We start from the raw sequence: 56,914 nt of genomic DNA on the forward strand, positions 1-56,914 counted from the left end.
AACTTGGAAAATACCATCGGAGAAGTTATCTCAGCTAACGGATTGACACAGCTGCGGATTGCAGAAACCGAAAAATATCCGCACGTAACTTTCTTTATGAGCGGAGGGCGTGAAAACGTCTTTCCTGGTGAAGACCGCATCCTTGTGGCGTCTCCAAAGGTTGCAACATATGATCTGCAGCCTGAAATGAGTGCTTACGAAGTGACCGACCGTCTGGTAGAGCAAATTGAAGCGGGGGCACACGATGCCATCATCTTGAATTTTGCCAATCCAGATATGGTCGGGCACAGCGGTTTGTTGGAACCGACGATCCGTGCTATTGAAGTGGTGGATGAATGTCTGGGACGCATTGTTGATGCACTGCATGCCCAGGGAGGGTCTGCAGTGATCACAGCTGACCATGGCAACGCCGATGAAGTTCGCACGGTAGAAGGATTGCCAATGACGGCACATACGACCAATCAAGTACCGGTGATTTTGACAAAGTCAGATTACGTACTGCGCCCAGGCGGCATTCTTGCTGACCTGGCACCAACAATCTTAAAAATGCTGAACGTCGAACAACCGATCGAAATGACTGGAAAACCATTATATTAAAAGGGAGCTGTTTTAATTGCCAATTATTACACAAATTCAAGCACGCGAAATTTTAGATTCACGAGGAAACCCAACAATCGAAGTTGAGGTATTCACAGAAAGCGGCGCATTTGGCCGTGCAATCGTCCCTTCAGGCGCTTCTACAGGCGAACACGAAGCAGTTGAGCTTCGCGATGGCGACAAGAGCCGTTACCTTGGAAAAGGCGTATTAAAAGCTGTCGAATTTGTTGATACTGAAATTGCAGAAGCAATCGAAGAAAAATACTCAGTGCTTGACCAAGTCTCAATCGATAACGCAATGATCGAGCTGGACGGAACAGAAAACAAAGGCCGTTTAGGCGCTAACGCAATCCTAGGCGTTTCGTTGGCTGTTGCACACGCAGCTGCCGACTACTTGGACGTTCCACTTTACCAATACTTAGGTGGATTTAACGCAAAACAATTGCCGGTTCCAATGATGAACATCTTAAACGGCGGCGAACATGCTGACAACAACGTAGATATCCAGGAATTCATGGTAATGCCGGTTGGAGCAAAATCATTCCGTGAAGCGGTTCAAATGGGCGCAGAAATTTTCCATAACTTGAAAGCCGTATTGAAAGAAAAAGGCTATAATACTTCAGTTGGAGACGAAGGCGGATTTGCTCCGAACCTGGGATCTAACGAAGAAGCGTTGACTACTATTCTGGAAGCTATTGAAAAAGCTGGCTACAAAGCTGGAACTGACGTATTATTGGCGATGGACGTTGCTTCTTCTGAAATCTATGACAAAGAAAAAGGCGTTTACAACTTGCCAGGCGATAACACGGTGAAAACTTCTGCCGAAATGGTTGACTGGTACGAAGAGCTTTGCAACAAATACCCAATCATTTCAATCGAAGATGGATTGGATGAAAACGACTGGGCTGGACATAAATTATTGACAGAACGAATCGGTGACCGCGTTCAATTAGTTGGAGACGATCTTTTCGTTACCAACACGAAGAAATTGGCGCAAGGAATCGAAGAAGGCATCGGTAACTCGATCCTGATCAAAGTAAACCAAATCGGTACATTGACAGAAACTTTCGATGCAATTGAAATGGCGAAACGTGCCGGCTATACAGCAGTCATCAGCCACCGTTCAGGCGAGTCAGAAGATGTAACCATTGCAGACATCGCTGTTGCAACAAATGCTGGACAAATCAAAACAGGTGCTCCATCACGTACTGACCGCGTTGCGAAATACAACCAGTTGTTGCGCATCGAAGATCAGCTATTTGAAACAGGCCAATACTTAGGTCTAAAAACTTTCTACAATTTGAAAAAATAATATCTGAGTTAAGTTAGACGATATTTAAAAGAATGAGCGTAAGGTGGCGACTCCTTTGGGAAAGCGTCCACCTGGAGCGATTTCTTCAGACCAACTTCTTTTAAATTAGGAAAGTTAATACTTCAACTAAAAATAGAGGCAAATGCCTCTATTTTCTATTGCTATTGTCACCGGTCACAATTTTTGGTAAACTTAGATTTGTTGTGAACGTTCTTTTCAGGAGGTGGAATTTATGCATACGTTGTTAATGACATTACTCGTCATCGTATCGCTCGCATTAATCGTAGTCGTTTTATTGCAATCTGGAAAAAGTGCAGGTCTTTCAGGAGCCATCTCCGGTGGAGCAGAGCAACTTTTCGGCAAGCAAAAAGCTCGTGGTTTGGACTTGGTCCTTCACCGTGTAACGATCGTACTTGCTGCCTTATTCTTTATTCTGGCTGTTGCCGTAACGAAAGTTTAATGTAGATGATTAAATCGCCTGACCATACATGGTTGGGCGTTTTCTTTTAGTATTGGAATGGAGGGATTTCATGCGGGTTTCGCAACCAAAACCATTTTTCTTCAAAGCAGGCAAGCGGGCAGTTCTCTTGCTGCATGGATTTACAGGAAACTCGGCGGATGTCCGGATGCTGGGCCGCTTTTTGGAAACCAAAGGATATACCAGCATTGCACCGCATTACGCGGGGCATGGCGTGGCACCTGAAGAACTGGTTGGCACTGGTCCTGTGGACTGGTGGAAAGACGTAGAACAGGCATATGAGACATTGCTTGAAGAGGGCTATACTGAGATTGCAGTAGCGGGTCTGTCGCTTGGCGGCGTATTCAGCCTGAAATTAGGGTATACAAAACCTATCAAGGGGATTGTCACCATGTGTGCGCCGATGTATATGAAAACCACCGACCTTATGTATGAAGGTGTGTTGAAATATGCACGGGAATATAAGAATTATGAAGGAAAAAACGATGAGCTTATCGAAAAAGAAATGAAGGCTTTCCAGGAACGGCCAATGGAATCGCTGGCCGATCTGCGGGCCTTGATTGCAGATGTCAAAAAGCACGTAGACCATGTCTATGCGCCTTTGTTTGTTGTTCAAGGCAGACTGGATAATGTCATCAATACGGATTCGGCCAATGTTATTTACGAAAATGCCGAGTCAACCGATAAACACATTAAATGGTATGAAAACTCTGGTCATGTCATTACGCTTGATAAAGAGAAAAAGCAATTGCACGAAGACATTTTCGCATTTCTTGAATCGCTTGATTGGAGTGTGTGAACGGTCATAAAGGAGGAGTTTGATTTGGGAAATAACGAAGGTTCATTAGAACAGCGCTTACTGGTCTTCATGCGTGAAGAAGCATACAAGCCGCTGACTGTACAGGAAATAGAAGAGCAATTCGGTTTTGAAGATGCCGATGAGTTTAAAGAATTGGTAAAAACATTAGTGCGTCTGGAAGAATCAGGAACGCTTGTCCGCTCAAGATCGAATCGCTACGGCGTACCGGAGCGGATGAATTTAATGCGCGGAAAATTCATTGGGCATCCAAAAGGATTCGGCTTTGTTGCACCTGAAGAAGCCGGTTTGGATGATGTGTTTATTCCGCCGACTGAAACGAATGGTGCAGTAAACGGCGATAAAGTAATGATCCGCGTTTCTGAAGGATCCTCAGGAGACCGTCGCGAAGGCGCGATCATCCGAATTATCGAACGCGGTACGACTAAAGCTGTCGGAACGTTCCAGGAAAACAAAGGGTTCGGTTTTGTCGTGACAGACGATAAAAAAATGAACATGGATATTTTTATTGCCAAGGATGACACGTTAGGCGCAGTAGATGGCCATAAAGTGGTTGTAGAGATTACAGGATGGCCGGAAGGCAGAAAATCTGCAACGGGTATGGTGACACAAATCCTTGGCCATAAAAACGATCCGGGCGTCGATATTCTTTCGATTATCCACAAATACGGAATTGAAACCGAATTTCCGCCGGATGTGTTGGAACAGGCAAACAATGTGCCGGATGAAATTGATCCGGCAGATCTTACGGATCGCCGTGACTTGCGCAATGAACAGATTGTCACCATCGATGGCGCCGATGCAAAAGATTTGGATGATGCTGTCCAAGTTGTAAAATACGAAGATGGTACGTATAAATTAGGGGTGCATATCGCTGATGTCAGCCATTATGTGACAGAAGGGTCTGCAATTGACCGGGAAGCCTATGACCGCGCTACGAGCATCTATTTAACTGACCGCGTCATTCCGATGATTCCGCATCGCCTGTCAAACGGAATTTGTTCATTAAACCCACAGGTCGACCGTCTGACTTTGTCTTGTGAGATGATTTTCAACGACCAGGGTGAAGTGGTTTCTCACGACATTTTCCAAAGCGTGATCAACACGTCAGCACGTATGACATATACGGATGTTTATGAAATTTTGGAGCAGGACAACCAGGAGCTGAAAGAGAAATACAGCGAATTGGTGCCAATGTTCGAATTGATGAAAGAGCTGGCTGAAGTTCTTCGTACGAAGCGGATGCGCCGCGGAGCCATCGATTTTGATTTTAAAGAATCCAAAGTGCTTGTCGATGAAAATGGCTACCCGACAGACGTAGTTGTCCGTGAACGCACTGTTTCTGAGCGCCTGATCGAAGAGTTTATGCTTGCTGCCAATGAAACGGTAGCTGAACATTTCCACCGCATGGAAGTGCCCGCGATTTACCGGATTCACGAAGATCCGAAGCCGGAAAAACTGCAGCGTTTTTTCGAGTTCGTGACGAATTTTGGGATTGTCGTAAAAGGTTCTGGCACACAGGTTCATCCAAAAGCTTTGCAGGAAATTGTTGAATCTATTGCAGGAACTCCGGAAGAGCCGGTAATTTCCACAATGATGCTTCGTTCCATGCAGCAGGCGAAATACTCGTCTGACAGCTTAGGGCATTTTGGCTTATCAACCGAGTTTTATACGCACTTCACTTCGCCGATTCGCCGTTACCCGGATTTGATTGTGCATCGTTTGATTCGCACGTATTTAATCGAAAAGGATTTGTCGCAAAAAACAATCGCGTATTGGGATGCCAATATGGATGATATTGCTACACATACGTCAGAACGCGAACGCCGTGCAGTTGAAGCCGAACGTGATACAGATGCTTTGAAGAAATCACAGTTCATGGCTGATAAAATCGGAGAGCAGTTTACCGGTATCATTTCTTCTGTAACGAATTTTGGTTTGTTTATTGAACTGGCAAACACGATTGAAGGTTTGGTTCACGTTTCCAATATGACGGATGATTACTACCGTTTTGACGATCGCAGCATGATGATGATCGGCGAGCGCAGCAAACGCCAGTTCCGTATTGGTGACGAAATTGAAATCAAAGTCATTGGCGTAAAGCCTGAAGAATCATCGATTGATTTTGAAATTGTCGGCATGGTGCAAAACACGCGCCAGTCAAGAAGAGAGCAGCCGAAAGTGATCCGTGCTGGGAAAAAAGATGGCGGCGGAAAACCGGGACGTGATGGCAGAAAGCCAGATGGCGGCGGACCAACACGCAAGGCGAAAAACCAGAAGAAAAAGTTTTATGAAGGCGCAGCAAAACAAGGGCGCAACAAGAAAAAATAAAATTGCGGCTCACGGGCCGCTTTTTTGAATCTAGCTGAGGTGAAACCACATGGCCAAAGGAGAAGGCAAAGTAATTGCCCAAAACAAGAAAGCCGGTTTCGATTTTTTCATTGAAGAAACGATCGAAGCAGGAATTGTCTTGCAGGGTACAGAAATCAAATCGGCACGAAACGGCAAGGTCCAGTTGAAGGAATCGTTTGTACGGATCCGCAACGGCGAAGCCTGGATTTCAAATATGCACATCAGCCCTTATGACCAGGGCAATCAGTTTAACCATGACCCAACCCGGTCGCGGAAATTGCTGCTGCACAAAAAGCAGATTACGGACTTGCAGGAGCATTCAAAAGTGCAGGGTTCTGCGATCATACCGCTGAAAATGTATTTGAAAGACGGCTTTGCCAAAATTCTGCTCGGTGTCGGTAAAGGGAAGAAAAACTACGACAAGCGGGAAGACTTGAAGAAAAAAGACGCGAAACGGCAAATTGACCGTGCCATAAAAGAATACAACCGCTAGAGCTTGAAGTCTGACCAATGTTGTCTTATAATAGGGATATAGCACATGAAGCTGTTTATTCATCTTCCGTGTCTCTTTTTAATAAGGGGACGTTACGGATTCGACAGGGATGATCTGGGCTTGGGTCGCGCGTCGGAGGATCGGCTCCGTCATCAACGTATTTATAACAACTGGCAAAACAAACCAAAACCTAGCATTCGCAGCGTAAGCTCGGATCTGCTTTATCTATCCATCGCCCATGTGGCTGGGTAAAGCTCAACTTTAGTGGGATACAACGTTTGCTGCCATCTGAGGCAAACGGGAGAGATTCACAGATTAGTGCCCAGGACGCCTGCTTATTGGCAGAATGGTGCATGAACCCCAATGAATAAGCTACACGCGTAGACGCTCAAGTAGCGGAGTTTCTGGACGCGGGTTCGACTCCCGCCGTCTCCATAGTGAGATTGCTGCTAAATGCAGTGGTATTAAGTTTTAAGAAGTTAGGGATATTAATAGGGAGTTAAACTAAGGTGAAAACTCCCTAATAAATGCCCTTACGAATTTGCTTCAAATGACCTTCTAATTTATTTGAATTAGGAGGTTTTTGTATGGGTAGAAAACACGGTATTTTTTCCATTCCGTCAGAAGAAATTGATTTTTTTACAAAGTAGAATAAAAATGAAAGAACCGGCATTACTATTTCCTCTTTTAGTTGTTTATGACTAGTGACTATAAGGGGGGGCTTTTTGTTTTGGTTAAAAGTAACGAGTTAGTTGATAATTTAAAAATTTATTAGCAAATCCAAGAATTTATAGATAAGCATAAGGAATACCAATTGACGATGAATTATTTTACTATATAAGTTGAACTAATGATCTTCGCCTGTTGATATGCCACAAATCAGCTCCGCTTTTGGGCCCGCAGGATGCGGGTCATGCAGCTGACACAACAGGACGTCGCGGTGCCAGCTGCCAAGGGCTTGCGCCGGACTAACTCGGGCTTTTGGCCCGAGTGGATTTCTTGTATGTCGTTGCATCGCTGCGCTTTTCCTTTGGGAGTCTCCGCTGATTTGCTCCATATCCTTTATGATTACAGTGAGAAAACAGAGGCTCACTTCGAATTCACCACATCTCTTAAACGCCGGCGCGCCCAGGGGCTAGGCGAAGCAAGAAGACTGGCGCTCTTTGCCTGGCTTCTTGCGGGAGCTATGCCCAAAGCGTCCGAAGCGTTTTGTAAACGCCAGATTCTTTAGTTCAGCATATATAAGTTTTTAACGATATATGTAAGGTTAGCAAGAATCTAATAAGGTTTACTTCAGTAAAATAAGGTATATTATATTTGGTGAATAGATTCTCTTTAGTGACAAAAAAAGTAGGTGAAAAAAGTGGGGAAATTTGGATTGGATAGCAAAGGTCAGGTAGCTGTGACAAAGTATCATGAAAAACACAAGCCTGCCAAATTTGATAAAAAGCAACAACTTGAAAAAATACGTGCTGAGTATTTGAAAAAGAAGCAAAAACAAACAGATAAATAATATGAACGAAAACATAGGAAGACTAAAATCTCCCTATGTTTTTCTTATTCGAAACACTTTTTTTCAATCGAGGACAAAGGGTTATTGACGCTTAATTTTGTCTAGAAACTGACGGTTCTTTTTTTATTTTGAAATCAGTTGATATATACAAAAAATTAAAAGAGCTTTGGACTAAGACCGTTAATAGGCTATGCTACATGGTAAGTAAAACAGTCAAATAAATAAGTATGGAAATGCCTAAAACCTTTGCGGCTGTAAGTCTCAGTGATTGAGGCATGTAACTTTCCTAAGTAAGCTACATGCGTAGACGCTCAAGTAGCGGATTTTCTGGACGCGGGTTCGACTCTATAGTGAGATAAAAAACGTCAAAACCTTTACTGGTTTTGGCGTTTTTTGGTTGTTATGAAACTACATACAATATCAAATAACTTTAATCCATAGTATATGATAGATACGTATGACATCTAGTTTTGCACATGTCAGCTAATACTTCTTCATCGATTAGTTTCTAACTACTCGAACAAAAATGGAATCAGCGTATAATAATCAATCTTTGATTTGGAATAGACGCCACTTCCGTAATTAAGAGGTTCATTCCAGGACTGTCAGGGTAATCAACCTATACAACCGTATTGTTTTGCTGAATTTGAAAGCCAAAGTAAGGTTGATTTTAGTTAGGAGGGCAGCTGCTTATGGGTCGGCAGCCGTGACCACACCATTAAAAAAACGCCTAAAGGGAGCTTGAACTATGACCAACGATAAAACAGTCCAAATGGAAATTGAAGATTTTATCTCTTCTTTTTTACAGCGCCAGTTTGGCGAAACCCCTCTTTCCGTGGATGCAGCCATCCGAAATCCTTTTATTGCGATACATCTTATGGGTTTTTTACTTCCGGGTGAAAAGAATCTCATAAAAAGAAAGGAACTCAAGCGGGTTGGCCAGACAAGAGATCTTTTGCTTAACGGAGTCAAACCAGAAATGTTTCAGGAGTTGGCTGCGATCACAGGATGTGGCGTGAAGGAAATCTACGCAGACTGGAACTTTGAAAAGGAGAGCGGCCTGCTGATAGTGGTGTTGGATACAGAAGTAGATCCAGCATCTTTGATTTATCCCAATGACGTAAGCAAAGAAGCTATACATGAGATAGTCATCAGGATCAGTAAAATAGCACAAAAAGCACCTGAAACCATCGAAAGTTATTGGTTGGATGACACCGTGCTATTGATTGAGCGGAGGGGGCTCATGGTTGAAATTGAAAAAGAACTGATTAAAAATGGGGTAGTTGAAGAATTGAGGTTGGCTAAACGGCCACTCGAACATCGCGTGTTGGACTTCTTAAAGCTGGAGCCTGTAGTAAAACATGAAATAAGCGACATATTTGTCGATTGGAATTTTGAAGAGGACAAAGCTTATATGGTCTTGATTATGGAAGCAAAACTAAATTAGGCGATGCAGGATACATTTCTTCCTGTATAATCGAGTTCGTGCCAATAAGCATTTATTCAAAAAAAGGAGATGATTTGATGACAAAGGAAAAAACGCCCCAAGCTGAAATCGGAGGCTATGTCTCCGGCATATTTCGCAAACATTTCGGAAAAGGGCCCACATCGGTCTATGTCACCATCAACCGTTCTTTTGTCACCATCCATTTCCGTGGTCTCCTTGCACCGACAGAGCGGCTTCTGGTGAAGCAAAATGAATTGAAACGTGTATTGGAAAACAGGGATTTGATGATGGTCGACTTGAAGCAAGAAATCATCCAAGGGATGAAGGACGTGGCTGCGCTTGAAGTTAAAGAGCTATATGCCGATTGGGACCTGTTAAAAGAGACTGGCATGATCGTCGGTGTCATGGAAGAGGATCGAGAAGTCGGAAAATGGACAGATGACAAGATGGAACAGAAATTTAAGAAAGAGATGGAAGAGGCAAGCCGTAAGGCGGAAAAAGTGCCTGGCCGTGTAGAGACGTATTGGCTAAGCGATAGGGTCCTATTAGTCCGCCGTTCTGAGATTTTAGTACAGATTGAAAAGGAATTGATTAAAAACGGCTATGAAGAAGAGCTGAAATTATGCAAACGTCCGCTGGAGCATCGAATGCTGGGTGAGGTTCAATTAGAGGCGGTATTGAACCGGCGCATCAGTGAAACTTTTCTGGATTGGAATTTTGAAGCTGATATAGGCTATATCGTGTTTTTCCTAGAACCTAAAGGGACATAAGCGAAGAAGTGAGGAATTCTCCTTAACTAAACTGGAGGATGACTTGTTCAAAGCTTCCTATATATTATCGAGGAAATCGTTAATATAATAGTATGCAGTTCTACTGCTGTGTGAGTGAATGGTTCCTACTTTAGAAGTTCTAGTGATGAAGAACCGCCAACCTGCTGTCATAGTTTTTTAACAGTAGGTGAGCGGTTCTCATTTTAGTTTTTTATTATCGAGTAATGTCAATCTTGCAATTTAACTTGTTCTGTTAAACGCTGAAAGGATCGACAGTTGGGGCATGGACTGTAAGCATTGTGCTCTTTTAATTGATGAATATATGTGTGTGAATCCGTAAATTCTCTTTCATCGACGGGTGTAGACATGAATTCGCAGGCATCCCCTGTAAAATGCCGGCGATGAATCAGTTTTTTTAAGTGGTCAACAAAGTAAGTCATTCGTATGCACTCCTTCTCTTCAACTAAGTTTAAGAACAGAAAAAAGCCGAAAAGCATCTTTATAGATGCTTTTCGGCTTTGTTAGCAGCGCTACTGTCTGCAACAGATTACCCTAAATCAGATTTAGTTTTATTTCATATAAAGTCCTTAGTCAAAGTGTTTTTTTAGTATGGTTTAATTTGAAGATGGAAACGCTACTGTTTTCCATAATAAGAATACTATAATGGATTTTCCCTTTAGATGGAAGAGTAAAGATTGACTTATTTGAGAAAAAAGAAATAAAAAGACAAATGACCTAAATTTATAATTAGGTTAATACATAAGTAATTTTAAGCTATAAATGGAATACAGCAAATGTAGAAAACGTAAAGTAACTTATGCCCATGGAAAGGATGAAGGATTAGTAAGCGGATTCCGGTTTCTTTAACTGACTTTCATTCTGTTTCCATGATTGAAACATTTGCTTAAAGAATGGTGTCTAAAGCTTATCTAAAAAGCCAAGCCGATACAGCCAATTAATAAAGATGAAACCTAAAAAGTCCACAACCGTATAGTTAGTATAAAAAATCAAAAGGGGATGTTTTGAGTGAGAGTTAAAACTTTCTATGGATACAGCGAAAAAAGTATAGACCGGAAAATAAATGAATTTCTTGATGATACGAATTTAGAAGTTATCGATATAAAATTTGCTGCACCTATTTTTTACTTTAGTGCGATGATAATGTACAAGACAGCCAGTTCTCCGAAAGAAAAAGCATTTTAATTCTAGAACCATCTATAATCATGTGATTTTATAGTATCAAGGGAGGAGTAAGTTTTATTGGGAAAGTTAAAATTCATCCACTGATCATCTGCCTTTTGTTAATTTCTTCTATCACAATGATATTATACGCTTATCAGAGTTATGTGGATCAGGAAACAGGAAGTGGAGTAGGCTTTACCTTATTAGCAGTAGCCCTGTTCGCAATGGCGCTACATAGTTTTTTTAGAAATAGAAGGATTCATAATGAAGCAGGTAAGTGAACTTTGTTTGATAAAATAAACTGGTTATTTTAACATTTTTAAATTACATTTTTTCATTTACCCAATTTATAACGAGAGAGGCAGTCTGTTCAGGCTTATCCCATTGAAGCATATGGAAAGAATCAGGAATGGCTATTGCTGTTATATCTTTAATGGTTTCTCGTAGCTGTAGAATGCCTTTAGTTCTTGCTGTTTCTAAGCTTTTTGGTTGTTCAGCATAAATCAGAAGTGTCGGCACCTTGATGAAGGGATAGGTTTCAGCGAAAGGTTCTTTAAAGAAAGCTTTTATAATAGCTAATACAGTAAATTTTGATGCCACTAATTCAAATTTTCCGTCTTGCCGTTGATGGAAGAGAGAAGCCGCATACTGTTCTTTAGTGGAATTCCATTGGTTTGTATAAGTCTGATACTCTCTGGGAATTTCTGTCTCCTCTGTAAATACCGATTGCTCCATATAATTATTCCAGCCGGAGTAGGCATAATCAAACGTCATTTCAGGTTGGTTTTGTGGAAAAGTAAAGCCGCCATCAAGCAGAATAAGTCCCAACACCTTGTCGGGATAAAAGCGGGTGAAATGCAGAGCAGCATCTGCTCCCCAGGAATGCCCCAAAATATAAAAAGACCCTGTAACAATTTCTCCTATTACATAATGAAGCCATGCAGCCAAATTCGAAAACAAATATTGCTCTTCTTGTGCAAATGGGGGAGTCTTTCCGTGACCTGGGCTGTCTATAATAATTATATGGAATTTCTCTTTTAAATAAGGAACCAGTTCACCAAAACTATAGAAACTATTCCCGGCAAGCCCATGCAGGCAAACAATGGTCGGATTCTTTACATCCCCATATTCATAATAACTTACGTTCCTTTCTCGTATTGAACTTCCAATGTTTAGCATTCTTTTCCCTGCCTCCATATATAAGTCTCAAGAACTCTTCTAAGAAGATTGGTTAAACTTTTCCCAATCACTCCAGTACATATTTTCATTCAAGTCAGGATTGTTCTTTTCCACTTTACAAATAAACTCCAGACTGTTTCCATCAGGATCATCAAAATGTACTTTTGCATGTCCATATCCATCATTTGGCATCACAAAAGGCTCAGTCGGTTCAAAACCAAAAGCCTTTCTTGCTGAAATTCCTTTATCTTTGAGCCAGGCGATTGAAATCTTTAAGTCCTCCAATTCCACTTGAAAAGCGATGTGCCGAATAGAAGGATGATAGTCCAGTTCGACTTTTTCCGTTTGCCATAAACCCAACCAGCTTTTTTCTTTTTCAATCCATAGGAATGCTACGCGTCCTTCGATACAATGATCGAACTCCAATCCGAGACCTTCATAAAATTGAATGGAACGGTCTAAGTCGCTGACGGGCAAATGTGCCTCATATAATCCTTTAATCATTGCCGCAAATATCTCCTTTAAAAGTTTCAATTATTATTGTCCTCATAAATCTTCAGACTCGATTAATTCTTTTTTCTTCCATTTGCCTTCTCTGTTTGAATAATATTGCTTCATCAAGGGGAACAATTCACTTTCAAGCTTTCGATTGTTATAAACAATCAAGTATTTTCATTATACTATAATATTCTGGAAATTAATTGGATTTAAATATAGTAGTTCGATATAGTAATTAAAAGGAATAATTTTCTTTTAAACTAATTGAAGATGGAATTCTAAGTTTTTAAAAAAATCAATTTGATGAATGGAAATTTTAAAAGCTGCATAATGGGGGTACTTATGAAAATGGAAACCTTAGTCCATACTGAATATTTTAATTTGAACAAGATAGCTAATGGAGTATTTGCAGCAATCGCAAAAGCGGGTACCGGCGCCTTGAGCAACGCAGGATTTGTTGATTTAGGAACTGAGTTGCTTATATTTGATTCGTTCAATACTCCATCTGCAGCTCAAGAACTCAGGAAGCAAGCTGAAGGACTTACTGGAAAAAAAGTGAAATATCTTGTCAATAGCCATTACCATAGCGATCATATTTTTGGAAATCAAGTTTTTAAAGAAGAGATTATTATTTCTACGGAGTTAACTAAAAACTGGATCAGAGAAAAGAACGCAATAATGGATGTCGATACCGAACTTAAGGAATTTCAACAATTTCTAGAAAATTTAAAGTTACAGATTTTAGCAGAGGAAAAAGAAGTAATTAAGCAAAGCTTAACCAATCAATTGGCGGAAATGGAGAAGTTGTTAGCTGAACTGCCCACTTTACAACTTGTAATTCCTAATCTTACTTTTGAAAAAAAGTTAGTCATTTACGGATCGGAGCGGCATGTAGAGTTGTACTGCCTAGGGGGAGGGCATTCGCCGAGTGATACATTTTTATATGTTCCGCAAGAAAAAGCGGCCTTTATGGGGGATATAGTAACCGAAAAATTGCATCTGCCAATTATACAGCCAGAAGAGTTTTTAAGCACATTGCAGGAGACTAAGAAAATGGATATTCACATACTCATGCCTGGGCATGGAGAAGTTGGAGACACCAAAAAAATCGACACCATGATTCAATACATATCTATGTTAACAAACGCCGCAAAATGCGCGCATGAAACAAATATTTCTATAGAAGATTTTGTTTCTTCCTTTGTACTGCCTCAGAAGTACAAAGAGTGGAAAGGCAGCAAAGGAGTCGAGCGTAATCTGGTGGGGATTTATAGGTTTTATGCAACGAATAACCACAGAAGTGAGTCTTGATTTTTTGTGAGAATTTGGAAAAAAGAATTTAAATATTCAATTGTCGTGGAGGGTGAAGTATGTATACTTCAGAAGAAAGAAGAATTTTTTTTGATAATACCATAGTTAAATTGGAATCTTTAAGTCTAGTGGAAGGTGTCGTCCAGATAGGCTCTGGAGTAGTTGGATTTAGTGATGAATTTTCTGATATAGATTTGATGGTTGCTACACCGAGGGTAGAGGATGCAGTAATGGTTAAAAATACTGTTCATCAGTTATTTGAGGAGTTTAATCCGGTCTATATAAAAGAAAAACAATTCAGTAAAGAAATCTTTCTTCTTATTATATTTCTGGAAAATCAGTTGGAGTTTAATGTCTCCATTGTCCCTAAAGAATTATTATCAGTGAAGTCGCCTTTATGGAAAGTAATTGTTGATAAAACGGGACTAGTATCTGAAAAAATGAATATTGAACAAGAGGAACTCGAAAAAGTACCAGTAAAGTATGAAGTTGGATTTGATGTACAATTTGAGTTTGTTTACTGTGCTATGAGTTTAGACAAAGCCCTTAGGAGAAATAACATAATCTACGCACTTAACATGCTTGAGACAATGCGTACCTATACTCTGCATCTTCAAGTGATGAACGAAAAGAAGAAGCTACACCAGTTTAAAGCTTATGATACGCTAGATACAGCCTTTAAAAATGAATACTTAACAACATATCCCGAAAAAAATAGTATTGGTAGTTTAAAGAAGTCTTCTGAAAAACTAAAAGTACTGTTCAATAAAGTAGTGAATCAAAGTTCTGTTTTCACTATGGATAGTGATTTGCAGCAACTTCTTAAAATCTCTTTTGTTTGATGGCGATATGTAAAGTGGCAATGGGCTAAATAATGCTTATTTATCAATCATTTGATAATGGGTTTTTTGTTTGTTTTTATAGTTTCGTTCATGGGTATTTTTCAAACGACTATAGAAAAATTGAATTTCAAAGTAGCTAACAATAGTACCCCTAAAAACAATCAGCCAAAATATCTAACCCGAAATTTTTAATGGAGTTGAGCATATGATTTCACAGGCACTGGTGTTGCAAGAAAATAAAATTTTAATGGTCCGGCAATATGTACAAAGAGGAGATATTGTATAAAACTTTCCTGGCGGCGGGATAGAAGAGGGGGAAACTCCTGAAGAAGCTTGTATTAGAGAAGTAAAAGAAGAAACAGGATACGATGTTGTTGTTAAAAAATTGCTTTTTAGTAAAGACGATAAATATACTTTCGTTGCAGAGATCACAGGCGGCAATATCAACTTGGATTCTAGTCTTATGGCGAACAGAGACATTATTGATGTTGCGTGGATTTCAATAGATGATCAAAAAAAGTTTGATAGCATTACGGCACCACTATTAGAACTATTAATTTTTCATAAAAAAAGCATGTGTACGGAGTTAAATTACTGACTAAAATTTTGTTAGAAATCAGTATGGCTGATTGACCAAGTGTATTGTAAACGAAATAAAATAATAGTTTCAATGTTCATATGTCTTGAAAAACTGACCATTAAAATCACAAACAGGAGTGATCCAATGAAAAAAAGTTTGCCTTTTGTCATTTCAATAGCGAGTGTATCGGGAGGAGGGAAAACGACGATTGTTAACCGGCTAACGCAGCAATTTGGAAATTCCAAAGCTCTTTATTTTGATGATTATGATTTTGAAGGGCCAGATGATATTTTGAAATGGGTCGACGATGGCGCTAATTCCAGTGAATGGAATTTAACACCACTTCTCAAAGATCTCAAAAGCTTGCTGGAAGAACCTCTCGATTACATTATTATGGATTTTCCATTTGCCTATCAGCATGACCAGATAAGTAGCTTCATCGATCTAGCTGTATTTATTGATACGCCGTTAGACCTTGCATTAGCGCGCCGAATGAAAAGAGACTTTGCAGAAAGTTCCGCTGCTGAAATCCTGCTTCAACTGGAGCATTATGCGCACAAAGGAAGACGTGCTTATCTGGAAATGCTCCATACGATAAAGCCGAATTCTGATGTAGAAATAGATGGGGCGTTATCAATTGATGCCATTACAGATCAATTGCTCAAGCAGGGGAGATGAACCCGATACCTACTGATAATGTAACAATCCGAAAAATGTCCCACAACGACTATAAAATTATGGCTCGGTGGTTAAGCACGCCAGCAGTTTTGGAATTCTTTGGGGATGTTAACGCTCCCTTTACACTGGAACAAGTTCAACGCAAATACGGGCCGAGAATAACCGGGGATGTTCCAATCTATCCATACATAGTAGAACTGGAAAAGGAACCTATAGGTTTTATTCAATACTATCGAATAACTAGAGAAGCACAAAAAGAGTTTGGGTATCAAGACACCCTGCATGTTTACGGCATCGATCAGTTTCTCGGTGCTGAACAATACCATAACCAAGGTTTAGGTACGCTTATGATTACCAAATTTCTCACGAATTTATACCAACAGACTGGAGCAGATATCATCGTTTTAGATCCGGATATTTCCAATGCCAGAGCCATCCGGTGCTATGAAAAATGCGGATTTGTTAAAGCGAAAAAAGTGAAGTGCGGAGCGGGCTGGTTAATGGAACTAAAGACGGGGAGCGTCGGACATGAAGCTGCTAAAAGCGGAAATGAATAAAGAGACAGCGCAAGAAATCTTGAGTTGGCAATACGAACCTCCCTATGATTTCTATAATAATGAGTCCTGTGACTCGGAGTTGGCAGAGTTACTCAATAAAGCATATTTCACAGTTTTGAACGAAAAGGAAGAAACTGTCGGCTTTTTCTGCACCGGAGAAAGTGCCCAAGTGCCGTCCGGAAACCGGTATGAAGTTTATAAAGAGCAGTGTATTGATGTGGGATTGGGGATGAATCCAGCGCTTGTCGGCAAAGGGAATGGCGAGGAATTTGGTCTATTCATCCTCCATTCTATAGAAGAAACTCATCATCAGCTGCCGGTTCGGCTGACTGTTGCTGCATTCAACAAAAGGGCCATTCGTCTTTATGAAAAACTGGGTTTCACTTTAGATAAGCGATTCAGTAATGCTGCGGCCGAGTTTATTACTATGGTGAAAAAGTATTAACTGGGTGTTCGAAAGGTGTTAAGGGCAATGGATAAGAATAAATGATGAAATCCACCATTTGCCGGAAGTATGGAAAAGCAAAACTTGTTTTCAGAATGTGATAAAACTTCCCTAAAATTGACAGTGGAGCTATTCACTATATGCTGATCATTTCGTCCACAGGCTGCTTGCTGGAAATGGATCGCAGTGGAGAATCGGCAGTCTAATGTGAGCGCAGCAAAATGCAGTAGTTTGCTGGCTGCCAAGTGCCTAGTTTATTCTATGCTACTGTTCAAGAAATTCCAGATTTTCTTTGGATACTATAGTTTTTACTTAAATCAACAAAATAGTGCCGATGTGTTTTTTAGCAAATTTAAATGGATGAAACGTTGATATACAGCGAAGAAACCATAGTATTTTTGTCCCTTTACGATGTCCGCCAATGGTTTATGTTTTTACAGTTGGATTGAGTATGCTACAATAACGGACATTATGTTTGAAGGGAGACTACCCATGATTAAAAAATGGTTTTTGACAATAGCGCTTGGAGGATCCATGTTAGCACTAGCTGCTTGTGGAGATGATACTGCAGAAGAAACAACTGGTGAAGAGACGCCGCAAGAGGAAGTTGCAACAGATGAGGAAGGCGAAACGGCGGAACAGCCGGAAATGCCGGAGCCTGATTTGGAAGGCATTCCGGATGTAGTCGCTGAAGTAAATGGCGAAGCAATCGAGAAAGCGGAATTTGAATCGGCTTATACGGGACAATTCCAGCAGATGGCTATGCAGTCACAAATGTCTGGACAGGAAGTTGACCAGGCTCAGTTAAAAGAGCAGGTGGCGGAAAGCTTAGTCGCCCAGGAATTGCTTGTTCAAGAAACTGAAAACCAGGAAATTACTGCATCAGAAGAACAGATCAACACAACTTTAGAAGAACTTTCCCAGCAAAACGGACTTGAATCATCAGAGGAGTTTTTGGCTGCACTTGAAGAGCAGGGTGTCTCTGAAGATGAAGTGATGGAGCAGGTAGAAGCACAAGTTAAAGTAGATCAACTGGTTGCAAGCGAGACCGGCGAAATCAATCCAACAGATGAAGAACTTCAGACATTTTATGATGAAGCACAGGCTCAGCAAGAAGAGGCCGGTGGTGAAGCTCTTCCAGCGTTCGAAGAAGTAAAACCTGAGCTTGAAGAACAGCTTAGAGTGCAAAAAGAAGGAGAAGCTGTCCAAACTTTGGTCGCGGAGCTTCGTGAAGATGCAGATGTTACAATCAATCTATAAATAGAAAAAACCAGATCCCCCTCGGATCTGGTTTTTTTCTGTCCAAATTAAACTATTCGATAAATTTGTTGGGTTACTTCATCCACCTTTATAATGTAAAGGTAGATAAGGCAAAGCAACGCGGCGAGCGGAAGTGCTGCAAAAACCAAGGTTTTCAAACGAGGGCTGATCGAGAAAAAAGAAATATGGTGACGCTCCAAAAACAAAAACAGCCAAACTGGAACTGCAAAAACAATGACTTGCAGAATATTGTGGATAAAATCGATTTCATTTTTCAGCAAGGCAAACCGCAATTGGTCGCCCGTATCCCATAACTCCTTGCTGAACCGATAATTTTCTTGGTTAAAATAACCGATCTGCAGGGCAAACCGTGTTTCCGTTTCACTGTAATCAAGAACTCCCGGAAAAATTTTTAAATTGTAAATCATATAGTACAACAAGAGGAACAAAGAAAAGTAAGACAATACCTTTATCAGCAGGATCGTTTTTTCGCGTCGATGAGTCAATGTCATGGCAGCCTCCTCACAAGTTTGACGGGGTAAATGAAAAGCCCAAGGGTAAGTTTTGGTTTGCTGTATATTTTTAAGCTACCCTAATATTTGGGCATATAACAGTTCTGTTCAATTATCTTTAATTTCTTCCGTTACTGATAGATAAATAAAATTTAATTTTAAAAGTTCCGAAGACCGGACTTGTACAGTTTATACAGTGATTCCATGCTGCTTAGCGAAAAAAAGGCTGAACCAGAGAAAATTAAGCCGTATGACTGCGAAGTGTCTGTCTGCAGCGGTCTCGTCGCAAAATTCGTTTTCTAGAAGAAAACGAATTGGTTGGTCCGAACAATAAGTGCATCAGTATGTAGAATTTTCAGTAAAATTATTTTTGGATTTTCCCAAGGTTTTTTAGGGACAGCAGGTTTGACAGGACAGGAAATTTTCCGTATCCTTTACACTTGTGATAAAGAGAAACTTCAGTTCAGTGGGGTTCTTCATTCGCCGCTGGTTTTTAGTTGATCAATTCGGTCATTAACGGTCAGGGGGCTCCCGCTATAAAAAGTGGGGGTCTTGCTGGGCGTTGAAGCGGAACAAAAAGAAAAAGGAGGGGTACTATATGAAGAAAGTAACCAATGTTTTTTGGATTGCTCTTGCACTCGTATTATTGGCCATTGGCTATGGCGCATTTGCACCCGATAATTTTGCAGAAGTTACCGGGAATATAGAATCATTCCTGACAACTTCGTTTGGATGGTATTATTTATTAATAGTTTCCATCATGGTTTTATTCTGCCTATTTTTCCTTATCAGTCCGATGGGGCAAATTAAATTAGGCAAAGACACAGACAAGCCCGAGTTTTCATTCGGGACATGGATTGCCATGCTGTTTTCAGCAGGAATGGGAATCGGTCTGGTGTTCTGGGGAGCAGCAGAACCGTTGTCGCATTTTGCGATTGACCCGGCAACTGCAGAACCTGGAAGCGCAGAAGCAATGCGTGAATCAATGCGTTTCAGCTTTTTCCACTGGGGAATTCATGCATGGGCTATTTACGCTGTAGTAGCGTTGGCACTTGCTTATTCCCAGTTCCGAAAAGGGGAACCCGGATTGGTTTCCGCAACTTTGAAACCTTTATTCGGTGACAAGATGAAAGGGCCATGGGGAACGCTCGTCGACGTTATCGCTGTTTTTGCAACAGTTGTCGGTGTCGCAACTACCTTAGGTTTTGGCGCTATTCAAATCAATGGCGGCCTGGCTTTCTTATTTGACGGCATACCAGGAGACAATTTCATCGTTCAATTGGTCATTATCGCCATTGTAACGGTCCTGTTCATGATTTCGGCTTGGTCTGGATTGAGCAAAGGGATCAAGTATCTGTCCAACACCAATATGGTGCTGGCAGTAGTCTTGCTTCTGGCGGTTATTATCCTTGGACCAACCCTATTGATTATGAACATGTTCACCGATACAATCGGCACGTACTTCCAGAACCTGGTTGAGATGAGTTTCCGTGCAGGTCCTATTGATGGTGAAAACCGCGCCTGGATCGATGGATGGACCATCTTCTATTGGGCTTGGTGGATATCTTGGGCACCATTCGTTGGTATTTTCATTGCACGTGTTTCCAGAGGACGGACAATTCGCCAATTCCTATTAGGCGTCCTGATGATTCCGACCTTTATCAGCTTTCTTTGGTTCGCTGCTTTCGGTACGACGGCGATCGACGTACAAAACAGCGGTGTGGATTTAACCGGATTGTTGACTGAAGAGACATTGTTCGCGGTGTTTGCTGAATTGCCTCTAGGGGTTATGCTGTCAGTCATTGCGATTTTCCTGATTACAACGTTCTTCGTCACTTCTGCCGATTCTGCGACATTTGTTCTTGGAATGCAGACAACAGGCGGTTCGTTGCATCCGCAAAATTCAGTGAAATTGACATGGGGGATTGCCCAATCGGCAATCGCTGTTATCTTATTGTCAACTGGCGGGCTTGATACATTGCAGACCGTGCTGATCATTGCGGCGTTCCCGTTCTCGATCATCATGCTGCTGATGATGGCATCTTTCTACAAAGCATTAAATATCGAATACAAAGCTATAAAACGCAAACGTTAAAACCGCCGCTTCGGCGGTTTTTTCATTGGAAAAGCGGTATAATGGATGTCAGGCAAAACAGGATGGAGGATTTGGAGCATGGAAAAACCGCACGTATTATTAGTGGATGGAATGGCGCTGCTGTTCCGGTCATTTTTCGCAACATCGGCTGTCGGACAATATTTCCGGACGACTGAAGGTTTGGCAACAAATGGCGTACAGGGATTTGCTAGACACGTACTGGCCGCTAAAACAATGATGAAGCCGACTCACATGGCAGTTTGCTGGGATATGGGAGCACGGACGTTCCGAACAGACCTGTTTGACGGCTATAAAGCAAACCGTCCGGCACCTCCAGAAGACATGGTGCACCAGTTTGATCTGGCCCAATTGGTTTCCGAGCAGCTTGGCTGGAAAAATTACGGCGAAGCTGGGATTGAAGCGGATGATTTTATCGGCTCTTTCACCAAGCAATGGCAGGACCAGGTGGATTTCACGATTATTACCGGTGATAAGGATATGCTTCAGCTGCTGACGCCTTCGGTCAATATTGCATTCATGAAAAAAGGATTTCATGTTTACGATGTTTACACAGAAGCGCGGTTCGTTGAAGAATATGGCATACAGCCTGCACAATTCGCGGATGTCAAAGCATTCATGGGCGATCCAAGTGATGGCTATCCGGGAGTCAAAGGGATAGGGCCGAAGACCGCGCTGCAGCTCATTCAAAACTACGGTTCAACTGACGGTGTCCTCGACGCCCTAGATGAGTTAAAACCCGCGCAGAAAAAGAAAATTGATGAGCATAAAGAAATGCTGCTGCTATCAAAAAAACTGGCTGTCATCAAATGTGACATCCAGTTGGAGGTGCCTTTGGAGAAACTGGCGGTTTCTTCCTACACCCAAGATCATATTCAATTGTGCCGTGACCAGCAATTGCTGCTGCTTGCCAAACAACTGGAGAAAGATGTTGGCGTCACTGCCGATCCTTGGGCATAATCTTCACAAAGGTCAGCACTTTACGATTTTCCAAATAAGAAACCGTCCGCATTTTGCTGGGGCGGTTTTTTTGTCCGTTGTCATGAATATAGAGGAGCAAATCGCCATCTTCCTGCTTAAAGCCGATCAGTGGCACCCAATGGTAGCTGTAAGCCGGCTTCGAAAACCATTGAAGGGTGAAATACCGGTCGAACTTCATGGCAAGCGGCCGACCCGCTAATAATTCTTCCTTCACTTCTTCGATGGTCCGAACTTTTTTTGCCTCATAGCGTGGTCCGGCAATTTTGTGGAAGTTCCTGAGCAGCCTCCAGGTAAACAAGCCGATTGGTGTCGCGCCAAGCAGCCGGTACAGCTGATCGGTGCCGATTTCCAGCCCTTCGTGAAACTGGAGAATGGACGCCGCAGTAACAGGTCCACAGGCAGAAGATCGGTATTTTTTGAGGATAGCTTCATCGTGCTGGGACAGTCCTTGAAAAGCAATCAGTTTCTTCATTGCAGCCACCTCCTGAATGTAAACAGCCTTAACGTTTGGACAGCAATTGATCATTTTCAGTAAGCAGTTGCTGCAAAGCAATTCGGAAAGTCGTATATACTTCCAGCTCCACCTGAATTCCGGCATGGACGATCTCACGTACAAAGAGCGGGTTAAAGCCTGCATAAATTGCACGCAGTCCCATCAAGCCCAAAGCGGAATTTAGTTGGCTTAATTCACTGGCCAATCCGTTATAGTCAAATTCGGCGATATCGTCCGTCGTCACACCCGTAAAGTCGAAGACAACGCGTTCTGTATCCCGGTGCTTTTCCGCATACTTTAAAACCTTGCTGCGGATCATATCAAAACGGTCCTGAAAAATAAAACCGGCGATTGGCACTAGAATGGTTCTTGGAACAATTGATGGGATGATAGGGGCTGACATATTCTTAATCAGTTTTTCGTAATATACTACTTGCTCTTTTAACTCTTTTATTTCTTGCTGTGAATCCATTTATATACCTCCGGAGTAGTTAGTAATAGGGAAGTGCAAATTGAGTAGACCTAGCTATCCCTTCGGATAGATGAGGCGGGCAGCCTAATATCATTGGCCATCCCGGAACAACTCAATTTATTTGGAGCGAAAAAAAGGAGCAGGCGGGCGCCTACTCGTTTTGGTCGTTCAAAAACTCAGTTACTGATTCGGGTGATTTAGCGTTGGCACTGTGAAGATGAGCTGTTTTTTCGCCGTCTTTAAAGATTAGCAGGCTCGGTATGCCCATAACGTCATATTTTTCAGCAAGGTCTGGCAGCTCGTCGCGGTTGACATCAACCCATTGATATTGGCTGAATTCTTCGATGATCGGGTCGATGAACATATCCATGCGCGTACAATCTGGGCACCAGCCAGCTTGGAATTTCACGATTACCGGTTGTGTACCATTTATAACTTCAGTGAATTGTTCGTTTGTAACGATTGATTTCATTTGTATTGCCTCCTTATAGGTTCTCTTTCAGTTTACCGTGCTTTGGCTAAATCGCAAAGAATTTGTTCCTGAAAATTTAAGGGAATTTTTAACGATTAAATATTGCGAAAAAAGAAAATATAACTTACACTAAGGACATAGAGAACGTTCTATTTTTTTTAATTAAAAAATGAATGAGTATTCATTCAAAAATTCAAGGAGGGTTTGCTAGTGGCTTACCAAATTAGAAAAGCGGCTGTACTCGGTTCGGGTGTTATGGGTTCGGGAATTGCAGCGCACCTTGCAAATATTGGAATACCTGTACTATTGCTTGATATTGTCCCGCGTGAATTGACTAAGGAAGAACAGGCAAAAGGCGCAACTCTTGAAGACAAAGCAGTGCGCAATCGGATTGCAGCTGGTTCTATCCAGAAACTGCTTAAGCAGAAGCCGGCTCCACTAACAGCGAAAAAGAATCTTCAATTGATCACACCAGGCAATCTGGAAGACGACTTGAACAATCTAAAAGATGTCGACTGGATCATTGAAGTCATTGTGGAAAATCTTGACGTAAAAAAATCCTTATATGAAAAAATCGATGGCGTCAGAAAAGACGGCACCATTGTTTCTTCCAATACATCAGGCATCAGCATTAACGCAATGGTAGAAGGGCGCTCAGAAGATTTCAGCAAGCATTTCCTGGGAACCCACTTTTTCAATCCACCTCGTTATTTGAAACTGCTGGAAGTGATTCCTGCGAATACTACTGCCCCGGAAGTGGTAGAGTTTATGACAGCATTCGGAGAAGACCGTTTAGGCAAAGGCGTCGTTATCGCCAAAGATACACCAAACTTTATCGCTAACCGGATCGGCACATATGGATTATTGGTGACCTTGCGTGAAATGATGGCGCGCGGCTATTCAATCGGCGAAGTGGACTCGGCAACAGGGCCACTGATCGGCCGTCCAAAATCTGCAACTTTCCGAACTTTGGATGTTGTTGGGCTCGATACGTTTATGCACGTAGCAAAAAATGTCTATGACCAAACTTCGGGTGAGGAACAGCAAGTGTTTAAAGCACCGGAATTCATGGCCACGATGGTTCAAAATGGTTGGCTCGGAGCGAAATCAGGACAAGGATTCTTCTTGAAAAAAGATAAAGAGATTTTAGAGCTGGATCCAGAAACCTTGGAGTACCGCGCAGCTGGTAAATTGAAAACGCCTTCACAGGAAATGGCCAAGCAGCAAAAAGGCCTGGCAGCTAAAATGAAAACGCTTGTCTATGCAGAAGACCGGACGGGGGAGCTGCTTTGGAGCATACTCGCTCCAACATTGCGCTATTCGGCCGAACTGACTGGAGAAATTGCAGACGACATCGTGGCTATCGACAATGCCATGAAATGGGGCTTTGGCTGGGAACAAGGGCCGTTTGAAACGTGGGACGCAATCGGCGTCAAAAAGTCAGTAGAGATGATGAAGCAGGAGGGGCATCCGGTTCCGGCATTTGTGCAGGCTTTGATCGACAGCGGAAACGAAACCTTCTATAAAGAAGAAAATGGTGATTTGCATTTCTTTGACGGTACGAGCTACCAGCCCGTCCCGGTCAATGAAAAAGTCATCGACTTGAAGCGCTATAAGAAAAAACATGGCGTCATCAAATCGAATTCAGGTGCAAGCCTGATTGATCTTGGCGACGGAATTGCCTTGCTGGAATTCCATTCCCGCTCAAACGCCATCGGCATGGACATTATGCAAATGATCAATTTTGCAGTGGACGAAGTAGAGAAAAACTTCAAAGGGCTTGTTATCGGGAACCAGGGCAAAAACTTCTGCGTGGGTGCAAACCTCGGCATGATCCTGATGGAAGCACAAGACGACAATATTTTTGAACTGGATTTTACAATTAAAACCTTCCAAAATGCCATGATGAAGATCAAATACAGCAATAAACCAGTTGTAGCGGCGCCGTTTGGCATGTCGCTTGGAGGCGGAGCAGAAGTGGCATTGCCGGCTGCGCACATCCAGGCTTCAATGGAAACCTACATGGGATTAGTGGAAGCGGGCGTTGGGCTGATTCCCGGCGGCGGCGGAAACAAAGAACTTTATATGAAGCAGCTGAAAGGCTTGCCGCACGGCGTGACCGTGGACTACCAGAACATTGCCAGCAAAGTCTTCGAATCGATTGCGATGGCCAAAGTCTCGACTTCAGCAGAAGAAGCACGTGAAACCAACTTCCTCAACTTCGTAGATGGCATCAGCGTTAACAGCGATCACTTGATTTATGATGCAAAACAAGCGGCTCTGTCGCTCTATGAAAATGGCTACCAAGCGCCTTTGCGTGAAAAAGTGCCAGTCACCGGCGAACCTGGCTACGCGACCCTGTTATTGGGTGCAGAAGGCATGTTCATTTCTGGCTATATCAGTGAATACGACTTGAAAATCGCTAAAAAACTGGCGTTTGTCCTGTCAGGCGGAAAAGTTCCATATGGCACAAAAGTGGATGAGCAGTACTTGCTTGACCTTGAACGCCAAGCATTTTTAAGCCTAGTGGCTGAACCGAAAACCCAGCAGCGCATGCAGCATATGCTGGTCAAAGGAAAACCGTTACGCAATTAATCGTTGATGATAAAAGGAGGAAATTTACATGCGTGAAGCAGTAATCGTGGCCAGTGCTCGAACACCGGTCGGAAAAGCGGGAAGAGGTTCTTTGGCAACTGTTCGTCCGGATGATTTCGGGGCGTTGGTTGTCAGAGAAACGCTACAGCGGGCAGGCGGATACGATGGGCCAATTGATGATTTGATCATGGGCTGTGCCATGCCGGAAGCAGAGCAGGGCATGAACATCGCCCGCAATATCGGAGCACTTGCAGGATTGCCGGATACGGTTTCTGCCGTAACCGTCAACCGTTTTTGCTCGTCAGGTTTGCAGTCAATCGCCTACGCAGCTGAGCGCATCATGGTCGGTTCAGCGGAAGCAATTATTGCAGGCGGTGTGGAGTCGATGAGCATGGTGCCGATGATGGGCAACGTCATCCGCCCCAATGCAAAATTAGCTGAAACGGCACCACAATACTATATGAGCATGGGCCATACGGCAGAACAAGTGGCGACCCAATACGGCATCAGCCGTGAAGACCAGGATGCATTTTCAGTCCGCTCGCATGAAAAAGCGGCAGCGGCCATTGCAGCCGGCCACTTCAATGAAGAAGTAGTTCCGGTCGAAGTGACAAAACGATACGTCGATGAAAACAACAAATACCAGGAGAAATCCTTTATGTTCGAAATGGATGAAGGCGTACGCCACGGCACCAGCATTCAAACCTTGAACAAATTGCGCTCTGCCTTCTCGGCACGCGGATCAGTTACCGCCGGAAACTCTTCACAAACTTCTGATGGCGCTGGTGCTTTGCTCGTGATGGACCGTGAAAAAGCAGAAGCACTTGGGTTAAAGCCCATCGCTAAATTCCGTTCATTCGCAACAGGCGGCGTACCTCCGGAAGTCATGGGAATCGGTCCTGTTGTCGCAATTCCAAAAGCTTTGAAATTGGCTGGATTAACAATCGACGACATTGACGTCTGGGAATTGAACGAAGCGTTCGCATCCCAATCGCTTGGTGTCATCCGCACGCTTGGTTTGGATATCGACAAAGTCAACTTCAACGGAGGAGCCATTGCACTTGGCCATCCGCTGGGTGCGACCGGCTCAATCCTGACAATTCGCATGATGAGCGAATTAAAACGCCAAGGCAAACAGTTTGGCGTCGTCACCATGTGCATCGGTGGCGGAATGGGCGCAGCAGGCGTCTTTGAAATGCTGTAGAAATAGATTTCAAGAACTAAAGAGTAGAGTAGGTCTGAAGAAATCGCTTCAGGCGGACGCTTTCGGGCCCGCAGGATGCGGGTCATGCAGCTAGCGCTGATCCCCCAGGAGTCGCCGCCTTCCGCTCATTCTTCTTAGTTTCGAACTGCACTCTATTAGAGAGTGAAGAATTAGAGGATTTTATTTAGAGATGTGACTACTAGCGCCGGCGCGTCCAAGGGCTAGGCGAAGCAAGAAGACAGGTGTACTTTACCTGGCTTTTTGCGGGAGCCATGCCCAAAGCGACCGAAGCGGATTAAAAATGATAATTCTTTAGCGCAACTTAAAGCATATTCATATAAGCAATTACAAAATAGGAGGAATACAAAATGGAACAATCAAAAACATTGATCAAAGGCGGCAGTTTCTTAATCGAAGATGCGGATCTGTCACGTGTGTTCACACCGGAAGATTTCACGGAAGAGCAAAAAATGATTGCCAAGACGACGGAGGATTACGTCAATACAGAAGTGATGCCGGTCGTTGAAAACTTGGAAAACCATGAGTTTGAGCATTCGGTCCGTTTGTTGAAAACAGCTGGAGAACTTGGCCTTTTGGGCGCAGACGTTCCGGAACAATACGGCGGCTTAGGGTTGGATAAAATCGCTTCTGCATTGATTGCTGAAAAAATGTCTAAAGCAGGCGGCTTCTCGATCACTCACGGCGCACATGTTGGCATCGGTTCATTGCCAATCGTCCTTTTCGGCAATGAAGAACAAAAACAAAGCTATCTGCCGCGCTTGGCGACAGGCGAGATGATTGCAGCATACGCATTGACGGAGCCGAGCTCAGGATCGGATGCACTTGGTGCGAAAACAGTAGCCAAACTGAACGAAGCAGGAACGCATTACGTCTTGAACGGCGAGAAGCAATGGATTACTAATGCCGGATTTGCGGATGTCTTCGTGGTTTATGCAAAAATTGACGGTGACAAATTCTCGGCCTTTATCGTAGAACGCGAATTCCCTGGCGTATCTGTTGGGCCGGAAGAAAAGAAAATGGGCATTAAATCTTCTTCTACACGGACATTGGTCTTGCAGGACGCTGAAGTTCCTGTGGAAAACCTGTTGGGCGAAGCAGGTCGCGGCCATATTATTGCGTTTAACATCCTGAACATCGGCCGCTACAAATTGGGAGTCGGCACAATTGGTGCTTCCAAGCGCGCCATGGAATTGACGATTCCTTATACAAATCAGCGCCAGCAGTTCAAGACGCCGATTTCTTCATTCAACTTGACGCGCGAGAAATTGGCGACAATGGCTTCTAAACTATATGCCGTTGAAAGTTCGGTTTACCGCACAGTTGGGTTGTTCGAAGACCGCATGAGCGGATTTACGGATGAGCAGCATGCAGACGGCAAGTTGGTTGCTGACTCGATTGCTGAATTCGCAGTGGAATGTTCACTCAATAAATTCTTCGGTACAGAAACATTGGATTATATCGTGGACGAAGGCGTCCAATTGCACGGGGGCTATGGCTTTATGCAGGAATACGAAATCGAGCGCATTTACCGCGATTCACGCATCAACCGTATTTTTGAAGGAACCAATGAAATCAACCGCCTGCTTGTTCCGGGAACTCTATTGCGTAAAGCAATGAAAGGCGAACTGCCGTTGTTGCAGCATGCGCAGCAGCTTCAAGAAGAGCTGTTGATGATGATGCCGGAAGAAGTAGGTACAGAAGCATTGGCTCAGGAAAAATACCTGGTGAAAAATGCCAAGAAAATTGCATTGCTTGCAGCCGGGCTTGCGGCTCAGACTTACGGTACGAAATTGGAAGCGGAGCAGGAAGTGCTTGTTAACATCGCAGACATCGTCAGCAACGTCTTTGCGATGGAATCAGTAGTCTTGCGTACAGAAAAGGCGATTGCTGCATCAGGTGAAGAAAAAGCCAAGCAGAAACTTCTCTACACTCAGATTTACTGCCAGGAAGCATTTGATCAGATAGAGAAGGATGCTAAAGAAACATTGATCGCGGCGATCGAAGGAGACAACCAGCGAATGATGCTTTCAGCATTGCGCAAATTGACTCGTTCAACGCCTTACAACGTCATTGCGAAAAAACGCGAAGCGGCTGTCAAACTGATCGACGTCGAGAAATACGTCGTTTAATAGAGTATAAAAACAGGGGCTGTCTCATAACTACAAAATATAAAACCGGCAAAGAAAAGCAATTCTTTTCTTTGCCGGTTTTTAAATGAGCTGACGGGAATGGAAGCGGCGACTCCTGCGGGGTAGCGCAGTGCCGAAATCCACTCGGGCGTTTAGCCCAAGTTAGTTCGGCGCAAGCCCGCGGAAAGCGTCCGCTGGAATGGACGTCAGCCCCTTTTGGGACAGCCCCTGTTTTTTTATTCGTCGACCCCCCGCGTTCTTTTTGGTAAGCTTGAAAAAAAGGGGGTTCTAAATTGATTACGTATTACGCATATCCAAAATGCACGACTTGCCGCAAAGCGAAAAGCTGGCTGGAACAGAATAATGTGGAATACAACGAAGTCCACATTGCAGAAAGTCCGCCAACAAAAGAACAGTTGACTGAGATCTATCAGGCAAGCGGTTTGGAATTGAAAAAGTTTTTTAATACGAGCGGTTTGGTCTATCGCTCGCTAAGCCTGAAAGACAAGTTGTCAAACATGACCGAACAGCAGCAATTGGAGCTTCTGGCTTCAGATGGTATGCTAATCAAACGGCCGCTCGCATGGGACGGCAAACGGGTGACACTTGGTTTTAAAGAAGCGGAATATCAAAATACCTGGTTGTAGAGACATCGCGTCATCTTGTGTTTCACAGCTGTTTATGTCAAACTGAAATTGAATAGACTACATAATTTGGAGGGGTCAAGATGAGTACACCAGCAGAACTTCGTTATTCAAAAGAACATGAATGGGTCAAAATCGAAGACGGCAATGCACGTATCGGAATCACCCATTTTGCACAGGCTGAATTGGGAGATATCGTTTTTGTCGAGCTTCCGCAAGTCGGCGACGAATTGAAAAAAGACCAGCCTTTCGGCAGCGTTGAATCCGTTAAAACGGTTTCGGAATTATATGCGCCTATTAGCGGCAAAGTGGTTGAGGTAAACTCTGAGCTTGAAGACAGCCCGGAATTCGTCAATGAGTCACCTTACGAACAGGCTTGGATGGTGGTTATCGAAGCCCCTTCAGAAGAAGAAGTCAACGAATTGATGACTGCAGACCAATACAAAGAAATGATCAATGAGTAGTCCCGGAAAGCGCCGATTTTTTGGCGCTTTTTTTTGTTCAAGTTTCTCCTGATGCTTCCAATAAGATGAGAAAATAGACGAAAGCTGAAATCATTGTTATTTTTAAGATGACAAACGAATCTGCGGGTGTACTCAAAAGAATGATAACCAGCTATTCGGTATCAAGCTGCTTTTCTTGAAAGTTCAGCCTAAATTAGTATAGTTGAATAACAGGACTTTTCTTATTCTATATTCGATGGGGTGAGTGTTTATGGGAAAGGTGATCGTGGTCGAGGGAATCAGCGATAAGTCGAGGATTGCACCGCTCATTGCAGAACCCGTGACGATTCTTTGCACAAATGGTACAGTAAGTGCATCGAGACTGGAAGAATTACTGTTGCCGTATGAAGGCCAGGACATCATTATACTAGTAGACGCAGACTCCTCAGGAGAAAAATTGCGGAAGCTGGTTAAACGTGAATTTCCGGAAGCCCGCCATTTTTATGTCAACCGGAGCTACAAGGAAGTTGCTGCAACGCCACTCCGTATCTTGATGGATGTGCTCATCGCAGCGAATGTCCAGGTCAATAAGCTATTGATAGAGGGATGAAGAAGATGAAGGAATGGACACATAAAGAATGGATCAAAGAAAAAAATACCAATCACATCACCGCGTTTTATTTATATACGCCGATGTGCGGAACTTGCCAAGTAGCTTCAAAGATGCTGACTGTGGTTACCGAATTGTTGCCTGATCTGCAGATAGGCAAAGCAAACTTAAATTATGTTCAGGAAATCGCGGGCTTATACCAAGTAGAAAGTGTGCCGTGCCTGCTGATTACAGAAGATGGCAAAATCAAGGAAAAAATTTATGCTTTCCAATCGGTCCCAAATTTATATGACAAGTTGAAATCTGTTGACGAATTTAGCACGTCATGGTAAATTGAGATTCTGATAAAAAATTTCATATCAAAACTCTTATTAAGAGTGGTGGAGGGAAGTGCCCTATGAAGCCCGGCAACCGTCATGAAAATGAAATGGTGCCAAATCACACGAAGCGAAAGCTTTGGAAGATGAGAGATTGGTTTCCGTATAATATACGTTTGCCCTTCTGCTCAGTTCTGCGCGGAAGGGTTTTTTATTTTTAGGATGTAGGGGTGTTCAAGAAATGATTGAGTTAAAAAAAGTAACGAAAAAATTCGATACGGGTAAGGCAGTTCTTACAGCTGTTGACGGAGTCGATTTATCCATTTCTGACGGTGAGATATTCGGCATTATCGGATACAGTGGTGCTGGTAAAAGTACGTTGATCCGGTTGTTGAACGGTCTGGAAAAACCAACTTCAGGCACAGTGGAAATTAACGGACAGACCATTACAGCGATCAAAGGCGGAGAATTGCGCAAGGCCCGCCAAAAGGTCAGCATGATTTTTCAGCATTTCAACTTGCTGTGGTCCCGTACAGTAAAAGAAAACATTGAGTTTCCACTGGAGATCGCCGGAGTGTCAAAAGCACAGCGGGGCAAACGGGTTCAGGAGCTGATCGAGCTGGTCGGCTTGACTGGCCGTGAAAATGCTTATCCTTCGGAACTTTCAGGGGGGCAAAAACAGCGCGTTGGCATCGCCCGTGCATTGGCAAACGATCCGGAAGTCCTGTTATGTGACGAAGCAACGTCTGCACTCGACCCGGAAACTACTGATGCCATCCTGGATTTGCTGGTGGATATCAACAAGCGTTTGGGATTGACAATTGTACTGATTACGCATGAAATGCATGTCATCCGAAAAATTTGCCACCGTGTGGCAGTCATGGAAGGCGGCCGGGTTGTTGAACTCGGCGACGTCTTGAATGTTTTCCAATCACCGAAAGAAGAAATCACTAAGCGTTTTGTAGCACAAGTGACCGATTCCGGTGATTCACAGGAAACCATCAAACATCTGCGGGAATTGTATCCGACAGGTGAACTGGTAAAATTGGTTTTTGTCGGCGATCAAACCGAGCAGCCAATCCTGACAAAATTGATACGCAGCCATTCTGTCGAAGTTAACATTGTCCAAGGCAATATCTCGCACACGCAGCGAGGAGCTTACGGCACGCTGATTTTGCAGTTAAAAGGCTCAGCAGCAGAAATTGAAGAAGCACTGGCATTCCTTCGTTTAGAAGATGTCCAAGCGGAGGTGATGCACAATGATTGAATCATTATTCCCGAACGTAGACTGGGACAGCATGTGGGAAGCCACTCTTGAAACACTTTACATGACGACGATATCGACTTTATTTACATTTATTATTGGGTTAGCACTTGGGATTCTGTTGTTTTTGACAGCGCCTAAGCAATTATGGGCAAACAAAGTGGTCAATTGGTTAACTGGCGCATTCGTCAACATATTCCGCTCGATTCCATTTATCATTTTAATCATTCTATTAATCCCATTAACATTATTACTTATGGGAACAATTCGTGGACCTAATGCAGCTTTACCGGCATTGATAATTGGTTCAGCTCCATTTTATGCGCGAATGGTCTTGATCGCGTTAAAAGAAATCGATAAAGGCGTCATTGAAGCAGCTCGGTCAATGGGCGCGACAACTGGCACAATTATTTGGAAAGTATTATTACCAGAATCGAAACCCGCGTTAATCTCTGGTATTACAGTTACGGCTATCGCATTAGTTGGCTATACAGCCATGGCAGGAATTATCGGCGCAGGTGGTCTTGGTACACTTGCTTTCCTAGATGGCTTCCAACGAAGTCGTGAAGACGTCACATTGATGGCAACAATCTTAATTTTAATTATTGTCTTTATCATTCAATATATTGGTGATTTAGTCACAATTAAAGCTGACAAACGGTAAAAACGGATTTTCCGTTCTATAAATAACACACTAAAGGGAGAGATTAAGATGAAGAAATTTGTAGTAGGAACAGCGTTAACAGCATTAGTACTAGCAGGATGCGGAAACGGTGGAGCGAGCGAAGAAGAATCTGCAACATTACGCGTAGGAGCTTCTAACGTGCCTCACGCTGAAATTTTAGAAAAAGCGAAGCCTATGCTTGAAGAACAAGGAATTGACTTAGAAATCGAAACGTATCAGGATTATATCCTGCCAAATAAAGATTTAGAGTCTGGTGAAATTGATGCCAACTATTTCCAAACGGTGCCATACTTAGAGACTCAAATAGCTGATAATGGTTATGAGTTTGAAAATGCTGGAGGGATTCATATTGAACCAATCGGTGTTTATTCACAAAAATATGCTTCTCTTGATGAACTACCACAAGATGCAACCATTTTGATGAGCAACTCGGTATCGGAGCAGGGTCGTATTTTATCGCTGCTTGAGGTAGAAGGCTTAATCACATTGGCAGAAGGTGTAGATAAAACATCGGCTGAAGTGAGTGATATTGTTGAAAATCCGAAAAATTTACAGCTTGAGCCAGACTATGAAGCAGCTTTACTTGTTCAATTGTATGAATCGGGTGAAGGAGATGCAGTCTTGATCAACTCCAACTATGCAATTGATGCTGGCATCAGCCCTCTAGAAGATTCAATTGCAATAGAATCTTCTGATTCGCCATATGTAAATATTATTACTGTGCGTGCAGGTGATGAAGAAAACGAAAACATCACTGCATTAGTAGAAGTATTGAAATCTCAGGAAATCAAAGACTTTATCCTGGAAGAATGGGGCGGCTCTGTCGTACCAGTTGAATAATCCAATATGATAAAAGCATCCCTCGTGGATGCTTTTTTATTTTGTTCAAATAATAAAAATATTTCGCGTTTTCTTGTATACCTTACATTCTAAGAGGGTCTGTGCTACTTTTGAATAATATAAAACAAGCATTTGTTCATATGAGGGGGACATGTTCATGAAATTCAGTTTTGGTTTGCTGCCGCGTATTATTGTGGCAATTATTTTAGGGGTGCTAATTGGATTGATTGCACCAGAAGGTTTGGTGCGGGTATTTGCAACATTTACCACGCTTTTTGGTAACTTCTTAAACTTTGTCGTACCGTTGATCATTCTCGGATTTATTGCTCCAGGAATTGCGAAATTAGGAAAAGGATCTGGCAAGCTGCTGGGAATGGCAACTGGAGTCGCTTATGCGTCTACCATTGCCGCAGGGACGTTAGCTTTCTTCGTTGCAATGGCGGTACTGCCTAATGTCATGACTGAAGGCTCTTTAAGCAGTATGGAAGATCCGGAAAATGCTTTGGCAGCGACTTTTATCGCGCTAGATATGCCGCCTGTTTTTGGCGTAATGTCTGCATTGATTTTGGCTTTCCTGCTGGGTATTGGGATGGCATCGACAGGGAGCAAAACGATGGCTTCATTCTTTGATGAGTTCCAGGCGATTATCGAAAAAACAATTTCCTACGTCATCATTCCTCTTCTGCCATTCCACATCTTTGGTATTTTTGCCAATATGGCTTATGGCGGAGCAGTGTTTGAGATTTTATCATTATTTGCTATCGTATTTGTGATCATCATCATTCTTCACTGGACCATGCTGTTGCTGCAATACTCAGCAGCTGGGGTTTTGAAAGGGAAAAATCCTTTGGCAATCCTGAAAACTATGATGCCGGCTTATTTCACGGCACTTGGGACTCAATCTTCTGCAGCAACTATCCCGGTCACATTGCGCCAAGCGCGCAAATCCGGGGCCAATGAGCGGGTAGCAGACTTCACAGTTCCATTGTTTGCGACAATCCATTTATCCGGCAGTACAATTACGCTAGTCTCATGTGCCATTGGTGTTATGTTGCTGACAGGCGGAGTACCGACATTCGGCAGTTTCTTCCCCTTCATCTTAATGTTGGGGGTGACGATGATTGCAGCACCAGGAGTTCCGGGCGGCGCCGTTATGGCAGCTATCGGGTTGCTGGAAGTCATGCTTGGATTTGATGCCACGATGGTTGCCTTGATGATTGCTCTTTATATGGCACAGGACAGCTTTGGTACTGCCGCAAACGTAACCGGAGATGGTGCTTTAGCGCATATTGTCGACCGTTTCACCAATGGCCGCAAAAGTTTGGAATAATTGGACGATTCGACCAATTATGGCTATTTCAAAAGGTCTATTCTATTGGTAATTTCTGTGCTATTATAGCGAAGATATTACACAATAGGGGGAAACATCATGAAGAAATTATGGGCGATTGGTTTATCAGCGGCATTTTTATTGACTGCCTGCGGAGAAGAAGAAGCAGCGGAGCCGGCGGAAGCAACTGCAGGTTCCGAAGGTTCGGATGACAGCAAAGAAGTTAAACAGGAATTGATGAAGTTTTATATGTCAATACCGAATACGATCAATGCAGTTGATGGTGACTTGAATGCATTCGAGATGAACCAGGCAGAAGATACATTGCCAGAAGGCGATGAACTGCAGGCGATGAAAGATGCAGCAATTGCTTCTGCTGAAGAATCAGCAGGCGCTATTGATTCAATAGAAATTCCAGCACCATTGGAAGAACAGCAGGAAACGATTGAGTCAGCATTTGCTGCAATGCAGGAATCCTATGAAATGAAAGCTGAAGAATTGACGAAAGATGCATCATTTGAAGCAGCTATCGAAAAATTCGGAGAAGCAGATGCAATGTTGAACGAATTGCTTGTAGAGCAAGATTTGGCTGAATCGAGTATTTACAATGAAGTATCACAATAAATAAAGCGAACCCCTGACAAGCAATTGTCAGGGGTTTTTGATTGTTCTTATGGTGATTTAACGAATTAGTTTTTAAATGGTTCAAAATGAGCAAAATTTGAAAATCATATGTGCGGAGTCAGCTAGCAGAATATCGGCAAGAGCCTAGTATCCAAAGTAAATTAGAGCCAAGATATGTAGAAAAGAAGTATAAGACGATAGTTCTATTTTCAGACTAATTAGACAATTTATATGTTTATTTGATATTACGTGGGGTATAATAGTGAAGTAAACTTCAAAAACCCACAGATTGAAAGGAATGGTTCAATATCGAATCGAACGGAATTGAAAAGACGGAGAAAATGGAACAGGCATTCAGAAACGCACATGGTTTCGGAATTGACGAGTATCAAAATGACCCTGACAAAATACTTGAAGTCGAACAGCGCCGTGAACAGGATTATCAGCTAGGCCAAAAAGTAGCCAGCCAAATCGAACGGCAGATTCATCGAGACTAACATATAAAAGCAAACCAGCATCCACGGATGCTGGTTTTTTATTGATACAGTTTCTCAATTAGAGATCATTTATTGAAAATATAAAACCATGACAGTTATCATGCCGCAGTTTTGAAAACAACTGAGAAATGCAGTATTTTAAAATGATTTGCTGCAGCTTTAAAGACAGTTTAATGATTTGCCAGTAGGATGGATATCGGTTAAGATTAGAATGATACTAATTAAGAATGGTTTGCCATTCAACATTAACTTTATGGAGGTATTTACATGTCAACTTTGGTCATTAAAGATTTACACGTTAAAATCGAAGACAAAGAGATTTTAAAGGGTGTAGACTTAACAATTAATACAGGTGAAATACATGCAATCATGGGGCCTAACGGTACTGGGAAATCTACTTTAGCTTCAGCTATCATGGGCCATCCTAAATATGAAGTCACTCAAGGCTCTATTACTTTGGACGGCGAAGACGTTCTGGAAATGGAAGTTGACGAACGCGCACGTGCTGGCCTTTTCCTTGGTATGCAATACCCAAGCGAAATTTCTGGTGTAACCAATGCTGACTTTATGCGTTCTGCAATGAATGCACGCCGCGAAGAAGGCGATGAGATTTCTTTGATGAAATTTATCCGCGAATTGGATAAAAAGATGGAAGTGCTTGATATGGAGCAAGAAATGGCACAGCGTTACTTGAACGAAGGTTTTTCAGGCGGAGAAAAGAAACGCAACGAAATCCTTCAGTTGATGATGATCCAACCGAAAATCGCCATCCTTGATGAAATTGACTCCGGATTGGATATCGATGCATTGAAAGTTGTTTCAGAAGGCATCAACCAAATGAGAAGCGAAAACTTCGGCTGCCTGATTATTACTCATTACCAGCGTTTGCTGAACTATATTACGCCGGACCATGTCCATGTAATGATGCAGGGACGCGTCGTAAAATCAGGTGGAGAAGAACTTTCCCACAAACTTGAATCTGAAGGCTATGACTGGATCAAAGTGGAACTTGGCATTGAAGACGAGACTGTAGGACAAGCATAATTGAAGGGAGAGACTAGCATGACGGTTGAAACAAATTCAAAAATGACCGAGCAGGACGTGCGCTCTTTTTCAGAAATGAATGGTGAACCTTCATGGTTTACTGAGCTTCGTCTTCGTTCGTTTGGTGAAGCGCAAACTTTGCCGCTGCCAAAACCAGACAAAACCAAAATTCTTAGCTGGAACTTTACTGAATTTCCAGTGCATACAGTACAAAGTTCAGTCTTCGATTCTATTGAAGATTTGACTGAAGATATTAAGTCCATCGTGGATTTGAAGCAAAAAAACCTTTATATCCAGCACAATAACACTCCTGCATTTTCACGCGTTTCCGAGGAACTTGCAGCTCAAGGCGTTATTTTGACGGATATTTTCACTGCTCTTCGTGAACACGGCGATTTGGTCAAAAAATACTTTATGACAAACGGCGTGAAAACAGATGAGCATAAATTGACAGCGTTGAATGCGGCGTTGATGAACGGCGGCGCATTCCTTTATGTTCCGAAAAATGTTGTAGTAGAAGAACCTGTGCAAGTGGTTTTTTATCATGATGACGCTGAAGCTTCGTTGTTCAACCATGTGATCGTGGTTGCGGATACGAGCAGTAAAGTGACTTATGTCGAAAACTATTTCTCAACTGTCCCACATGCAAACGGATTGGCTAATATTGTTTCCGAAGTATTTGCTGAAGACAATGCACAAATTACGTATGGCGCAGTAGATACATTGGCAGAAGGTTTTATTACGTATGTAAACCGGCGCGGCAGAGCAGCTCGTGATGCACGGATTGAATGGGCATTGGGTATGATGAACGATAGCGACACAATTTCCGAAAACACGACAAATCTAATCGGCGATAATTCTTATGGCGATACGAAAAGCGTTGTAGTAGGACGCGGGTCGCAAAAACAAAACTTTACGACTCAAGTTGTCCATTGGGGCAAAGATTCCGAAGGGTTTATCTTAAAACACGGTGTGATGAAAGATTCAGCCTCCGCCATCTTTAACGGCATCGGCAAAATCGAACATGGTGCAACAAGATCAAACGCTGTTCAGGAATCACGCGTCTTAATGCTAAGTGAAAAAGCGCGCGGTGACGCTAACCCGATTCTTTTAATCGACGAAGATGATGTAACAGCGGGACATGCTGCTTCAGTCGGACGCGTAGATCCGCTTCAATTGTACTATTTGATGAGCCGCGGCATCACAAAACAGGAAGCTGAACGTCTTGTTATTCACGGTTTCTTGGCACCGGTCGTTCGTGTATTGCCAATCGAAGGCGTTAAAAAGCAATTGACGGAGGTTATCGAAAGGAAAGTCCGCTAATGATCAACCAAGAGATAAAAAGCTATTTTCCGATTCTCAACCAAGAAATAAACGGGCATCCGCTTGTTTATCTGGACAGCGCTGCAACTTCACAAAAACCAGTTCAGGTAATTGAAGCATTATCGAATTACTATGAACTGGACAATTCCAATGTGCACCGGGGCGTTCATACGCTCGGCAACCGTGCAACTGAAAAATACGAAGGCGCCCGTGAAAAAGTCCGGAAATTCATTAACGCCAATTCAACAGAAGAAACGATCTTCCTGCGGGGGACAACAACTGCTATCAACCTCGTTGCGCAAAGCTACGGCAGAGCCAATGTAGATGAAGGCGATGAAATTGTCATTACCTATATGGAACATCATTCCAATATTATTCCATGGCAGCAATTAGCGAAAGAACGCGGTGCCATTTTGAAATATGTAGAGTTGGAAAAAGACGGCACGATTTCTTTGGAACAGGTTCGCGCAGCCGTAACGGAACGGACAAAAATCGTTTCAATGGTTTACGTCTCGAACGTTCTTGGCACCATGAATCCTGTTAAGGAAGTTGCACAGATCGCCCATGAAAATGGAGCGGTGATGGTAGTGGACGGAGCTCAGGCTGCGCCCCATCTGAAAATAGATGTTCAGCAGCTTGACTGTGATTTCTTCGCCTTTTCCGGCCACAAAATGTGCGGTCCTACAGGGATCGGCGTACTTTATGGCAAAAAGGAATTATTGAACAATATGGAACCGGTAGAGTTTGGCGGAGAAATGATCGACTTTGTCGGATTATACGATTCAACCTGGAAAGAGCTGCCTTGGAAATTCGAAGGCGGTACACCGATTATCGCAGGCGCTGTGGGATTGGGTGCAGCTATAGATTTCCTGAACGAAATCGGTTTAAATGAAATTGAAAAGCATGAACATCAAATGGCTGCCTATGCAATGGAAAAAATGAGCAGTATTGAAGGACTGGAAATTTATGGTCCGGCTGATCCGCAGCAGCGGGCTGGAATTGTCACGTTCAACTTGAACGATGTTCATCCGCACGACGTCGCAACCGTTCTTGATATGAGCGGCATTGCAGTTCGTGCAGGCCATCACTGCGCTCAGCCTTTGATGAAATGGCTGGAAGTTACAGCTACAGCACGCGCGAGCTTCTACTTATACAATGGCGAGTCAGATGTTGACCGCTTGGTAGAAGGTCTGCGTTCGGCAAAGGAGTATTTCAACGATGTCTTCTAATAACTTAGACCAATTATACCGCCGTGTTATTATGGATCATTATAAAACGCCCCGCAACAAAGGGACGATTGAAGATAACAGCGTCAATATTGAGATGAACAACCCGACCTGCGGAGACCGCATCCACTTGACTTTGCAGGTCGAGGACGGCATTGTCAAAGATGCGAAGTTTGACGGTGAAGGATGTTCGATTTCAATGGCTTCTGCATCTATGATGACGCAAGCTGTCAAGGGACAGGAAATTGATACGGCATTAAAACTTTCCGGCATCTTTTCAGATATGATGCTCGGCAAGGACTACGATGATTCAATCGACCTTGGCGATATTGAAGCATTACAAGGCGTCTCACAGTTTCCAGCCCGTATCAAATGTGCGACTTTAGCATGGAAAGCCATGGAAAAAGGCGTACAAAACGAAGAAAAATCGTAACAGAGAACGGAGGAACGACGATGGCGAAACAAATGCCAGAAATCGGTGATTATAAATATGGGTTTCACGACAAGGATGTTTCAGTTTTCAGATCTAAACGTGGCCTGACTGAAGGAATTGTAAGAGAAATCTCGAAAATTAAAGAAGAACCGGAATGGATGTTGAATTCCCGTCTGAAAGCATTGAAATTGTTTTATTCAATGCCGATGCCACAATGGGGCGGCGATTTAAGTTCGTTGAACTTTGATGAAATTACGTATTACGTAAAACCATCAGAAGCGAGCCAAACTTCATGGGATGAAGTTCCTGAAGAAATCAAACGCACATTCGACAAATTGGGGATTCCAGAAGCAGAGCAAAAGTATTTGGCTGGCGTATCGGCTCAATATGAATCTGAAGTGGTTTACCACAACATGAAAGTCGAATTGGAAGACATGGGAATTGTCTTTAAAGATACTGGTGCGGCGCTTCGTGAAAACGAAGACCTTTTCAAAGAATATTGGCAGTCGGTTATTCCGGCAGCTGATAATAAGTTCGCTGCGTTGAACACAGCGGTTTGGTCTGGTGGATCATTCATCTATGTGCCTAAAGGCATCAAAGTGGAATCTCCGCTTCAGGCTTACTTCCGCATCAACTCAGAAAACATGGGTCAGTTTGAGCGTACTCTCATCATTGTTGATGAAGGCGCAAGCGTCCACTATGTAGAAGGCTGTACAGCTCCTGTTTACACGACGAATTCACTTCACTCAGCTGTGGTGGAAATCATCGTGAAAAAAGATGCTTATTGCCGCTACACAACGATTCAAAACTGGGCAAACAATGTCTTTAACCTTGTGACGAAGCGTGCATTTGTTGACGCTAACGGCACAATGGAATGGATCGATGGCAACATTGGTTCGAAAGTGACAATGAAATACCCAGCTGTTTACTTGAAAGGTGAAGGCGCTCGCGGTATGACCCTGTCAATCGCTATTGCCGGCAAAGGCCAACACCAGGATGCAGGAGCGAAAATGATTCACTTGGCTCCAAACACATCTTCATCCATTGTTTCGAAATCCATTTCGAAACAAGGCGGTAAAGTTTCATACCGCGGGATGGTTCATTTTGGACGCAAAGCGGATGGCGCACGTTCAAACATTGAATGTGACACGCTGATCATGGACAACCAATCAACTTCAGATACAATTCCATACAACGAAATCTTAAACGATAACGTTTCTTTGGAACACGAAGCGAAAGTTTCAAAAGTATCTGAAGAGCAATTGTTCTACTTGATGAGCCGTGGCGTTTCAGAGCAGGAAGCAACAGAAATGATCGTAATGGGCTTTATCGAGCCATTCACGAAAGAACTTCCAATGGAATATGCGGTGGAAATGAACCGTTTGATCAAGTTCGAAATGGAAGGCTCTATCGGTTAATAAAATCAGGAAACAGCCCTTGGCGTGGATATTCTCATGCCAAGGGCTGTTTTTGTGAATATTGCTTAATTCGGAAACATGGGCCGCTACAGTTTTTCAGTTAAGATCATTTGGGGATCCTTGTAGTTTTATTGTTCTTGCAAAGGGTATAAGAATTAGGAACATAAAATTCAAGGAGGTATGCTGAACATGAGTCAAAAATTTGATGCATTGAAAGAAAAACTCAGCAACGCAGATTTAGGGCAAGCCAAAGAAGTTATGGAACAAGCCAAACAAGCCCACGAGGATGGAGAAATTGACGCAACTGAAAAGAAAGAATTGATGGAATCAGCGAAATCTGTCATTGGCGGCGGCAAAGGGCTTGGCGGAATATTTTAAACTGATGAAATGAAATTTAAGAGGGTAAGTGAAATAGCCTTTAGCATGCACAAGGTATGCTAAAGGCTATTTTTAATATTTTTCAGTGCTTCCCGTTTGCTGAGAGGCATTATAGAATTTTTAAAAATAAAAGACTGCACCCAATCAGCATCTGTTTTAGCGTATTCGCGCAGCGCCCAGCCAATGGATTTTTGGATGAAGAACTCAGAGGATGTGGCGTGCTGCAAAATGATATGAGACAGTCCTGTTGTATCTGTCTGTTGTTTGTATTTTAGTTGATGAAGAATTGCTGCTCGATTAGTCCACATATTCGGGGATTCAGACCAGGCAAACATGGCTGCCCTACCCGCAGCCCGGTCCGTTCCAATGACATGGCCAAGTGTTCGTGGAGCGATCGAATCAACGCTGTCCCACCAGGACTTGCTTTCAATGAGTTCCTGTAGAAAAGGCAAGTCCTCTATGGTTAACTGCTTTTTCATTTTTTCCAACAAAGCAATTGCCGCATATTGGTATTCCCGTTCTGTCAGGTTATAGAGTTTCCATACCTCTTCTGATATTTCCCCTGGGTCTGGCAGCTGGTACTCCAGAAATTGCTCCCTCAGCAACGCTTTCCGCAAAGGAGTTTTAATGCCCAGAAAGTCAAACTGGTGGCGCATATAAGCGGCCATTGGAATAGCCAAGTCATCATTGCGGTTCGCCTCGAATTTCACGATGATTCCTTTATGATCCCATGTTTTTTTCCTCATCCTGGCATCTCCTTACGCTTTATAAAAATTGTAGCACAGTCCAAAGAAGGGAGGCGGCAGAAGCAGCTGTCTTGTTCCTTTAAAAATATTTCACCTATAAAATATCAGTTGCTTTAAAGGATTTCTCTTTAAAAAAGACGTTCTATTTTTTCTATGCTATCATAAAATAATAACGATAATTGGAGGCGGGACGATGATTTATGTAGGATTGACGGGTTGGGGAGACCATCCGGATGTCTATAGCCCAGGCTCAAAAAAGACAGAGAAGTTGATTGATTATGGCGCTCATTTTCCGATTGTCGAGCTGGATTCCTCGTTTTACGCGGTTCAGCCTGAACGGAATATCCGGAAGTGGATTGCGGAGACACCCGAAAATTTTCAGTTTGTGGTAAAAGCCTATCAAGGGATGACTGGCCATCAGCGTGGAGAAAATCCATTTGAGTCGCGTGATGATATGTTTGAAGCATTCTGCAAATCTGTCCGTCCGTTGAAAGAAGAAGGCAAGCTTGCAATGGTACTGCTGCAGTTTCCGCCATGGTTTGATTGCCAGAAGGATAATGTCGACCAACTTAGGGAAATTACCGGGCGCCTTACAGAATTCGATTTAGCGATAGAGTTTCGCCATCAGTCCTGGTATGCCAATGGGATGAGCGAAAAAACATTGGATTTCCTGCGGGACAACAATCTGATCCATTCCGTTTGTGACGAACCGCAGGCTGGGGACGGCTCAATTCCCATGGTTCCAGTTTCTTCAAGAAAAGATAAAGTGCTGCTGCGGATTCACGGGCGCAATGTCCATGGCTGGTTGAACCCGGGACACGGACAGAACTGGCGGGAAGTTCGCTATCTTTATGATTACAACAAAGAAGAGCTCGAGGAAATCAGCCGCGCAGTCGAGGCGTTGGCCGACACTACAGAGAATGTCTATGTTATCTTTAATAATAATTCAGGCGGCCATGCAGCAGGAAATGCCAAAGAGTTTCAAAAAATGAACGGATTATCGTTTGATGGGCTTTCTCCCAAACAGATGGATTTGTTTGAAGGAGGATTTTAATGGTTTTCTTGATCATGGCGCTTGTCGGAGTAGTTTCCGGCGTTGTTGGTGCTTTGATAGGGCTGGGTGGGGGAGTTATATTGGTGCCGGCCTTGTTGTTTCTCGGCACCAGCTTCGCTTTTTTTCCTGAACTATCCCCACAAAAGATTGTCGGCTTGTCTGTTGTAATGATGATTTTCACAGGACTGTCCTCTACTTTGGCTTATATGAAAGTTCGGACAGTGGATTATAAAAGTGGACTCATTTTCTTTGCAGGCAGTGCACCAGGAACGGTCATCGGCGCTTTCGTCAATAAAAACCTCGACTTGCCCACTTTCAATCTGTATTTCGGCATTCTTCTCGTTTTGCTATCCTTGCTGTTGATGTTGCGTGATCATCTAAAAGCTGTCTTTTGGTTTGTCAATAACGGACGCAAAACGACATTTACGGACGCACAGGGAAAACAATATATTTATGGCTATCCCATTTGGTTCGCTTTGCTGCTGACATTTTTTGTGGGTTTTGCTTCCGGGCTTTTTGGCATAGGCGGCGGATCGATTATTGTGCCAGCTATGATTCTGTTATTTTTATTTCCGCCCCACGTGGCGATCGGCACTTCGATGTTCATGGTTTTTTTGTCGGCACTTGTCAACTCGGTTACTCATATTTCACTGGGTCATGTGCCGTGGATTTATACGATTGCAGTAGTTCCGGGTGCTTACATCGGTGCAAAGATCGGCGCCAACTTAAACAAACGCCTCGATTCGGAAATGCTGGTGGTAATTTTGCGGATTGTACTCCTGGTATTGGGGCTGCGATCAATTTACGAAGGAATATTCAGTTCTTAAAGAGGTGTTATCATGAACCAAACTATTCATATTTATCATACCAATGATTTGCATAGTCATTTCGCGAACTGGCCGCGCATCAAGTCTTTTTTAGCTGAACGCAAAAGATGGCATGAGGAAGAAGGCGATATCTGCCTGATTTTGGATGTCGGCGACCATGCAGACCGTTCGCATCCCTTTACAGAAGGCACAGCCGGAAAAGGCAATGTCCAGTTGTTGAACGAAGCGGAATACGACGCTGTGACAATCGGCAATAATGAAGGGATCACACTGTCAAAAGAAGAATTGAATGACTTGTATGTCCAAGCTGATTTTGAAGTGGTGGTATCGAATTTATTCGACTTGGAAGGCAATCGGCCAATTTGGGCTAAGCCTCATTATATAATACAGGCAAAAAATGGAGTGCGCATCGGGCTGGTGGGAGCGACTGCAGAATTTACCCCGTTTTACCGGAAACTGGGGTGGCAAGTTACGGATGCAAAAGAGTCGATCATCCAAGCAGTAGAAGAAATAAAAGATGAGACAGACCTAATCGTCTGCCTGTCGCATCTGGGCATTAAGGAAGACGAGTTATTGGTGGATCTATGTCCTAACATCAATATTATTTTGGGAGCCCACACCCACCACATATTCCACGAAGGAAAGTGGCAAGGGGATACACTGTTGGGAGCTGCCGGCAAGTTTGGATTTTATATTGGCCATATTGCAGTTGAGAGCAGCTTTGAAAAATCTTCGGCACGGCTTATCGAGACTTCCCGTCTTCAAGAAACAGAAGATGGATTTGATGAATTTTTGGTGGAGCAGGGGAAAAAGCAGATGGGAGAACTGGTGTTTCACAGCACGAAAACTTTGAAAGCGGAATGGTTTAAAGATTCGGAGCTTGGAACTTTGTTTGGACGCGCAATGCTGGAATTTTCAGAAGCTGACTGCGCCTTGTTCAATGCCGGGATTTTCATGGAAGATATGCCAAAAGGCGACTTGACTCGCTACGACTTTCACAAGATGCTGCCTCATCCGATCAACCCCTGCCTCGTTGAATTAAGCGGAGCAGAGTTAAAAGAGATTTACTTGCAGTCCCTGAACTCAGAATGGCCGCAGCTTGAATTAAAAGGCATGGGGTTCCGTGGTGTCGTGTTCGGAAAGATGCTTCATTTTAACATGGAGATCATCGACCACCGCTTTTACATCAATGGACAATTGGCGGTGCACGATCAAACTTACCGGTTGATTACACTGGATATGCTGACGTTCGGCTATTTTTTCCCGAGCTTGAAACGGGCTGCCAAAACTTACTTTATGCCGGAGTTTTTGCGGGATGTTTTTAGCCAGTATTTTCACAGCAAAGCCTTGAAATAGAAGGAATGTTCAGAGTAAATAGGCATTTGATTTTGTCTGGATTTTGGGCTATGCTAACAATGAAATAAATAATGGTGGGTAGAGGCTGCAGGACTGATCAGTAGGATGCGCGAGTTTGACCGCGTGGAACGCATCTGAAAGGAAGTTTTGCCGAAATCCGTTTCCTGGGTCACAGGAAATGGATTGGGGTCATTCTGAAGAAGAATGTCACTGTCATTCAGGCTGAGGCTTGAATGGAGAGCTACAGGGTTGTTTGACGTTTTAACGCACAGACGAATTGTAGAAGGCTGACTTATCCAACTGGAGAGGTCAGCCTTTTTTTCTCATTTTTCACCCATCAAAAATAAGGAGGAAATTTTATGGAGAATACGATTTTTTCGATTTTGCCGCCAATCATTGCAATCGTCATGGTACTGTTGACCCGCCGTGTGCTGTTGTCGTTGGGTACTGGTATTGTCGCAGCGGCTGTTATCCTGACATGGTTTGCACCGGTTGAAGCCTTGCAGGAGCTTGTAGCATCATTTGCAATTATTTTTTGGGACGGAGGCTTTAATGCCTATAATGTCTTTATCATTCTATTTCTTTTATTGCTGGGCATCATTACAGCTTTCGTCAGCTTGTCTGGAGGAAGCCATGCTTTCGCAGAGTGGGCTTCGACACGCATCAAGTCACGGAGAGGGGCAAAAGTTTTAACAGTGGCCCTTGGAATCGTCATCTTTATTGATGATTATTTCAACGCTTTGGCGGTGGGACAAGTTGCACGTCCCATCACAGATCGGTACAAAATTTCGCGTGCGAAACTTGCTTACTTTATCGATTCAACTGCTGCACCTGTTTGTGTGGTTTCACCAGTATCGAGCTGGGGGGCGGCCATCATCGGCATTATCGCTACCATCTTAGCCGGGCAGACCTTTGTGGAATATTCCGCGCTGGAAGCCTTCTTATGGATGGCACCGATGAACTTCTACGTCGTCGCTTCACTGGCCATTGTCTTTTTTGTCGCAGTCCGCGATGTCGACTTTGGCGAAATGAAAAAACACGAAGTATTGGCAATTTCCAAGGGGCAGCTTTTCGATCCTAATAAAACAATCCCTGGTGAAATGAAGGAAGATTTCCCATCTCATTCTTATGGACATGTTAGAGATTTATTGCTTCCGATTCTGCTGTTGATCGTCGGAACAGTAGGTGCGATGATTTGGACCGGCTACCAGAATGCTGGCCAAGTCTTTGATATCTGGTTGATTTTTGAGAACACGGATGTTCCAGCTTCATTGCTCACAGGCGGTGTTTTGGGAGCATTGACGTCAATCATCCTTTATGCGATGCAAATTAAAAAGAACAAAACAGCAAATGTTGGTTGGATCGGCAAAGGCATTTGGGCAGGCATTAAATCCATGATGGGTGCGGTGCTGATTTTGATTTTTGCGTGGTCACTGACATCATTGATCGGATCGCTCGAAACAGGAGCATATTTGGCAAATGTTGTTTCTGAAGGCAATGTACCGACAGCCATTTTGCCGGTCCTATTGTTTGTGTTAGCTGGAATCATGGCTTTCTCAACGGGAACTTCATGGGGATCATTCGGTATTCTGTTGCCGATTGCAGGAACAATTATGATCGAAGCTGAGCCATCCTTGCTGCTTCCTGCTTTATCAGCAGTTTTGGCAGGAGCTGTATTCGGAGATCATTGCTCACCGATTTCTGATACGACAATCCTATCATCTACAGGAGCAGGGAGCAACCATATGGACCATGTCTTAACGCAGATCCCCTATGCGTTGACAGCAGCCGGTATTGCTGCGATAGGGTATATTGTCATAGGTTATACTGGCTCATTATTGATCTCATTATGCGTAGTCATAGTGGTGCTTGCTGTGCTCTTTATCGTCTGGTCACAACGGACAACTATTATTGAAAAACAACAAAATGCACAATGAAAAGGGGACAGAGAAGCTAATTCTCTGCCTTTTTACTTTTGCCGCAATAGTTTTTTTGAAATATATTACGAATTCGTCTTTACTTTGGGGAAGCCTCTCGGTATACTATTTTTAGATTAATTAATAATCTGAAAACAAACAAAATTCCTATTTTTATGTAAATAAAATGGGATAACACAAAGGGGGAAGAGAGATGGAACGTTCGCAATGGGGTACACGTGCCGGCTTTATTATGGCAGCTGTGGGTTCTGCAGTAGGTCTTGGGAACATATGGCGCTTTCCATATGTTGCATATGAAAATGGCGGGGGTGCATTTTTCATACCATATCTATTTGCATTATTGACTGCGGGAATTCCGATTCTGATTTTGGAATTTACAATTGGCCATAAGTACCGTGGCTCAGCACCGTTGTCATTCTTCAGAATGGGCGGCAAAAAATTGGAATGGCTTGGTTGGTGGGCAGTATTTGTGTCCTTTGTCATATCTGTGTACTATGCCGTAATTATCGCCTGGGCAATGCGCTATACTATATTTTCTTTCAATCAGGCATGGGGTACAGATACACAGGACTTCCTATTCAATGACTTTTTGCAGCTGACAGTTCAACCAGGACAAACTGGCGGGATTGTATGGGGCGTATTTATCCCGCTTGCGTTAGTATGGATCATCACGCTGGGTATTCTGCTGGCAGGGGTCAAAAAAGGAATTGAGATGGCCAATCGGATTTTCATCCCGACTTTGGTAATTATCTTCTTCGCAGTCGTTGTTCGTGCTGTGACATTAGACGGTGCATTGGTAGGTTTGGAAGCGTTCTTCCAGCCGAACTTTGATGCCATAATGGATCCATCGGTATGGGTTGCAGCCTATGGACATATATTCTTCAGTTTGTCTGTAGCATTTGCGATCATGATCACGTATTCAAGTTATCTGCCGAAAAAATCGGATATCACCAACAACGCCTTTATTACAGGCTTTGCCAATTCGGCATTTGAGTTATTGGCGGGTATCGGAATATTTGCAGCACTTGGATTCATGGCGGCTCAGCAAGGTGTCGCGGTTAGTGATGTTGCTACAGCCGGAGTCGGACTTGCTTTTGTGGTATTTCCGCAGATCATCAACGAGTTCCCGGGATTCAATGGCCTGTTTGGGGCAATGTTCTTCTTGTCGCTGACATTGGCAGGATTAACTTCATTGATTTCAATCACTGAAACTTATGTTGCTGGTTTCTCAGAGAAGTTCGGTATTTCCCGCAATAAATCAGTGCTCTTCGGCGGCGGCCTGGCTGCTTTAATTTCAATCCTATTCGCCACACAAGGCGGTTTGTACTTCCTGGATTTGGCAGATTACTTCATCAACCAATTCGGTGTTGCGGCAATCGGTTTAGTGGAAGTTCTACTGGTTGTTTGGGTCTTCCGCAAAGCGGACTTGCTCAAAGGCCATGCGAACGAAATCTCCGATATTCATTTGGGTGCGTGGTGGAAATTCAGTCTTGGCATTATCACACCAATCGTATTGGGTTATATGATGTTCGGCTTATTGAAACTGAACATTCTACAAGAGTTTGAGACGGAGACCGGCAACTATGAAGGGTATTCCGACATGTTTACCTTATCAGGTGGTGTGGCAGTCGCTGGGGCGGCAATAATTTTCGGAATTCTGTTCTCACTTGGAAAATGGCATAAAGATCAGGGAGAATATGACGAACGCAACTAAAAGGGGGAGCTTCATATGTCTGTAAGTTCAATAGTCGTCATGATTATCGGTATGGTCATCATTTGGGGTGGCCTGGCTGCAAGCATCATACATGCGGTCAGCAGCAGCAAAAAGAACAAAGCGAGAGACGCTGCTAATAACGTATAATTTACGAGCCCGGAAACGTCTAGTTTCCGGGCTTTTCTATGCTTTTAAAGAGAGAGGCGAACTTGTTAGGAACTAGTCTTTATGATACATTTGGAATAGAATTGGATTCCATACATAAATCAGATAGATAGGGGACGATGTGCGTGGCAACTAAACAAGAACATCTCAGAAAGCCCGATTGGTTAAAAATCAAACTAAACACCAATGAAAACTATACGGATTTAAAGAAAATGATGCGGGAAAACAATCTGAACACGGTCTGTGAAGAAGCGAGATGCCCCAATATCCATGAGTGCTGGGGCACCCGAAGAACTGCTACGTTTATGATTCTTGGAGCTGTCTGCACGAGAGCCTGCCGGTTTTGTGCAGTGAAAACGGGATTACCGAACGAGTTGGATCTGCAGGAGCCTGAACGTGTTGCAGCTTCTGTGAAAATGATGAATTTGAAGCATGCAGTTATCACTGCCGTTGCACGGGATGATTTGAAAGATGGAGGATCGGCTGTATTTGCTGAAACAATCCGGGCAATCAAGCGAGCCAATCCGTTTACAACGATCGAAGTCCTGCCTTCTGATATGGGTGGAGTCTATGAAAATCTGGAACGGCTGATGGATGCAAAACCGGACATTTTAAATCATAATATAGAAACGGTGCGCCGCCTGACACCAAGAGTCAGAGCGCGTGCTAAATATGACCGCTCATTGGAGCTGTTGAAGCGCTCAAAAGAACTGCATCCCGAGATTCCGACTAAATCATCGCTGATGATCGGCTTGGGCGAAACAAAGGAAGAAATTATCGAAGTCATGGATGACCTGCGCGCAAATGATGTTGATATCATGACAATCGGCCAATATCTCCAGCCTACGAAAAAACATTTAAACGTACAAAAATATTATTCGCCAAAAGAATTCAAGGAATTCTGGGAGATCGCGATGACTAAAGGGTTTTCGCATTGCCAGGCAGGCCCTCTAGTCCGAAGCAGCTATCATGCGGACGAACAAGTCAATGCAGCTGCCAAAGAGCGTCAGCGCCTCGGAGAAGTGCAAGCAGCTGCTACTAACAGCTAATGGATGGTGAGAAAATTGATCACATTGGATCAGTGGAATTATGATATATTAATCGATTACCGCGAAGGATTTCAGGAAGAGGCGATTACCGCCCGTTTTAGTGAAATCCTGTCAAAATACGATTATATTTTAGGCGACTGGGGCTACGGGCAGTTGCGGTTAAAAGGCTTTTTTGAAGACACCAACCACAAGGCGACATATGATACCAAAATTAGCACACTGCAGGACTATCTATACGAGTATTGCAATTTTGGCTGTGCTTATTTTGTGATAAAGAAAGTTGGAAAAGCAGCTCCCCCGATTGAAGAACCCGAACAACAGACTCCCGAAGCGGACATTTGATCCGCCGGGGGTTTTTTCATGCATTATGATATGATAAAGAAAGAAAACGAAGATTTTCAAACGCCTATTGGAGGGTATTTTTATGTATTTTATTGACCGCAGCAACATTACAGAAACGATTGGGTACATGAATTCTTTATTGGAATATTATGAAGGCCAGCAACAATGGACTTCATTTGGCGAACAGTTGGCATTGGAGCGTATAGGTGCAAATATTATCGAGTCGATCATTGATGTCGGAAACTCGATGATTGACGGATTCATCATGCGGGACCCGGGCAGCTACGACGATATCATCGATATACTAGTAGATGAACAAGTGATCACAAAAGAGATGGATCAGCCATTAAAGCAAGTAATTGCATTACGGAAAATGCTGGTTCGTGAGTTTATGAAAGTAGATCAACAGGCGATTACAGCTGCAATCGACAACAACCTGGAATCATTGAAAGCGTTCGGACCAAAAGTAGAACATTATCTTGTTCATGAACTGGGACCGGTTTCGGCATTTATTCCGGAGGCAAACGATGACCATTAAAAAAACGTATGGTGCCTATTGTTTGGATTTGGATGGCACGATCTACCGTGGTACAGAACCGGTTGAAGAGGCGGCTGCCTTTGTCAAACGCCTGCAGCTGAAAGAGATCGAACCGTATTTCGTTACGAATAATGCATCCATGACGCAGCAGCAATTAAAGGCCAAACTGGCCGGTTTCGGAATCGATGCAAAAAAAGAGCGCATCATGTCTTCAGCAATTGCTGCTGCCAAATATATCAAACGCTGGTATTCCGAACGATCGGTTTACATGATTGGGTCGGACGGTTTGGATCAGGCGTTGCGCCAGGAAGGGATCGAGCGGGTAGAGGAAGATGCGGGCATTGTGCTGATGGGAATCGACCGCAACATAACTTACGAAAAACTGGCCGCAGCTTGTCTGGAAATCCGAAAAGGGGCGGTCTTCCTGTCGACCAATCAAGATCTGGCTTTTCCTTCAGAAAAAGGATTTTTGCCGGGAAACGGCGCTTTTACGGCCTTGGTAGCGGCTTCGACCGATGTGGATCCAGTTTATATCGGCAAACCGGAAATCCATATGCTTGATGCGATTCAGTATGAATCGGGTCTAGAAAAAAGCGAAATGGTGATGATCGGGGATAATTACGATACCGATATCCAGGCAGGAATACGCTTTGGAATCGATACGATCCATGTCAACACTGGCGTCACTCGAATGGAAACGGTGCTGGAAAAAGAACAGCCGCCCAGCTTTGCGATTGAAAATCTTAAGTTTTGGGAAGTATGAGCAAAGCTTAGCAGAGAATCTTCATTTTACGATTAATTTTTAAACAAAAAAAAAGCCGTTTTTCAACGGCTTAAAATAACGGGTTTTCTTCTATGAATTCGTAGACTTTTTTTGTCAGTTCATCAGTGGATTCTGCTTCGACGATTTCCCCGTTGACCAGGGCATATAGAGACTCGGAACATTTTGTGCAATAGCTTAAACAGCCGTATTCCAAAACATCGAGATTGGGATCCCGTTCGAGTTTTTCAAAAGAATCTTGTGCGCCATTGGCAATATTACTGATGCAAAATTCAACAATCGGTTTCATTCTAAGTCACCTCACTACAACGAAATCCTACCTTTTTTCGAAGCCAGAGTCAATTAATTGATTTCTGGCTAAAGCATTGTGAAAGTTATCACAATCAGCTATACTCATATGTGAGAAATTGATGAGACAGACGAAATTTAAAGGAGATATTTATGCGAAAATTAGTCTTACTTGGAGGCGGATACGGCAATATGCGAATTTTGCTTCGCTTATTGCCAGCCAGCCTTCCACAGGATACCGAAATAATTTTAATTGACCGAACCCCTTTTCACAGCATGAAGACGGAATTCTATGCCTTAGCTGCCGGTACCGAGTCAGATCATGACGTGCGTGTCCCATTCCCGGAACACGAGCGCTTGAAGGTAGTAAACGGTGAAATACTGGAAATCGGGCTCCAGGAAAAATGCATTTTCATGGAGAATGGCGACCGCATTGCTTATGATGACCTGGTCATTGGTCTTGGCTGCGAAGACAAGTACCACAGTGTGCCCGGAGCTGATGAATTCACATACAGCATCCAGACCATCGGCAAGTCACGCGCGACTTATCAGGCTTTGCTTGGCTTGCCAGCTGGCGCAGTCGTGGGTGTTGTAGGAGCTGGACTCAGCGGGATTGAATTGGCCAGTGAACTGCGGGAAAGCCGGAAAGACTTGAATATCAAGCTGTTTGACCGCAGCCCTCGTATCTTGCGTGATTTTCCTGAACGCTTGAGTAATTTTGTCCGAAAATGGTTTGAAAATAACAACGTCGATGTGGTATCCAATTCGAATATCACACAAGTTGAACCAAACATGCTTTATAACCATGAAGAAACGATTCCGGTAGATGCCGTTGTTTGGACAGCGGGTATCCAACCGGTCAAGCCAGTGCGGGACCTGGGGCTTGCCAGCGACAGCAGCGGACGAATTGTCATCAACCAGTACCATCAGTTGCCGGACGACGAACATGTTTACGTAGTTGGTGATTGTGCTGCATTGCCAATGGCGCCGTCTGCACAGTTGGCGGAAGAACAAGCAGAACAGATTGTCAAAGTATTGAAAGCAACATGGAAAGGCGAGGAACTGCCAGAAACCATGCCAGAAATTAAGCTGAAAGGCTTCCTTGGCTCTCTCGGCAAAAAACAGGGCTTCGCATATTTAGCAGATCGCACCGTAACCGGACGCATCGCCCGTTTGATGAAATCAGGCGTATTGTGGATGTATAAATGGCATAATGGCTAACAAAAAAAGCGCTCATCATTGAGCGCTTTTTCTATTTCACATCAGTAAATCCATGTTTTTCAAGTTCACGGTATACGGGCTTTAATTGGACATAGCCTTCGCCAACCACTTCTCCTTCGATCAAAACAAGCGGATAAAAAAATTCGTCATCCAAAATGCGCTGTGCATAATCCTTCTGGTGCTCGAGTGCCATAGGTTTCTCAATATCGATATAGGTAATTGAAAATGGCTGATCCTTGTATTTTCTTGAGATGGCAGCTTCCAGCCATTCATAAGTATCGATGGAAGATGGCGCGTTGACGCAGCTTGCGCAGATTACATCGGTTCCATAGACTTCAATGGATAATTCTTTCTGCATAATTTGGTCCTCCTATAAATTCATTAGTGGCTTTTTCTCTCTAATCACATTATAATGATTATAATGAAAGGAGTCGATATAAATGACTGAAGCTTTGATTGAAGATCAAGTAATGGAAGTCTTAGATAAATTGCGTCCATTCCTTTTGCGTGACGGGGGAGACTGCGAACTTGTTGATGTAGAAGACGGAATCGTAAAACTTCGTCTGCTCGGTGCATGCGGAAGCTGCCCAAGTTCGACAATTACATTAAAAGCAGGGATTGAACGCGCGTTAGTGGAAGAAGTTCCTGGCATAGTAGAAGTAGAACAAGTATTTTAATGCCAAGGGACCTTTTCAGGTCCCTTTTTCTGTATAAATAACATTAATATGAGCTGAACTAAGTACGTACTTTTGTATGTTGCTTCAGTTGCTTTGAGCACAGCTCCTGGATGGAAGCAGAGCTATTTTGAAGAATACCCATGCAAAATATTCTTTATTAAAATAGTCTGTCTAACTTATGTAGTTGTTTGAAGGTGGACGGCTTGAATAATAGTGGAAACAATTGCTATGATAATCCCTATAGGAAGGTGATTTAATTGACAGAAGTTGTTGAAATTACAGAAGCTGCTTCATTTCAAGTAAAAGAGATGATGCGCCATAACGAAGAAGAAGGATCCTTTTTGCGCGTTGCTGTTAAAGGCGGCGGTTGCAGCGGATTAACATATGGAATGGGATTTGAAAAGGACAAAGGCGAAGCGGACGATCTTTATGAGCAGTTCGGGATCCCGGTTCTGATCGCGAAAGAAGATGCCCCCATTTTAAAAGGAACGGTTGTTGATTACAAGCAGTCGCTGATGGGCGGCGGATTTACCATCGAAAATCCGAATGCCATCGCATCATGCGGCTGCGGAACTTCATTCCGTACAGCAAAAAAAGCGGGTACACCGGAAAATTGTTAACAGTCGGTCACAAACCGGCTTTTTTTGTTGGGGATAAATGCCGCTAAACGCATTACTCGGTTGAAATCATGAGGTATTAGGTCTAATATAGAAGGTAGATGTTTATCGGTGCGCCAAGGTTTGACCGCTTTGTCGATATTCGATTAAAAAATGACTTGAAGGTGGTTGCGATTGTGTTGAAAAGACCGTCAATATTAGTATTAGGAGCAGGTTACGGTGGATTGACTACTGTAGTAAACTTGCAAAAAGTTCTTGGCACAGATGCTGCGGACATTACATTGATCAATAAAAACGAATACCATTACGAAAGCACATGGCTTCATGAGGCTGCTGCAGGCACATTGCTTTCAGAGCAAGTGCGTTATGATATCAAAGATGTTATCGACGGCGTCAAAGTGAAATTTGTGCAGGCAACTGTAGAAGCAATTGATGTAGTAGGTAAAAAAGTTTCAACCGACAATGGCGAATTTACATATGATTACATTGTCATTGCACTTGGTTTTGAAGGTGAAACGTTTGGTATTGAAGGCCTTGATAAATACGCTTTGTCAATTGCCAACGTAAAAGCTGCCCGTTATATCCGGGAACATATCGAATTCCAATTTGCAACTTGGTCTGCAGAACCGGTAAAAGACGATAGCCGTTTGACAATTATTGTTGGCGGAGCTGGATTCACTGGCATTGAGTTTCTTGGGGAACTGGCTAACCGTGTACCCGAGCTATGCAAAGAGTTTGATGTACCGCGCGAAAAAGTGCGCGTTGTCTGTGTAGAGGCTGCACCTATGGTATTGCCTGGCTTCGATCCGGAGCTTGTCAACTATGCGGTAAGCCATTTAGAGTCCAAAGGTATCGAATTCTCAATCGGCACACCGGTTGTAGAAGCAACTCCTGAAGGCGTTAAGATCAAAAAAGGCGATGATCATTTTGACTTTATCAAAGCCGGTACAGTTGTTTGGGCTGCTGGTGTCCGCGGCAACCGCTTGATTGAAGCGACTCCAATCGAAAACATGCGTGCCCGCGTTAAAGTCGACAAAGATTTGCGTGCGCCAGGGTACGATGATGTTTTCATCATTGGTGACTGCGCATTGATGATCAACGAAGAAACGAACCGTCCGTATCCGCCAACTGCACAGATTGCTATGCAGCAAGGTGAAAACGTAGCGAAGAACTTGAAATCGTTAATGAGCGGTGAAACAACTGTTGAGTTTGTTCCGGACCTT

The 56,914-nt window shown here is 43.3% G+C and carries 61 protein-coding genes, 1 other RNA gene, 1 pseudogene and 2 riboswitches (2 of these 65 only partly in view); of the genes and pseudogenes, 53 read left to right on the forward strand and 10 right to left on the reverse strand.

Annotated elements, in window-relative coordinates; translation table 11 throughout:
• The 7 genes from gpmI to ssrA form a co-directional block, all read left to right on the forward strand.
• Window positions 1-597, forward strand: partial view of a 2,3-bisphosphoglycerate-independent phosphoglycerate mutase gene (gene gpmI, locus QOZ98_RS15515; RefSeq protein WP_308788269.1) — the final stretch only. The gene continues 936 nt to the left of window position 1, outside the view; only the last 597 of its 1,533 coding nucleotides appear in the window; the start codon falls outside the window, past its left edge; it ends in the stop codon at window positions 595-597.
• Window positions 598-613: 16 nt separating this feature from the next.
• On the forward strand, window positions 614-1,909 hold the full coding sequence (gene eno, locus QOZ98_RS15520; RefSeq protein ID WP_308788270.1) for a phosphopyruvate hydratase: 1,296 nt from the start codon (window positions 614-616) through the stop codon (window positions 1,907-1,909).
• Window positions 1,910-2,141: 232 nt separating this feature from the next.
• Entirely contained in the window at window positions 2,142-2,369 is a 228-nt protein-coding gene (gene secG / locus QOZ98_RS15525) for a preprotein translocase subunit SecG (RefSeq protein ID WP_049694326.1), read from the forward strand.
• A 70-nt stretch (window positions 2,370-2,439) separates the two neighbouring features.
• The gene (locus QOZ98_RS15530) at window positions 2,440-3,186 is read left to right on the forward strand and encodes an alpha/beta hydrolase (RefSeq protein WP_308788271.1); all 747 of its coding nucleotides are present in this window, start codon (window positions 2,440-2,442) and stop codon (window positions 3,184-3,186) included.
• 24 nt (window positions 3,187-3,210) lie between these two features.
• Window positions 3,211-5,535 carry a ribonuclease R gene (rnr, locus tag QOZ98_RS15535; RefSeq protein ID WP_308788272.1) on the forward strand — a complete coding sequence of 775 codons (2,325 nt, stop codon included), beginning with the start codon at window positions 3,211-3,213 and terminating at the stop codon, window positions 5,533-5,535.
• A 49-nt stretch (window positions 5,536-5,584) separates the two neighbouring features.
• Window positions 5,585-6,049 (forward strand): SsrA-binding protein SmpB, encoded by a 465-nt coding sequence (gene smpB, locus QOZ98_RS15540; protein WP_308788273.1) that lies wholly within the window; start codon window positions 5,585-5,587, stop codon window positions 6,047-6,049.
• An 85-nt stretch (window positions 6,050-6,134) separates the two neighbouring features.
• Window positions 6,135-6,487, forward strand: a transfer-messenger RNA (tmRNA) gene (gene ssrA, locus QOZ98_RS15545).
• Between the two features lie 409 nt (window positions 6,488-6,896).
• Here the strand turns inward: ssrA and QOZ98_RS15550 are convergent.
• A complete protein-coding gene (locus QOZ98_RS15550) occupies window positions 6,897-7,064 on the reverse strand; it encodes a hypothetical protein (RefSeq protein WP_308788274.1) in 168 nt (55 codons plus the stop codon).
• Window positions 7,065-7,412: 348 nt separating this feature from the next.
• On the opposite strand from QOZ98_RS15550, the gene QOZ98_RS15555 reads away from it, so the two are divergent.
• From QOZ98_RS15555 to QOZ98_RS15570, 4 genes are all read left to right on the forward strand, one after another.
• A complete protein-coding gene (locus QOZ98_RS15555) occupies window positions 7,413-7,562 on the forward strand; it encodes a hypothetical protein (RefSeq protein WP_038703351.1) in 150 nt (49 codons plus the stop codon).
• Window positions 7,563-8,310: 748 nt separating this feature from the next.
• Window positions 8,311-9,009, forward strand: a complete 699-nt coding sequence (locus QOZ98_RS15560) for a Na-translocating system protein MpsC family protein (protein ID WP_308788275.1) — start codon at window positions 8,311-8,313, stop codon at window positions 9,007-9,009.
• A 77-nt stretch (window positions 9,010-9,086) separates the two neighbouring features.
• Entirely contained in the window at window positions 9,087-9,779 is a 693-nt protein-coding gene (locus QOZ98_RS15565; protein ID WP_308788276.1) for a Na-translocating system protein MpsC family protein, read from the forward strand.
• A gap of 1,026 nt (window positions 9,780-10,805) precedes the next feature.
• Entirely contained in the window at window positions 10,806-10,982 is a 177-nt protein-coding gene (locus QOZ98_RS15570; RefSeq protein WP_308788277.1) for a hypothetical protein, read from the forward strand.
• 303 nt (window positions 10,983-11,285) lie between these two features.
• On the opposite strand, the gene QOZ98_RS15575 is transcribed toward QOZ98_RS15570, so the two are convergent.
• Entirely contained in the window at window positions 11,286-12,140 is an 855-nt protein-coding gene (locus tag QOZ98_RS15575; protein ID WP_308788278.1) for an alpha/beta fold hydrolase, read from the reverse strand.
• Window positions 12,141-12,179: 39 nt separating this feature from the next.
• The gene (locus QOZ98_RS15580) at window positions 12,180-12,644 is read right to left on the reverse strand and encodes a VOC family protein (RefSeq protein WP_308788279.1); all 465 of its coding nucleotides are present in this window, start codon (window positions 12,642-12,644) and stop codon (window positions 12,180-12,182) included.
• A 336-nt stretch (window positions 12,645-12,980) separates the two neighbouring features.
• Here QOZ98_RS15580 and QOZ98_RS15585 point away from each other — a divergent pair, with 336 nt between their 5' ends.
• From QOZ98_RS15585 to QOZ98_RS15615, 7 genes and pseudogenes are all read left to right on the forward strand, one after another.
• Window positions 12,981-13,949: an MBL fold metallo-hydrolase gene (locus tag QOZ98_RS15585; RefSeq protein WP_308788280.1), complete on the forward strand. Its 969-nt coding sequence runs from the start codon at window positions 12,981-12,983 to the stop codon at window positions 13,947-13,949.
• Between the two features lie 59 nt (window positions 13,950-14,008).
• Window positions 14,009-14,791 (forward strand): aminoglycoside 6-adenylyltransferase, encoded by a 783-nt coding sequence (locus QOZ98_RS15590; protein WP_308788281.1) that lies wholly within the window; start codon window positions 14,009-14,011, stop codon window positions 14,789-14,791.
• A 301-nt stretch (window positions 14,792-15,092) separates the two neighbouring features.
• Window positions 15,093-15,389, forward strand: a pseudogene (locus QOZ98_RS15595) (NUDIX hydrolase); the annotation flags it as partial.
• Between the two features lie 126 nt (window positions 15,390-15,515).
• Complete coding sequence (locus QOZ98_RS15600; RefSeq protein WP_308788282.1) at window positions 15,516-16,049, forward strand: nucleoside/nucleotide kinase family protein; 534 nt, start codon at window positions 15,516-15,518, stop codon at window positions 16,047-16,049.
• Window positions 16,046-16,606 (forward strand): GNAT family N-acetyltransferase, encoded by a 561-nt coding sequence (locus QOZ98_RS15605; protein WP_308788283.1) that lies wholly within the window; start codon window positions 16,046-16,048, stop codon window positions 16,604-16,606. Before QOZ98_RS15600 ends, QOZ98_RS15605 begins: the two co-directional genes overlap by 4 nt.
• Window positions 16,578-17,051 (forward strand): GNAT family N-acetyltransferase, encoded by a 474-nt coding sequence (locus tag QOZ98_RS15610; RefSeq protein WP_308788284.1) that lies wholly within the window; start codon window positions 16,578-16,580, stop codon window positions 17,049-17,051. The genes QOZ98_RS15605 and QOZ98_RS15610 overlap by 29 nt, the downstream gene beginning before the upstream one ends.
• 492 nt (window positions 17,052-17,543) lie before the next feature.
• Entirely contained in the window at window positions 17,544-18,311 is a 768-nt protein-coding gene (locus QOZ98_RS15615) for a SurA N-terminal domain-containing protein (RefSeq protein WP_308788285.1), read from the forward strand.
• Window positions 18,312-18,358: 47 nt separating this feature from the next.
• Here QOZ98_RS15615 and QOZ98_RS15620 read toward each other — a convergent pair whose 3' ends face one another.
• Window positions 18,359-18,823, reverse strand: a complete 465-nt coding sequence (locus QOZ98_RS15620) for a hypothetical protein (RefSeq protein WP_308788286.1) — start codon at window positions 18,821-18,823, stop codon at window positions 18,359-18,361.
• Between the two features lie 598 nt (window positions 18,824-19,421).
• On the opposite strand from QOZ98_RS15620, the gene QOZ98_RS15625 reads away from it, so the two are divergent.
• Both QOZ98_RS15625 and QOZ98_RS15630 read left to right on the forward strand, forming a co-directional pair.
• Window positions 19,422-20,918, forward strand: coding sequence for a glycine betaine uptake BCCT transporter (locus QOZ98_RS15625; protein WP_308788287.1), 1,497 nt, complete (start codon window positions 19,422-19,424; stop codon window positions 20,916-20,918).
• A 78-nt stretch (window positions 20,919-20,996) separates the two neighbouring features.
• Window positions 20,997-21,896 (forward strand): 5'-3' exonuclease, encoded by a 900-nt coding sequence (locus QOZ98_RS15630; protein WP_308788288.1) that lies wholly within the window; start codon window positions 20,997-20,999, stop codon window positions 21,894-21,896.
• Here the strand turns inward: QOZ98_RS15630 and QOZ98_RS15635 are convergent.
• The 3 genes from QOZ98_RS15635 to QOZ98_RS15645 form a co-directional block, all read right to left on the reverse strand.
• Window positions 21,874-22,389, reverse strand: a complete 516-nt coding sequence (locus QOZ98_RS15635) for a cysteine peptidase family C39 domain-containing protein (RefSeq protein WP_308788289.1) — start codon at window positions 22,387-22,389, stop codon at window positions 21,874-21,876. The two genes, QOZ98_RS15630 and QOZ98_RS15635, sit on opposite strands and share 23 nt — an antisense overlap.
• 28 nt (window positions 22,390-22,417) lie before the next feature.
• Entirely contained in the window at window positions 22,418-22,882 is a 465-nt protein-coding gene (locus QOZ98_RS15640; RefSeq protein ID WP_308788290.1) for an STAS domain-containing protein, read from the reverse strand.
• Between the two features lie 151 nt (window positions 22,883-23,033).
• The gene (locus QOZ98_RS15645; RefSeq protein WP_308788291.1) at window positions 23,034-23,354 is read right to left on the reverse strand and encodes a thioredoxin family protein; all 321 of its coding nucleotides are present in this window, start codon (window positions 23,352-23,354) and stop codon (window positions 23,034-23,036) included.
• Window positions 23,355-23,564: 210 nt separating this feature from the next.
• On the opposite strand from QOZ98_RS15645, the gene QOZ98_RS15650 reads away from it, so the two are divergent.
• The 19 genes from QOZ98_RS15650 (at window position 23,565) to QOZ98_RS15740 (ending at window position 42,379) form a co-directional block, all read left to right on the forward strand.
• On the forward strand, window positions 23,565-25,949 hold the full coding sequence (locus QOZ98_RS15650; protein WP_308788292.1) for a 3-hydroxyacyl-CoA dehydrogenase/enoyl-CoA hydratase family protein: 2,385 nt from the start codon (window positions 23,565-23,567) through the stop codon (window positions 25,947-25,949).
• 28 nt (window positions 25,950-25,977) lie between these two features.
• On the forward strand, window positions 25,978-27,153 hold the full coding sequence (locus QOZ98_RS15655) for an acetyl-CoA C-acetyltransferase (protein WP_308788293.1): 1,176 nt from the start codon (window positions 25,978-25,980) through the stop codon (window positions 27,151-27,153).
• A 368-nt stretch (window positions 27,154-27,521) separates the two neighbouring features.
• The gene (locus QOZ98_RS15660) at window positions 27,522-29,303 is read left to right on the forward strand and encodes an acyl-CoA dehydrogenase family protein (RefSeq protein ID WP_142828911.1); all 1,782 of its coding nucleotides are present in this window, start codon (window positions 27,522-27,524) and stop codon (window positions 29,301-29,303) included.
• A 293-nt stretch (window positions 29,304-29,596) separates the two neighbouring features.
• Window positions 29,597-29,950 carry an arsenate reductase family protein gene (locus QOZ98_RS15665; RefSeq protein ID WP_308788294.1) on the forward strand — a complete coding sequence of 118 codons (354 nt, stop codon included), beginning with the start codon at window positions 29,597-29,599 and terminating at the stop codon, window positions 29,948-29,950.
• Window positions 29,951-30,030: 80 nt separating this feature from the next.
• Window positions 30,031-30,411 (forward strand): glycine cleavage system protein GcvH, encoded by a 381-nt coding sequence (gene gcvH / locus QOZ98_RS15670; protein WP_142828915.1) that lies wholly within the window; start codon window positions 30,031-30,033, stop codon window positions 30,409-30,411.
• A 250-nt stretch (window positions 30,412-30,661) separates the two neighbouring features.
• Window positions 30,662-31,000, forward strand: a complete 339-nt coding sequence (locus tag QOZ98_RS15675; protein ID WP_308788295.1) for a toprim domain-containing protein — start codon at window positions 30,662-30,664, stop codon at window positions 30,998-31,000.
• Window positions 31,001-31,005: 5 nt separating this feature from the next.
• A complete protein-coding gene (locus QOZ98_RS15680) occupies window positions 31,006-31,332 on the forward strand; it encodes a thioredoxin family protein (RefSeq protein WP_308788296.1) in 327 nt (108 codons plus the stop codon).
• Between the two features lie 33 nt (window positions 31,333-31,365).
• Window positions 31,366-31,470, forward strand: a riboswitch (SAM riboswitch).
• An 88-nt stretch (window positions 31,471-31,558) separates the two neighbouring features.
• Window positions 31,559-32,584, forward strand: coding sequence for a methionine ABC transporter ATP-binding protein (locus tag QOZ98_RS15685; protein WP_308788297.1), 1,026 nt, complete (start codon window positions 31,559-31,561; stop codon window positions 32,582-32,584).
• On the forward strand, window positions 32,577-33,245 hold the full coding sequence (locus tag QOZ98_RS15690) for a methionine ABC transporter permease (RefSeq protein WP_308788298.1): 669 nt from the start codon (window positions 32,577-32,579) through the stop codon (window positions 33,243-33,245). The genes QOZ98_RS15685 and QOZ98_RS15690 overlap by 8 nt, the downstream gene beginning before the upstream one ends.
• Before the next feature lie 48 nt (window positions 33,246-33,293).
• Window positions 33,294-34,106, forward strand: coding sequence for a MetQ/NlpA family ABC transporter substrate-binding protein (locus QOZ98_RS15695; RefSeq protein ID WP_308788299.1), 813 nt, complete (start codon window positions 33,294-33,296; stop codon window positions 34,104-34,106).
• A 157-nt stretch (window positions 34,107-34,263) separates the two neighbouring features.
• The gene (locus QOZ98_RS15700; protein WP_308788300.1) at window positions 34,264-35,436 is read left to right on the forward strand and encodes a dicarboxylate/amino acid:cation symporter; all 1,173 of its coding nucleotides are present in this window, start codon (window positions 34,264-34,266) and stop codon (window positions 35,434-35,436) included.
• A gap of 99 nt (window positions 35,437-35,535) precedes the next feature.
• Window positions 35,536-36,060, forward strand: a complete 525-nt coding sequence (locus QOZ98_RS15705; RefSeq protein WP_308788301.1) for a hypothetical protein — start codon at window positions 35,536-35,538, stop codon at window positions 36,058-36,060.
• 341 nt (window positions 36,061-36,401) lie between these two features.
• Window positions 36,402-36,557: a hypothetical protein gene (locus tag QOZ98_RS15710; protein WP_185960086.1), complete on the forward strand. Its 156-nt coding sequence runs from the start codon at window positions 36,402-36,404 to the stop codon at window positions 36,555-36,557.
• Between the two features lie 261 nt (window positions 36,558-36,818).
• Window positions 36,819-37,601 (forward strand): Fe-S cluster assembly ATPase SufC, encoded by a 783-nt coding sequence (gene sufC / locus QOZ98_RS15715; protein WP_185960089.1) that lies wholly within the window; start codon window positions 36,819-36,821, stop codon window positions 37,599-37,601.
• 18 nt (window positions 37,602-37,619) lie between these two features.
• Complete coding sequence (gene sufD / locus QOZ98_RS15720) at window positions 37,620-38,924, forward strand: Fe-S cluster assembly protein SufD (protein ID WP_308788302.1); 1,305 nt, start codon at window positions 37,620-37,622, stop codon at window positions 38,922-38,924.
• Window positions 38,924-40,153 carry a cysteine desulfurase gene (locus QOZ98_RS15725; RefSeq protein WP_308788303.1) on the forward strand — a complete coding sequence of 410 codons (1,230 nt, stop codon included), beginning with the start codon at window positions 38,924-38,926 and terminating at the stop codon, window positions 40,151-40,153. Before sufD ends, QOZ98_RS15725 begins: the two co-directional genes overlap by 1 nt.
• On the forward strand, window positions 40,143-40,583 hold the full coding sequence (sufU, locus tag QOZ98_RS15730) for a Fe-S cluster assembly sulfur transfer protein SufU (protein WP_308788304.1): 441 nt from the start codon (window positions 40,143-40,145) through the stop codon (window positions 40,581-40,583). The genes QOZ98_RS15725 and sufU overlap by 11 nt, the downstream gene beginning before the upstream one ends.
• A 20-nt stretch (window positions 40,584-40,603) precedes the next feature.
• Entirely contained in the window at window positions 40,604-42,001 is a 1,398-nt protein-coding gene (gene sufB, locus QOZ98_RS15735) for a Fe-S cluster assembly protein SufB (protein ID WP_142828937.1), read from the forward strand.
• Window positions 42,002-42,190: 189 nt separating this feature from the next.
• Entirely contained in the window at window positions 42,191-42,379 is a 189-nt protein-coding gene (locus tag QOZ98_RS15740; RefSeq protein ID WP_142828938.1) for a hypothetical protein, read from the forward strand.
• 59 nt (window positions 42,380-42,438) lie between these two features.
• Here the strand turns inward: QOZ98_RS15740 and QOZ98_RS15745 are convergent, their stop codons facing one another.
• Window positions 42,439-43,125 (reverse strand): DNA alkylation repair protein, encoded by a 687-nt coding sequence (locus tag QOZ98_RS15745; RefSeq protein WP_308788305.1) that lies wholly within the window; start codon window positions 43,123-43,125, stop codon window positions 42,439-42,441.
• Between the two features lie 193 nt (window positions 43,126-43,318).
• Here QOZ98_RS15745 and QOZ98_RS15750 point away from each other — a divergent pair, with 193 nt between their 5' ends.
• The 10 genes from QOZ98_RS15750 to QOZ98_RS15795 all read left to right on the forward strand — a co-directional run bounded on the left by QOZ98_RS15750 (window position 43,319) and on the right by QOZ98_RS15795 (window position 52,870).
• Window positions 43,319-44,179 carry a DUF72 domain-containing protein gene (locus QOZ98_RS15750; RefSeq protein ID WP_308788306.1) on the forward strand — a complete coding sequence of 287 codons (861 nt, stop codon included), beginning with the start codon at window positions 43,319-43,321 and terminating at the stop codon, window positions 44,177-44,179.
• Entirely contained in the window at window positions 44,179-45,006 is an 828-nt protein-coding gene (locus tag QOZ98_RS15755) for a sulfite exporter TauE/SafE family protein (protein ID WP_308788307.1), read from the forward strand. The genes QOZ98_RS15750 and QOZ98_RS15755 overlap by 1 nt, the downstream gene beginning before the upstream one ends.
• A gap of 12 nt (window positions 45,007-45,018) precedes the next feature.
• A complete protein-coding gene (locus tag QOZ98_RS15760; protein WP_308788308.1) occupies window positions 45,019-46,362 on the forward strand; it encodes a bifunctional metallophosphatase/5'-nucleotidase in 1,344 nt (447 codons plus the stop codon).
• A gap of 71 nt (window positions 46,363-46,433) precedes the next feature.
• Window positions 46,434-46,614: riboswitch (Lysine riboswitch) on the forward strand.
• Between the two features lie 107 nt (window positions 46,615-46,721).
• Window positions 46,722-48,299 carry a Na+/H+ antiporter NhaC family protein gene (locus QOZ98_RS15765; RefSeq protein WP_308788309.1) on the forward strand — a complete coding sequence of 526 codons (1,578 nt, stop codon included), beginning with the start codon at window positions 46,722-46,724 and terminating at the stop codon, window positions 48,297-48,299.
• A 193-nt stretch (window positions 48,300-48,492) separates the two neighbouring features.
• A complete protein-coding gene (locus QOZ98_RS15770; RefSeq protein ID WP_308788310.1) occupies window positions 48,493-50,013 on the forward strand; it encodes a sodium-dependent transporter in 1,521 nt (506 codons plus the stop codon).
• Between the two features lie 15 nt (window positions 50,014-50,028).
• Window positions 50,029-50,160, forward strand: a complete 132-nt coding sequence (locus QOZ98_RS15775; RefSeq protein WP_308788311.1) for a methionine/alanine import family NSS transporter small subunit — start codon at window positions 50,029-50,031, stop codon at window positions 50,158-50,160.
• A gap of 143 nt (window positions 50,161-50,303) precedes the next feature.
• Window positions 50,304-51,227, forward strand: a complete 924-nt coding sequence (gene lipA, locus QOZ98_RS15780; protein WP_308788312.1) for a lipoyl synthase — start codon at window positions 50,304-50,306, stop codon at window positions 51,225-51,227.
• A gap of 15 nt (window positions 51,228-51,242) precedes the next feature.
• Window positions 51,243-51,569, forward strand: coding sequence for a YutD family protein (locus QOZ98_RS15785; protein ID WP_308788313.1), 327 nt, complete (start codon window positions 51,243-51,245; stop codon window positions 51,567-51,569).
• 82 nt (window positions 51,570-51,651) lie between these two features.
• Window positions 51,652-52,107, forward strand: coding sequence for a DUF86 domain-containing protein (locus QOZ98_RS15790; RefSeq protein ID WP_308788314.1), 456 nt, complete (start codon window positions 51,652-51,654; stop codon window positions 52,105-52,107).
• The gene (locus tag QOZ98_RS15795) at window positions 52,097-52,870 is read left to right on the forward strand and encodes a TIGR01457 family HAD-type hydrolase (protein ID WP_308788315.1); all 774 of its coding nucleotides are present in this window, start codon (window positions 52,097-52,099) and stop codon (window positions 52,868-52,870) included. Before QOZ98_RS15790 ends, QOZ98_RS15795 begins: the two co-directional genes overlap by 11 nt.
• Window positions 52,871-52,940: 70 nt before the next feature.
• Here the strand turns inward: QOZ98_RS15795 and QOZ98_RS15800 are convergent, their stop codons facing one another.
• Entirely contained in the window at window positions 52,941-53,177 is a 237-nt protein-coding gene (locus QOZ98_RS15800; RefSeq protein ID WP_006828519.1) for a YuzB family protein, read from the reverse strand.
• A gap of 152 nt (window positions 53,178-53,329) precedes the next feature.
• On the opposite strand from QOZ98_RS15800, the gene QOZ98_RS15805 reads away from it, so the two are divergent.
• Window positions 53,330-54,397 (forward strand): NAD(P)/FAD-dependent oxidoreductase, encoded by a 1,068-nt coding sequence (locus QOZ98_RS15805; protein WP_308788316.1) that lies wholly within the window; start codon window positions 53,330-53,332, stop codon window positions 54,395-54,397.
• Between the two features lie 31 nt (window positions 54,398-54,428).
• Here QOZ98_RS15805 and QOZ98_RS15810 read toward each other — a convergent pair whose 3' ends face one another.
• Window positions 54,429-54,755, reverse strand: coding sequence for a YuzD family protein (locus tag QOZ98_RS15810; RefSeq protein WP_308788317.1), 327 nt, complete (start codon window positions 54,753-54,755; stop codon window positions 54,429-54,431).
• Between the two features lie 82 nt (window positions 54,756-54,837).
• Between QOZ98_RS15810 and QOZ98_RS15815 the strand changes: the two genes are divergently transcribed.
• From QOZ98_RS15815 to QOZ98_RS15825, 3 genes are all read left to right on the forward strand, one after another.
• Window positions 54,838-55,074, forward strand: coding sequence for a NifU family protein (locus QOZ98_RS15815; RefSeq protein WP_142828952.1), 237 nt, complete (start codon window positions 54,838-54,840; stop codon window positions 55,072-55,074).
• A 257-nt stretch (window positions 55,075-55,331) separates the two neighbouring features.
• Window positions 55,332-55,694 (forward strand): HesB/IscA family protein, encoded by a 363-nt coding sequence (locus tag QOZ98_RS15820; protein ID WP_308788318.1) that lies wholly within the window; start codon window positions 55,332-55,334, stop codon window positions 55,692-55,694.
• 176 nt (window positions 55,695-55,870) lie between these two features.
• Window positions 55,871-56,914, forward strand: partial view of an NAD(P)/FAD-dependent oxidoreductase gene (locus QOZ98_RS15825; RefSeq protein WP_308788338.1) — the 5' portion only. 171 nt of this gene lie beyond the right edge of the window; 1,044 of the gene's 1,215 nt are visible here — the first part of the coding sequence; the start codon lies at window positions 55,871-55,873; the stop codon falls past the right edge of the window.

Source organism: Planomicrobium stackebrandtii (assembly GCF_030814955.1).
Classification (GTDB): domain Bacteria; phylum Bacillota; class Bacilli; order Bacillales_A; family Planococcaceae; genus Planococcus; species Planococcus stackebrandtii.

What these genes read in the sequence shown, in the direction of transcription:
- secG (WP_049694326.1), top strand. Translation starts at nt 2,142, where the DNA reads ATGCATACGTTGTTAATGACATTACTCGTCATCGTATCGCTCGCATTA.
- QOZ98_RS15530 (WP_308788271.1), top strand. Translation starts at nt 2,440, where the DNA reads ATGCGGGTTTCGCAACCAAAACCATTTTTCTTCAAAGCAGGCAAGCGG.
- smpB (WP_308788273.1), top strand. Translation starts at nt 5,585, where the DNA reads ATGGCCAAAGGAGAAGGCAAAGTAATTGCCCAAAACAAGAAAGCCGGT.
- QOZ98_RS15550 (WP_308788274.1), bottom strand. Translation starts at nt 7,064, where the DNA reads ATGCAACGACATACAAGAAATCCACTCGGGCCAAAAGCCCGAGTTAGT.
- QOZ98_RS15560 (WP_308788275.1), top strand. Translation starts at nt 8,311, where the DNA reads ATGACCAACGATAAAACAGTCCAAATGGAAATTGAAGATTTTATCTCT.
- QOZ98_RS15565 (WP_308788276.1), top strand. Translation starts at nt 9,087, where the DNA reads ATGACAAAGGAAAAAACGCCCCAAGCTGAAATCGGAGGCTATGTCTCC.
- QOZ98_RS15575 (WP_308788278.1), bottom strand. Translation starts at nt 12,140, where the DNA reads ATGCTAAACATTGGAAGTTCAATACGAGAAAGGAACGTAAGTTATTAT.
- QOZ98_RS15580 (WP_308788279.1), bottom strand. Translation starts at nt 12,644, where the DNA reads ATGATTAAAGGATTATATGAGGCACATTTGCCCGTCAGCGACTTAGAC.
- QOZ98_RS15585 (WP_308788280.1), top strand. Translation starts at nt 12,981, where the DNA reads ATGAAAATGGAAACCTTAGTCCATACTGAATATTTTAATTTGAACAAG.
- QOZ98_RS15590 (WP_308788281.1), top strand. Translation starts at nt 14,009, where the DNA reads ATGTATACTTCAGAAGAAAGAAGAATTTTTTTTGATAATACCATAGTT.
- QOZ98_RS15600 (WP_308788282.1), top strand. Translation starts at nt 15,516, where the DNA reads ATGAAAAAAAGTTTGCCTTTTGTCATTTCAATAGCGAGTGTATCGGGA.
- QOZ98_RS15605 (WP_308788283.1), top strand. Translation starts at nt 16,046, where the DNA reads ATGAACCCGATACCTACTGATAATGTAACAATCCGAAAAATGTCCCAC.
- QOZ98_RS15610 (WP_308788284.1), top strand. Translation starts at nt 16,578, where the DNA reads ATGAAGCTGCTAAAAGCGGAAATGAATAAAGAGACAGCGCAAGAAATC.
- QOZ98_RS15615 (WP_308788285.1), top strand. Translation starts at nt 17,544, where the DNA reads ATGATTAAAAAATGGTTTTTGACAATAGCGCTTGGAGGATCCATGTTA.
- QOZ98_RS15620 (WP_308788286.1), bottom strand. Translation starts at nt 18,823, where the DNA reads ATGACATTGACTCATCGACGCGAAAAAACGATCCTGCTGATAAAGGTA.
- QOZ98_RS15625 (WP_308788287.1), top strand. Translation starts at nt 19,422, where the DNA reads ATGAAGAAAGTAACCAATGTTTTTTGGATTGCTCTTGCACTCGTATTA.
- QOZ98_RS15630 (WP_308788288.1), top strand. Translation starts at nt 20,997, where the DNA reads ATGGAAAAACCGCACGTATTATTAGTGGATGGAATGGCGCTGCTGTTC.
- QOZ98_RS15635 (WP_308788289.1), bottom strand. Translation starts at nt 22,389, where the DNA reads ATGAAGAAACTGATTGCTTTTCAAGGACTGTCCCAGCACGATGAAGCT.
- QOZ98_RS15640 (WP_308788290.1), bottom strand. Translation starts at nt 22,882, where the DNA reads ATGGATTCACAGCAAGAAATAAAAGAGTTAAAAGAGCAAGTAGTATAT.
- QOZ98_RS15645 (WP_308788291.1), bottom strand. Translation starts at nt 23,354, where the DNA reads ATGAAATCAATCGTTACAAACGAACAATTCACTGAAGTTATAAATGGT.
- QOZ98_RS15655 (WP_308788293.1), top strand. Translation starts at nt 25,978, where the DNA reads ATGCGTGAAGCAGTAATCGTGGCCAGTGCTCGAACACCGGTCGGAAAA.
- QOZ98_RS15660 (WP_142828911.1), top strand. Translation starts at nt 27,522, where the DNA reads ATGGAACAATCAAAAACATTGATCAAAGGCGGCAGTTTCTTAATCGAA.
- gcvH (WP_142828915.1), top strand. Translation starts at nt 30,031, where the DNA reads ATGAGTACACCAGCAGAACTTCGTTATTCAAAAGAACATGAATGGGTC.
- QOZ98_RS15675 (WP_308788295.1), top strand. Translation starts at nt 30,662, where the DNA reads ATGGGAAAGGTGATCGTGGTCGAGGGAATCAGCGATAAGTCGAGGATT.
- QOZ98_RS15680 (WP_308788296.1), top strand. Translation starts at nt 31,006, where the DNA reads ATGAAGGAATGGACACATAAAGAATGGATCAAAGAAAAAAATACCAAT.
- QOZ98_RS15685 (WP_308788297.1), top strand. Translation starts at nt 31,559, where the DNA reads ATGATTGAGTTAAAAAAAGTAACGAAAAAATTCGATACGGGTAAGGCA.
- QOZ98_RS15690 (WP_308788298.1), top strand. Translation starts at nt 32,577, where the DNA reads ATGATTGAATCATTATTCCCGAACGTAGACTGGGACAGCATGTGGGAA.
- QOZ98_RS15695 (WP_308788299.1), top strand. Translation starts at nt 33,294, where the DNA reads ATGAAGAAATTTGTAGTAGGAACAGCGTTAACAGCATTAGTACTAGCA.
- QOZ98_RS15700 (WP_308788300.1), top strand. Translation starts at nt 34,264, where the DNA reads ATGAAATTCAGTTTTGGTTTGCTGCCGCGTATTATTGTGGCAATTATT.
- QOZ98_RS15705 (WP_308788301.1), top strand. Translation starts at nt 35,536, where the DNA reads ATGAAGAAATTATGGGCGATTGGTTTATCAGCGGCATTTTTATTGACT.
- QOZ98_RS15710 (WP_185960086.1), top strand. Translation starts at nt 36,402, where the DNA reads ATGGAACAGGCATTCAGAAACGCACATGGTTTCGGAATTGACGAGTAT.
- sufD (WP_308788302.1), top strand. Translation starts at nt 37,620, where the DNA reads ATGACGGTTGAAACAAATTCAAAAATGACCGAGCAGGACGTGCGCTCT.
- QOZ98_RS15725 (WP_308788303.1), top strand. Translation starts at nt 38,924, where the DNA reads ATGATCAACCAAGAGATAAAAAGCTATTTTCCGATTCTCAACCAAGAA.
- sufU (WP_308788304.1), top strand. Translation starts at nt 40,143, where the DNA reads ATGTCTTCTAATAACTTAGACCAATTATACCGCCGTGTTATTATGGAT.
- sufB (WP_142828937.1), top strand. Translation starts at nt 40,604, where the DNA reads ATGGCGAAACAAATGCCAGAAATCGGTGATTATAAATATGGGTTTCAC.
- QOZ98_RS15740 (WP_142828938.1), top strand. Translation starts at nt 42,191, where the DNA reads ATGAGTCAAAAATTTGATGCATTGAAAGAAAAACTCAGCAACGCAGAT.
- QOZ98_RS15745 (WP_308788305.1), bottom strand. Translation starts at nt 43,125, where the DNA reads ATGAGGAAAAAAACATGGGATCATAAAGGAATCATCGTGAAATTCGAG.
- QOZ98_RS15750 (WP_308788306.1), top strand. Translation starts at nt 43,319, where the DNA reads ATGATTTATGTAGGATTGACGGGTTGGGGAGACCATCCGGATGTCTAT.
- QOZ98_RS15755 (WP_308788307.1), top strand. Translation starts at nt 44,179, where the DNA reads ATGGTTTTCTTGATCATGGCGCTTGTCGGAGTAGTTTCCGGCGTTGTT.
- QOZ98_RS15760 (WP_308788308.1), top strand. Translation starts at nt 45,019, where the DNA reads ATGAACCAAACTATTCATATTTATCATACCAATGATTTGCATAGTCAT.
- QOZ98_RS15765 (WP_308788309.1), top strand. Translation starts at nt 46,722, where the DNA reads ATGGAGAATACGATTTTTTCGATTTTGCCGCCAATCATTGCAATCGTC.
- QOZ98_RS15770 (WP_308788310.1), top strand. Translation starts at nt 48,493, where the DNA reads ATGGAACGTTCGCAATGGGGTACACGTGCCGGCTTTATTATGGCAGCT.
- QOZ98_RS15775 (WP_308788311.1), top strand. Translation starts at nt 50,029, where the DNA reads ATGTCTGTAAGTTCAATAGTCGTCATGATTATCGGTATGGTCATCATT.
- QOZ98_RS15790 (WP_308788314.1), top strand. Translation starts at nt 51,652, where the DNA reads ATGTATTTTATTGACCGCAGCAACATTACAGAAACGATTGGGTACATG.
- QOZ98_RS15795 (WP_308788315.1), top strand. Translation starts at nt 52,097, where the DNA reads ATGACCATTAAAAAAACGTATGGTGCCTATTGTTTGGATTTGGATGGC.
- QOZ98_RS15800 (WP_006828519.1), bottom strand. Translation starts at nt 53,177, where the DNA reads ATGAAACCGATTGTTGAATTTTGCATCAGTAATATTGCCAATGGCGCA.
- QOZ98_RS15805 (WP_308788316.1), top strand. Translation starts at nt 53,330, where the DNA reads ATGCGAAAATTAGTCTTACTTGGAGGCGGATACGGCAATATGCGAATT.
- QOZ98_RS15810 (WP_308788317.1), bottom strand. Translation starts at nt 54,755, where the DNA reads ATGCAGAAAGAATTATCCATTGAAGTCTATGGAACCGATGTAATCTGC.
- QOZ98_RS15815 (WP_142828952.1), top strand. Translation starts at nt 54,838, where the DNA reads ATGACTGAAGCTTTGATTGAAGATCAAGTAATGGAAGTCTTAGATAAA.